Annotated in this window: 37 protein-coding genes (2 of these 37 cut by a window edge); 9 read left to right on the top strand and 28 right to left on the bottom strand. The window is 57.1% G+C overall.

The window, feature by feature from the left end; all coding sequences use genetic code 11:
- The 12 genes from EDB95_RS26065 to EDB95_RS26010 all read right to left on the bottom strand — a co-directional run.
- A protein-coding gene (locus EDB95_RS26065; RefSeq protein WP_246073789.1) for an alpha-N-acetylglucosaminidase crosses the window boundary here: on the bottom strand, positions 1-465 show its 5' end (the start). Its footprint begins 1,878 nt before the window's first position; the window shows 465 of its 2,343 coding nt (coding positions 1-465); the start codon lies at positions 463-465; the stop codon falls past the left edge of the window.
- 33 nt (positions 466-498) lie between these two features.
- Positions 499-2,079 (bottom strand): RagB/SusD family nutrient uptake outer membrane protein, encoded by a 1,581-nt coding sequence (locus EDB95_RS26060; RefSeq protein ID WP_133999636.1) that lies wholly within the window; start codon positions 2,077-2,079, stop codon positions 499-501.
- A 1-nt stretch (position 2,080) separates the two neighbouring features.
- On the bottom strand, positions 2,081-5,470 hold the full coding sequence (locus tag EDB95_RS26055; protein WP_133999633.1) for a SusC/RagA family TonB-linked outer membrane protein: 3,390 nt from the start codon (positions 5,468-5,470) through the stop codon (positions 2,081-2,083).
- On the bottom strand, positions 5,458-6,504 hold the full coding sequence (locus EDB95_RS26050; protein WP_133999630.1) for a FecR family protein: 1,047 nt from the start codon (positions 6,502-6,504) through the stop codon (positions 5,458-5,460). Before EDB95_RS26050 ends, EDB95_RS26055 begins: the two co-directional genes overlap by 13 nt.
- Before the next feature lie 41 nt (positions 6,505-6,545).
- A complete protein-coding gene (locus EDB95_RS26045; protein WP_162852800.1) occupies positions 6,546-7,082 on the bottom strand; it encodes an RNA polymerase sigma-70 factor in 537 nt (178 codons plus the stop codon).
- Positions 7,083-7,120: 38 nt separating this feature from the next.
- Positions 7,121-10,444, bottom strand: a complete 3,324-nt coding sequence (locus EDB95_RS26040) for a VCBS repeat-containing protein (RefSeq protein WP_133999624.1) — start codon at positions 10,442-10,444, stop codon at positions 7,121-7,123.
- 19 nt (positions 10,445-10,463) lie between these two features.
- Complete coding sequence (locus tag EDB95_RS26035) at positions 10,464-11,075, bottom strand: hypothetical protein (RefSeq protein ID WP_133999621.1); 612 nt, start codon at positions 11,073-11,075, stop codon at positions 10,464-10,466.
- Between the two features lie 49 nt (positions 11,076-11,124).
- The gene (locus EDB95_RS26030) at positions 11,125-12,180 is read right to left on the bottom strand and encodes a hypothetical protein (RefSeq protein WP_133999618.1); all 1,056 of its coding nucleotides are present in this window, start codon (positions 12,178-12,180) and stop codon (positions 11,125-11,127) included.
- 54 nt (positions 12,181-12,234) lie between these two features.
- Positions 12,235-13,995, bottom strand: a complete 1,761-nt coding sequence (locus EDB95_RS26025; RefSeq protein WP_133999615.1) for a hypothetical protein — start codon at positions 13,993-13,995, stop codon at positions 12,235-12,237.
- Entirely contained in the window at positions 13,959-14,954 is a 996-nt protein-coding gene (locus tag EDB95_RS26020; protein ID WP_133999612.1) for a FecR domain-containing protein, read from the bottom strand. The genes EDB95_RS26025 and EDB95_RS26020 overlap by 37 nt, the downstream gene beginning before the upstream one ends.
- The gene (locus EDB95_RS26015) at positions 14,932-15,540 is read right to left on the bottom strand and encodes an RNA polymerase sigma-70 factor (RefSeq protein ID WP_211352223.1); all 609 of its coding nucleotides are present in this window, start codon (positions 15,538-15,540) and stop codon (positions 14,932-14,934) included. The genes EDB95_RS26020 and EDB95_RS26015 overlap by 23 nt, the downstream gene beginning before the upstream one ends.
- A 63-nt stretch (positions 15,541-15,603) precedes the next feature.
- Entirely contained in the window at positions 15,604-16,113 is a 510-nt protein-coding gene (locus tag EDB95_RS26010) for a hypothetical protein (RefSeq protein WP_133999609.1), read from the bottom strand.
- Between the two features lie 77 nt (positions 16,114-16,190).
- On the opposite strand from EDB95_RS26010, the gene EDB95_RS26005 reads away from it, so the two are divergent.
- On the top strand, positions 16,191-17,255 hold the full coding sequence (locus EDB95_RS26005; RefSeq protein WP_133999606.1) for a terpene synthase family protein: 1,065 nt from the start codon (positions 16,191-16,193) through the stop codon (positions 17,253-17,255).
- Here EDB95_RS26005 and EDB95_RS26000 read toward each other — a convergent pair.
- The 9 genes from EDB95_RS26000 to EDB95_RS25960 are packed head-to-tail and all read right to left on the bottom strand — an operon-like array spanning position 17,245 to position 33,860.
- The gene (locus EDB95_RS26000) at positions 17,245-18,705 is read right to left on the bottom strand and encodes a TolC family protein (RefSeq protein ID WP_162852799.1); all 1,461 of its coding nucleotides are present in this window, start codon (positions 18,703-18,705) and stop codon (positions 17,245-17,247) included. The genes EDB95_RS26005 and EDB95_RS26000 overlap by 11 nt on opposite strands.
- Before the next feature lie 9 nt (positions 18,706-18,714).
- On the bottom strand, positions 18,715-21,141 hold the full coding sequence (locus EDB95_RS25995) for an ABC transporter permease (protein ID WP_133999600.1): 2,427 nt from the start codon (positions 21,139-21,141) through the stop codon (positions 18,715-18,717).
- A gap of 1 nt (position 21,142) precedes the next feature.
- A complete protein-coding gene (locus EDB95_RS25990; protein WP_133999597.1) occupies positions 21,143-23,527 on the bottom strand; it encodes an ABC transporter permease in 2,385 nt (794 codons plus the stop codon).
- A 1-nt stretch (position 23,528) separates the two neighbouring features.
- Positions 23,529-25,967: an ABC transporter permease gene (locus EDB95_RS25985; RefSeq protein ID WP_133999594.1), complete on the bottom strand. Its 2,439-nt coding sequence runs from the start codon at positions 25,965-25,967 to the stop codon at positions 23,529-23,531.
- A gap of 1 nt (position 25,968) precedes the next feature.
- Positions 25,969-28,353 carry an ABC transporter permease gene (locus EDB95_RS25980; RefSeq protein ID WP_133999591.1) on the bottom strand — a complete coding sequence of 795 codons (2,385 nt, stop codon included), beginning with the start codon at positions 28,351-28,353 and terminating at the stop codon, positions 25,969-25,971.
- Positions 28,354-28,362: 9 nt separating this feature from the next.
- Positions 28,363-30,819: an ABC transporter permease gene (locus tag EDB95_RS25975; RefSeq protein ID WP_211352221.1), complete on the bottom strand. Its 2,457-nt coding sequence runs from the start codon at positions 30,817-30,819 to the stop codon at positions 28,363-28,365.
- Between the two features lie 47 nt (positions 30,820-30,866).
- Positions 30,867-31,892 (bottom strand): DUF4097 family beta strand repeat-containing protein, encoded by a 1,026-nt coding sequence (locus EDB95_RS25970; protein ID WP_133999588.1) that lies wholly within the window; start codon positions 31,890-31,892, stop codon positions 30,867-30,869.
- Positions 31,893-31,914: 22 nt separating this feature from the next.
- A complete protein-coding gene (locus EDB95_RS25965) occupies positions 31,915-32,592 on the bottom strand; it encodes an ABC transporter ATP-binding protein (protein ID WP_133999585.1) in 678 nt (225 codons plus the stop codon).
- 11 nt (positions 32,593-32,603) lie between these two features.
- Positions 32,604-33,860, bottom strand: coding sequence for an efflux RND transporter periplasmic adaptor subunit (locus EDB95_RS25960; protein WP_133999582.1), 1,257 nt, complete (start codon positions 33,858-33,860; stop codon positions 32,604-32,606).
- Positions 33,861-34,061: 201 nt separating this feature from the next.
- Here EDB95_RS25960 and EDB95_RS25955 point away from each other — a divergent pair, with 201 nt between their 5' ends.
- Together EDB95_RS25955 and EDB95_RS25950 are read left to right on the top strand one after the other, a co-directional pair.
- Complete coding sequence (locus EDB95_RS25955; RefSeq protein ID WP_133999579.1) at positions 34,062-35,420, top strand: sigma-54-dependent transcriptional regulator; 1,359 nt, start codon at positions 34,062-34,064, stop codon at positions 35,418-35,420.
- On the top strand, positions 35,410-36,750 hold the full coding sequence (locus EDB95_RS25950) for a sensor histidine kinase (protein ID WP_133999577.1): 1,341 nt from the start codon (positions 35,410-35,412) through the stop codon (positions 36,748-36,750). The genes EDB95_RS25955 and EDB95_RS25950 overlap by 11 nt, the downstream gene beginning before the upstream one ends.
- Before the next feature lie 289 nt (positions 36,751-37,039).
- Here EDB95_RS25950 and EDB95_RS27595 read toward each other — a convergent pair whose 3' ends face one another.
- The 5 genes from EDB95_RS27595 to EDB95_RS25930 all read right to left on the bottom strand — a co-directional run bounded on the left by EDB95_RS27595 (position 37,040) and on the right by EDB95_RS25930 (position 49,368).
- Complete coding sequence (locus EDB95_RS27595; RefSeq protein ID WP_211352220.1) at positions 37,040-37,501, bottom strand: PDDEXK nuclease domain-containing protein; 462 nt, start codon at positions 37,499-37,501, stop codon at positions 37,040-37,042.
- A gap of 23 nt (positions 37,502-37,524) precedes the next feature.
- A complete protein-coding gene (locus tag EDB95_RS27590) occupies positions 37,525-37,959 on the bottom strand; it encodes a DUF1016 N-terminal domain-containing protein (protein ID WP_211352218.1) in 435 nt (144 codons plus the stop codon).
- Positions 37,960-38,171: 212 nt separating this feature from the next.
- Entirely contained in the window at positions 38,172-38,927 is a 756-nt protein-coding gene (locus EDB95_RS25940) for a hypothetical protein (RefSeq protein WP_133999574.1), read from the bottom strand.
- Positions 38,928-39,151: 224 nt separating this feature from the next.
- Positions 39,152-48,733 (bottom strand): putative Ig domain-containing protein, encoded by a 9,582-nt coding sequence (locus tag EDB95_RS25935; protein WP_133999571.1) that lies wholly within the window; start codon positions 48,731-48,733, stop codon positions 39,152-39,154.
- 248 nt (positions 48,734-48,981) lie between these two features.
- On the bottom strand, positions 48,982-49,368 hold the full coding sequence (locus EDB95_RS25930; protein WP_133999568.1) for a hypothetical protein: 387 nt from the start codon (positions 49,366-49,368) through the stop codon (positions 48,982-48,984).
- Between the two features lie 129 nt (positions 49,369-49,497).
- On the opposite strand from EDB95_RS25930, the gene EDB95_RS25925 reads away from it, so the two are divergent.
- The 4 genes from EDB95_RS25925 (at position 49,498) to araA (ending at position 54,190) form a co-directional block, all read left to right on the top strand.
- Positions 49,498-50,202 carry an NUDIX hydrolase gene (locus EDB95_RS25925; RefSeq protein ID WP_133999565.1) on the top strand — a complete coding sequence of 235 codons (705 nt, stop codon included), beginning with the start codon at positions 49,498-49,500 and terminating at the stop codon, positions 50,200-50,202.
- A gap of 98 nt (positions 50,203-50,300) precedes the next feature.
- A complete protein-coding gene (locus tag EDB95_RS25920) occupies positions 50,301-51,962 on the top strand; it encodes a ribulokinase (RefSeq protein ID WP_133999562.1) in 1,662 nt (553 codons plus the stop codon).
- 23 nt (positions 51,963-51,985) lie between these two features.
- Entirely contained in the window at positions 51,986-52,681 is a 696-nt protein-coding gene (locus tag EDB95_RS25915; protein ID WP_133999559.1) for an L-ribulose-5-phosphate 4-epimerase, read from the top strand.
- 6 nt (positions 52,682-52,687) lie between these two features.
- Positions 52,688-54,190, top strand: a complete 1,503-nt coding sequence (gene araA, locus EDB95_RS25910; RefSeq protein WP_133999556.1) for an L-arabinose isomerase — start codon at positions 52,688-52,690, stop codon at positions 54,188-54,190.
- Between the two features lie 13 nt (positions 54,191-54,203).
- On the opposite strand, the gene EDB95_RS25905 is transcribed toward araA, so the two are convergent.
- A complete protein-coding gene (locus EDB95_RS25905) occupies positions 54,204-54,869 on the bottom strand; it encodes an HAD family hydrolase (RefSeq protein ID WP_134000373.1) in 666 nt (221 codons plus the stop codon).
- 46 nt (positions 54,870-54,915) lie between these two features.
- On the opposite strand from EDB95_RS25905, the gene EDB95_RS25900 reads away from it, so the two are divergent.
- Both EDB95_RS25900 and EDB95_RS25895 read left to right on the top strand, forming a co-directional pair.
- Positions 54,916-55,746, top strand: coding sequence for a helix-turn-helix domain-containing protein (locus EDB95_RS25900; RefSeq protein ID WP_133999553.1), 831 nt, complete (start codon positions 54,916-54,918; stop codon positions 55,744-55,746).
- A 54-nt stretch (positions 55,747-55,800) separates the two neighbouring features.
- Positions 55,801-56,250 carry an SRPBCC family protein gene (locus tag EDB95_RS25895; RefSeq protein ID WP_133999550.1) on the top strand — a complete coding sequence of 150 codons (450 nt, stop codon included), beginning with the start codon at positions 55,801-55,803 and terminating at the stop codon, positions 56,248-56,250.
- Between the two features lie 5 nt (positions 56,251-56,255).
- Here EDB95_RS25895 and EDB95_RS25890 read toward each other — a convergent pair whose 3' ends face one another.
- Positions 56,256-57,671 carry the 3' portion of a hypothetical protein gene (locus tag EDB95_RS25890; RefSeq protein WP_133999547.1) on the bottom strand. Its footprint extends 1,125 nt past the window's final position, so 1,416 of the gene's 2,541 nt are visible here — the last part of the coding sequence; the start codon falls outside the window, past its right edge — the gene reads right to left on this strand; its stop codon occupies positions 56,256-56,258.

Genomic DNA, 57,671 nt, shown 5'->3' with positions numbered 1-57,671 from the left:
AACAGGCGGCAATACCGAAGGCAGCGCCGGATGCTCCCCCCAGGTGATCAGGCAGTGGCAATAGTTCCTCAGGTAGTACTGAAGGGCCGACGCCACGCTGAGGCCATTGTTGCCCTTCAAGATGATTTTACTACGCCGTTGCTCCAACTCGAAGACGTCCTTGCCGTGCTCAGGGGGGATCCAGGCGACCTCGAAGGAGGAGGCCTTGTCGCCGGCGATGCGCTGCAAGAAAGCGCGAAGCTCGGACAGATCGAGGGAGGAGGCCGGGCGAAGCAGCGGCGCGGCGGAGGCACCGGGCAACAGCGATGCGGCGGAGGCACCGGGCAACGGCGATGCGGCGGAGGCACCGGGCAACGGCGATGCGGCGGAGGCACCGGGCAACGGCGATGCGGCGGAGGCACCGGGCAACGGCGATGCGGCGGCCCGGGCCATGGGCCCGGCCGCCGCCGCACTACTCAGAGCCAAAACCGCTCCAACAATACACCTTCGTACGTTCATCTAATAATTCGAGTTCTGCAATATAACACCTTTACTCTCATCGATGATTTCCTGCGGGAGCGGCATGTAATAATCCTTGGGCCGGACAAACGTCCGGGCGGGGATGATGACCGTTCCGTTGTACGGGGGCAGGAGCGACGCGGCCTTTGGTTTGCTGACGATGGTGTCGAGGTTGATGATCTGGTCTTTGTCCCAGCGCAGGAGGTCTTGCCAGCGGATGTTTTCACCGGCGAGCTCTACGCGGCGTTCGTGGATCAGTTGGGGCATACCGGCACCGGCCACAGGGGCCAGGCCTGCACGCGTCCGGACGGCGTTGAGCTCGGCATCCCCGCTTCCCGCGCCGTGGAGACGGATCTTGGCTTCTGCGACGAGCAGGTAGACGTCGGCGGAACGCAGCAACGGTTGTTTGAGGTCGTAATCTACGCCGCCGTCCCCGCTGGGCATAAAGGCAGTGTACTTGCGGATGCAATAACCGGTCGTGGACATGCTGGGGAGCATTCGGCCCGTGGACAGGCCGGTATCGCCCGTAAACATCTGGTAGGCATCGGAGGTACCGATGGTGGTCATATTGGTTTGGTTCGGGATGGAATCGCCGACCTGAATGAGCGTGGCCTTTTTACGGATTGTATCGGCGGCCTCGAACTCATCCGCGAAGTTTTGCGTCGGATGGTGGAAACCCCAGCCCTGCCAGGCACGAGGCGTGAAATAAGTGCTGATGGCAGAGGCGGGCACGTTCGCGATTTCCTGGTTTTTGTTCCAGACGGCAAACAGGATCTCGGTATTGCTCTCCTGCTGACCGAGGGTAAAGTTAAAGGCATAGTTGGCGGCCAGGGCGTAGTTGGCGTCGCTGACTACCTGGGAGCCGTAATTGATAGCCTGTTGGAACTTGTCCTCGAACATATACAATTTGCAGAGCATCCCCCAGGCGGCGCCTTTGGGGACGCGGCCTTTGTCGGCGTCGTCATACGTCTCCGGCAGGAGGTTGGCGGCCTGGAGGAAGTCCGACTCCGCCTGGGCGCGAACGGAGTCTACGGAAGATTTTGCCACGTTGTAGTCGGCGGAGGAGAGGTTTTTTTCCGTGATAATGGGCACCTCCCCATAGATCTGGCTAAGGATAAAGTATGCGTACCCGCGAAGGAAGTAGGCTTCACCCATGGAACGGGCGCGGATAGAACTGTCCATGACGGGGACCTTCGGGATGTACAGGATGGCGTTGTTGGCGCGCCCGATCTGTTCGTACGCAAAGGGCCAGGTGATGTAGATCAACTGGAGCGTTGGATCGGCGTTAAAGCGCTCGATGGCTTTGAAGTCCGGGTGGTCGCCGTCGACGCAGATGTCGTCCGACTGGTCGTCGTACGCGTAGAGGTCGTGGCCGATCCAGTCTTCCGTGAACAGGATGTTGTAGATCCCCAGCACGCCGGCAATAACGTCGTCCTGGTTGCGCCAGTAGTTGGCGGTGGTGTATTCCCCGCTGGGATTTTGGTCGAGGGGTTTTTTGAGACACCCCTGGACCAGGCACATACCGGTGGGTCCCAGTACGAAGAACAGCAAAAACGTCTTATAGTCGAATCGTCTCTTCATATTATTGCAGATTTACGGTGGCCCCTACCATGTAGGTCCTGGTGGCTGGATATTGGGCTACGTCTACGCCCCTTTGCAGGTTCCCATCGGTATAACCGAGCTCTGGTGTATAGCCGGGATATTTAGTTATGGTGAACAGGTTGTAGGCGCTGACATAGAAGCGGACTTCGGGCAGCTTCCAGGTGCTGAGCGTGACCTTGGGGATGGTGTACCCAAGCGCCAGGCTCCGGAGCGTGATGTAATTGCCTTTGTACACCCAGAGGTCCGAGGAACGGTAGTTGTTGTTGAGGTTGTCGATGCTCAGACGGGGCACGCTGTTGCTCGTGCCTTCTCCGTGCCAGCGGTTTTGCTGATCGGCGTACCAGTTGTAGACCTGCGTCGCGTCCAGGCCGGAGAGGCGGTCGGCGTCGTAGAGCTTGAAACCGGTAGCCCCGGTGAAATTAAAGGCAATGTCGAAGTGCATATAGCTGCCCGATCCGTGAAAGCCGAAAACGAAGCGGGGGTTGGGGTCGCCTAGACGCACCCGGTCGTTGTCGTCCACCACGCCGTCCCCGTTGACATCCACGAAGCGGACGTCCCCGGGTTTGATGTTGGGTTTGTTGGGATCGTTGGCGATATAGGGATCGCTGTTGATCTGCGCCTGGGTCTGGTACAAACCGGCGGTTTTGAATCCATAGAATGAAGCGATCGGCTGTCCTTCATAAGTCCGGGAAATATCGGTATTCTCGCGGCCATAAGGCGTGGAGGCGAGGTAGGTGTCGCTCCCGTATAGCTTGGTGATTTTATTCTTGATAAAGGTCGCGTTGCCGCCTACCGAATAGGTAAAGTCGCCGACCCGGTCCTGGTAGTTCAACTCGATTTCCACGCCCCGGTTGTTGAGCGTACCGATATTATAATCCGGCAGGGTGATGTTCCCCGGGTCGTCGGGAAGATTGTTCTGGGCCCCGAAGGTCTCGACGATCTGGTAGGGGATCAGCATGTCCGAGGTATTCTTGTTGAACCAGGTGACGGTACCCGTGAGGTGGTTTTTCAGCGTGGCGAACTCGACGGCCACGTCGGTGGTCACGGCCCGTTCCCAGGTGATGTTGGGGTTGGCCAGGCTGGTGATATAGGCGCCGTTGTAGTTGGTGGTGGTGGTCCCCAGGTTGTAGCCGTAACCGCCGCCCCCGGTACCGCCGCCGCTACCGGTGCCGATGATGCTCAGGTATTGAAAGTCTCCCACGTTCTGGTTCCCCAACTGTCCCCAACCGCCGGTGATCTTGAACATGCTGACGGTGCGTTTCAACCGCTCCCAAAAGTGTTCGTCGCTCAACCGCCAGCCCGCGGAAAAGGCGGGGAAATAGCCCCACTGCTTCCCGGGTGCAAACTTGCTGGAACCGTCCGCGCGGAAGGTGGCGGTCAGCAGGTATTTGTTCATAAAGGCATAGTTGCCGCGGACGAAATAGGATTGCAAACCCCAGGGATTGTAGTTATACCCGCCGTTCGATGCCGAGGAACTGTTCCCTAAGTTGAGGACGCGCTGGTCGGTACTTGTGTCGCTAAAGCCCGTGCGGGAGGCGTTAAAAGTGTTCCCGCTGTAAACCTGGGCGGAGTACCCCGCCAGCAGGGTCAGCGAATGGACTTCGCCAAAGACATGGTTGTAAGTAAGGTAGTATTCTTCGAGCAGGGTTTTCTCCTTGGCGAACGACTGGCGCAGCGAGGCGATCGAAGGACCCCGCGTCTGGTCAGGCATGGCATTGTCGAACTCGTAGTATTCGTTTGTATTATGGTCATACCCATAGTTCGCGCGGAGCTTCAGCCCGTTGATGATTTCCAGTTCCGCATAAGCATTGGCCAGGACGCGGTCTATCAGGTTGTATTTGGAGATCTCATGGGCGGTGGCAACCGGGTTGTTGATGTCCCCCAGTTGGTTGTCCGCCTGCGAAGTGCCCCAGCTCCCGTCCGGGTTCACCACGGGGATGGCCGGGTTGAAGCGGATGGCGCTCCACACCAGCCCGGTCTGGGTAGACTGGGTATTGGGAGCGGCGCCGTTCGTGCTGGAGTAAACGATGTTTTCCCCCAGCTTCAGGCGCGACCCGATCTTGTGTTCTGAATTGATCCGGAAGCTGTAGCGCTTGAAAAAGGAATTCACGATCATCCCGTTCTCGTTGAAATAGTTCCCGGAAAAACTATAGTTGGAATGGGCGTTCCCGCCGCGGACGGCCACGTCCGCGTTTTGGACGTTGCCCGTGCCCATCAGCGCTTTTTGCCAGTTGGTGCGGTTGACGGCATAGTAAGGGTTGCTCCACACGGTCGGCACGGAAAGACCGTCGTTCGTATACGCCTCTGTCTTGAGCTGGACGAGCTGGGGCGCGCTGAGCATCGGAAGGAATTTGGCAGGGGTCTTTGTACCCGCATACAGGTTAACCGTGGTCCGGAGGCCTTGGTCATAGTTCCCCTTGCGCGTCGTGATCAGTACCACCCCATTGGCCGCCCTGCTTCCGTAGATCGCGGAGGCGGAGGCGTCTTTGAGGACTTCTATGGAGGCAATGTCATTGGGGTTGACGTCGTTGAGACCACCGGAGGGTACCCCGTCGATGACGACAAGCGGGTCCGCGTTGTTGATGGTCCCCGTCCCCAACACACGGATCGAGGGAACGGACCCCGGGGAGCCGTCCGTCTGGACGATGTCTACCCCGGCCGCACGGCCCGTGATAGCGTCCGCGGCGTTGCTCACCGGGAGGTTGGCAATGTCGCCCCCCTTGACGCTGGAGATGCTGCCGGTGACGTCGCTTTTCTTTTGCGTACCATACCCCACGACCAGGACATCCGCAAGACCCGTTGCATTGGGCTGCATTTTGATGACCATGTTCCTGGATGCCGTCACGGTTTGTTCTTTATACCCAACGGAGGAGATCACCAGTTGCACACCGGCGGTCACCCGGATGGTAAAGTTCCCGTTGTCGTCCGTCACGACGCCTTTTTCCGAGCCCCTGACCTTGACCGTTACACCCCCCAATGGTTTCCCGGCATCATCGGTCACCCGGCCCTTGACGACCTCTTCCGAGGTATCTATGGCGATGGGGTCCCCCACGGGTGAAATGATCACCTTGTGCTGGTCGGTGATGGCATACGTGAACTTGTTCCCCAAAAGGGTGTTCAGGATGCTGTTGAGCGGCGTATTCGTCACGTCCAGGTTGACACGGCCCAGCATCTTCAGGTAGTCATCGTTATAGTAGAACAAATAATTGCTCTCCTTCTGGATGACGTTAAAAATTTCGTGCACCTCCGCGTGGCGGAAATGCAGGCTGAACGTCTCCTGGGAATAGCCCTTGGCCGACACCTGGAAACAGACAGCGAGCGCAATCAATAAACATACTTTCATAAGCAGGAAACGTTTCAGTTTTTCCATATAACAATTTTTTGGCCCTCTACCCGGTAATCGAAACGCGTCGTCGCGCGGAGAATGTCCAGTACCTGCTGGAGCGTCTCTTTATCGAACACACCACTCACGTGTTCGTCTTTTAGTCCTTCATCCGCTATGTTCACCTGCACATTGTATTTCCGTTCCAGTTGCCTGGCCACTTCTTCAAAAGTGTCGTCGTTAAAGACGAGCTTGTTGTTGATCCAGGCGGTTTCCGCGATGTTGTTTTTCACGCCCGTCATCACGGATCGTACCTGGTACCGCACCTGTGGCTGGTCGCTTTTCAAGGCGGTGTCGACTTTGGCCACCACCAGCTTTTCCCGGGGCTCCAGGATGACGTCGCGTTCGGGGTTGTTGTCCATCATCACCTCGACCTTTCCGCTGATGAGGGTGGTCGTGATGTCCGCGTCCTCCTTATAGTCCTTTACGTCGAAACTGGTGCCCAAAACCTTTATCGTGAGCTTGCCTGCGTGTACAAGAAAGGGCATGGAGGCCTGGGGAGCCACGTCAAAAAAGGCCTCCCCTTCCACGGTCACCTCCCGCTTCGACCCGGTAAACCGTTCCGGGTAGATCAAACGGCTGCCGGCGTTTAGCCAGATCCGTGTGCCGTCTGAAAGGGTGAGCATCCGACGGGCTCCATAACCGACGTTGACGGATTTGCTGGCCTGGACCGGGCTTTTCCTCACCTGGAAGAGCCACGCCGCGCCTGCCATTAAAAGCACCATGGCCGCGGCCACCCAGCGGGGCCACAGTCTTCGCACCTTGGGCTCATTCAACCGTCCAGCCAGGTGTTTCCAACCCATATCCGTCACTTCCTGAGCCGGGAGGTGGAGTTCCACGTGTTCCCTGCTGCCCTTCAATGACTGCACCACTTCCTCCAAATAACTATACTCAGGGTGTTCGCCCAGCAAACGCCCAAGCTCTTGCAATTCATCAGGGGTAGCCGACTTGCCCAGCTTTTTGGCCAATAATTCTATGATCCGGGAGTTTTCCATTACATGATCCTCTATAGCAGAGGACACACGATGGAGGAGATATTCTTAAAAGGGATGGAAAAATATTTTCACGCCTTAATCCGGCGTTCCCCCAGCGACGGCTGAAGGTGCTCGCTCAATTTTTTGAGGGCAATGGTGAGCTGGGTGGTGACGGTCTTATAAGATATGTCAAGGATGGAGGCGACTTCGGCACAACTCAAACCATCCTCCTTCACCAGTTTGAATATCAGCTTACAACGAGGGGGAAGGCGGTCGATGGAGTATTGGATCGTCCGGCGGAGCTCTTCGGTGACGAGCAACTGTTCCGGATCGGGGCTAAGGTAAAAGTGATGGGCCGTGAGCTCGGGTTCATCAAGACCTTTCCTGCGTAGGTAATTGGCCGCTGTGTTCTTTACGGCCACGTATAGGTACACGGAGATGTTGTCGATCTGGTCGATCCGGGAACGGTGTTGCCAAAATTTGAGGAAAACGTCATTGACGATCTCTTCGGAAAGCTCCTTGTTCCGTACGAATGCAAAGGCAAACTGGAACAAACGGAATACGTGTTCCCGGTAGAACTCTTCAAAAGCAGTTTCGTCGTTCTCGTACTGTATTCTATGCAGCAAGCCTGGCATACACTGGTGGCGGCGGCACCTACGGCGCCTTAGGGCTGGATCACCTGAACGGGACCGTTATTCCTGGCTGCGACCACCAGGAACCGTTTTCCCTGTTTAAGTCCAATGATATTCCGAATATCCCCCGGCATGTACAACCGGGTGTCCGCATAGGGAACGGGATCAAAATGACCTTTGCCATCACCCCTCAGGAAAAGACCGATGCTTGCATCCAGCGGGCCTTGTTGCACCCGCATCGGGAAAAAATTTCCGGCAAGCAAAATGTCTTCTTTTCCATCACCATCCAGGTCTTTGATGAGGATGCCGTTGGCCGCACTCATCTGCGCATACATGGGTAAAGGTAATACAGTAAAGTGTTTATTTCCATCATTGCGCAGGACAATAGAGGATAACATGGTTAACGAAACCGATTTCGCTCCCGCCAGTTGTGCACTGGAAAACATATCCACAAGCTGTGCGTCCGCATAGTCCTTGTACCGGCCGAATTTTTTCTGGAGGGAGGGCATCTGGTCAAAAAGTTCGTCCCGTGTCACCGCGGGATAGCTCACGCCTCCATTGTAAAAACAAATGATCGGGTCAAGGACGCCGTCCTGGTCGAAGTCGGCGTAGGTGATCGTGAGGGGCTCGCTTTTTGAGGCTTTATACTGCGTGTTCAACCCCAGATTCCCGACCACCAGGTCCGTATCCCCGTCATGGTCCAGGTCCGCCGCTGCCAGACGGCACCACCAGCCGCGGGTAGTGTCCAGGCCATACCCTTTTGTTTCATCCTCCAGCTTTCCGTTGTGGTTTTCCAAAACCGTGATGGGCATAAAAGGTCCAACCACGACCAGGTCTTCCCACCCGTCCTTGTTCAGATCGATCCAACACGCGTCCGCCACCATACCCGGGGTAAGCGTTTGTATTTTTTCAAATTTGATGTTCCCCTTTTGGCTAACGTTTTTTAATACAAAGCTCTCCGGTGCCTCAGGGAAAAGCCCCGGTTGGACGGCGCCGCCCACAAAAAGATCGGGTTTCCCGTCATGGTCCACATCCGCCGCACGCACACAGGCGCCGCTCACCGTCTCCGGGGGCAAGGCCCCCACGACTTCTTTGAAATGGCCATGGCCGTCGTTTTCAAAAAACCGGTCCTGGTAGTGTTTGTCCCCCAGCGGATAGTCCGCCCCCCCGCTCACCAGGTACAGGTCCGGCGCACCATCGCCGTCGGCATCGAAGAAAAGCGCGTCGGTGGTCGTATAGCTCTTGTCTGCATTCCACGGTTGGTCCGGGGCTTCCACAAACCTGCCGTCTTTGGTTTGGAGGTACAGTTTGCAGTCATATCCCGCCGAGCCCCCGATAAAGACGTCTTCAAGACCATCGCCGTTGACATCGCCTTTGGCCAGGCAGGGGCCAACCTTTGAGAGTTGGTAGGGCAGCAGCGGGGCGATTTTGAAGTCAACGGTGTTGGATTGCTGGTGGACGTATTTTATACCGGTGGCGGCGGTGACGTCGCGAAAATGGGTCGCGGCTGCGTTGGGCTGATTCGCCGCGGGTGTCGTGGCGCCCTGTTCATCGATCACCAACAGCGTATCTCCTTTGACATGGCTCAGGGCCGATTGTTTGCCACCCGGCCAGGTCACGACAACCGCCTCCGCGAGGCTATCGTCGCCCAACCCGACGTGCATGACCGGATCGACCGAAGACTGAAACCCGCGACACGTATACTCTTCATAGAATTGCGTCCCGTGTGCGGTGGTTACTTTCACCTTGGCACCGATGCCGTACGTATTTCGCCCCTCCCCCTTTAACCGTATCCGCAAATAGTGCCGGTGCAACAATTCCGAGGCATTATTCCGATAGATGCTCACCCCCCCGTTGAGGTTATTGATGACCAGGTCCAGGTCCCCATCCCCATCCAGGTCCACATAAGCGGCCCCGTTATGGATGCCGGGCTGGGTAATGCCCCAGTCCTTGGTGACGTCGGTAAAACAAAGGTTGTGATCGTTATGGAAAAGATAATTCTGCAGCGGTGTGGACGGCATGTTCTGAACCAACTGCCACATCGCGGTCTTATCATTCGCCTCCTTTGCATTGTATCCCGAAGAATACCCGGAGGTATACTTTACAAAGTCCATGTTGGTCATGTCGCGGAGAATCCCGTTGGAGACAAAAAGATCCTTCCAGCCGTCGTTGTCAAAATCCGCAAACAGGGGCGCCCAGCTCCAGTCCGTCGAGGATATCCCCGCCATCTGGCCTATCTCGCTAAAGATCGGCATCCCCGTGCTGTCCACCCCATTGTTCAGTTGGAGCGTGTTGCGCATCTGCTGGTGGTGCAGCCCGTGGTCCACCCGCATCGTATACTTGTCATAGCCGTCGGGTCCTCTGAGCATCTTTTGCCGGTGGTTATCCTCCGGAAGCATATCCAGGACCGCAATGTCCGGCCATCCATCGTTGTTGTAGTCCGCCATATCGGAGCCCATCGAAAACTCCGAGATATGCCCCGCCGCCTTGTCCAGGACTTCCCGGAAAGTCCCATCGTGGTTGTTCAAATAGAGGAAGTCCCGCTCGTCATAGTCGTTCGTCGTATAGATGTCCGGCCACCCGTCCCCATTTACGTCCCCGATCGATGCGCTCAAACCAAAGTTCAACCCGCTCCCATAGATCCCCGCCTGATCGCTGATGTCCGTAAAATGCCCGTTGTCGTTCCGGTACAACCGGTTGCCAAAACGCGCATTCCGCGTCGAACGCAGCTTGTCTGTATTGAAAAAAGGGTTGAAAAACATGTCGGCGTGGTTGACCATGAACATATCCAGGTCCCCGTCGTTGTCCATGTCAAAAAAAGCCACCGTCGTCGTAAAGGTGCCCGGCGCATCCAGGCCATAAGCTTCGGCAGATTCGGTAAAAGTAGGCACGCCGTTATGCACCCCGTTGTTGATGAACAGTTCGTTCCTTCGCATCGAGTCCGGTCCTGGTCCCGAGTGGCAAAGATAAATGTCCAAAAGGCCATCCCCATTCACGTCCGCCATCACCGCACCCGTTTTCCAACCGTTTCGCCCACCGACCCCGGCCTTATCCGTTACGTCCTCAAATTGAAAGTGGCCTTTGTTGAGATACAGCTTACAGCTTCCCATATTCGACACCAGGAAAATATCCGGTAACCCGTCCCCGTTCACATCCCCCACGGCAACGCCGGCCCCGTTATACAGGTACTCATACGTAAGGATGTTATAATCCTCGTCTTCCTTGATGTCGTTACGGAAATCAACGTGCGTATAATCGGCGGGCATATCCGTGAAAAGGGTCTGTGGCTTTGTGTTACAAGCCCCCACCATGCCCGTCAGAAGGAGAAGCGTCCAGTGCCTTACCGATGATGTCATAAGGCACAATATAGTTAAATTAATATAGCAACTTCAGATTCTTAAAGTCACCGCCGGAACCGTTCCCTACCCAAAACCCCACCTTCGTGCCCCGCATTTCCGCCAGCGAGGTCACGACCAGCGCGGCCTTTGTTGCCCCGTTGACAAAGGCTTCTATCCGCTTTCCCTTTACTATTATTTTTAGGTGAACCCAATCGTTCGGGTCCGGCGCCGGTGTGACCGGTTGCTCGAATTTCCCAGGGAATGTCCGGCGGAGTGTATCCCAATCAAAACGCGGCAACGCTATATACTGGATCGCGTGCTTTTTGCGCAGCGTATCCGCCGACCTGAAATTGAACGGCCGCAGGTACACCACTTCGAAGGTGCTGTCGTTGGCCCCATGAAAGGCGATCCCGACAAAACTTTGCTGGAAGGCGTCCTTGCCGCGGATGTCGCACTCCAGGGTGCCGCCGGTCCAGGTCTTGCCGTTGATCCAGGCGACGCCGTCACCCGGGAGCTCGTTCATGTGGACAAAGCCGGTGACTGCGCTCAGCGTTCGGTTGACCCGGGTATAACCTTGGGGCTGCTGCTGGGCCGCGGCAGACATCGTGACGCTTGTGAGAAAGATGAACGCCCAGTGCTTTGGTGTCATTATACAATATAATTAAAAAGCTTGTTCATCATTTGAAGAGCGCAGGAATTTACCAAAAATTCAGGCCAACAGCAGCGCCAACCCATACCACGGTTTGCTTACCCCAGGTCCGGGACGGCCAGCCGCCACCGGGGATGTCCGACACATGCGCACCGGCGGGCAGGTTCGACGAGGCGGTATACAAATTGACCGTCGGCCCCGCCGAAAGGCTCGCGTGGGGCGTGAGCCGGAAAGCCAGCGAGGGTTTGCCGCGGACAACCTCGCCCAGGTATTTCCAACTGTCGCTGAATACCTGCTGCTGGATGAGTTCACCGGAAAAAATCCACTGACGGCCCAGGGGCCACCGGGTACCGATACCGGCTCCTGCAGCATACGTTTTTGTCGTGGACCAGTCGTCAAAACCGGCCAGGAGGATTCCGTATAAGCGGGACGTACCGCTTTTAAAACCGACGGAGATGCCGGTAACGTCTTCCTCCCAAACAGATATTTGCCGGAAGCCATTCTTATGCACGATATTGACAAGACCGACGCTGTAGCCGGAGGAGGTGTCGGCCACGTTGACAATGCCGATCTGGACGCCCTTCAGGTGACGCGCCTGGTTGTAGAAGCCGGCGACCTGGGCACCGTGTACGGTGCCGCGGGTGAGGTTGGCGAGACCGGCGACTTGTGTGCCGCGCACAGAGTCACCGTCGGCGTTCGCGAGACCCGCGGCCTGGAGGCCCTTCAACGGTCGCCGCGCCAGGTTGAGCAACCCGGCGGCTTGCAGACCGCGCACCGGCCCACCGGCAATGTTGGCCAGCCCCGCCGCCTGGACCCCGCGCACCGAGTCTCCGACGTAATTGAAAACCCCCGCGGCCTGCACATAGCGAATACTGCGAAGGTCGATGTTGAATACGCCGCCCAGCTCCACGCCGTCGAGCCCACGCTCGACACCCCCGGCGAGGTTAAGGGAAATATGGTTGACGGTCTGGCGGTCGGCCCTGCCGTGGGTGCTGATACCGGGAAAGACGGAAACCTGCCACGGAAGGGGTTTGAAGGCGACGGAATCCTGGGCATGAACGGAGAGGGCGCACAGAAAAAAGAAGAAAATGGAAATGATACGCATGATCGTTGTATTGTTCTTATACGACAACCATGCGGCGTGTTACCCCTATTCCGCTTAAAAGAATAAAAGCCCCGCCGCCGCGCCGAAGGGGGGCACGTCCCTGGAATGCCGGCCGGACGGCACATAGAGCGATCCATAGGGTCCGGCAAATACGCTAACGGTATGGGACAACCGAAATGTGAGCGAAGGGCTCAGCCGGTAGACGGTGCCTTCTTCGTTCCAGTGCCGGTCATAGACTTGCCGGACGGCCACCTCGGTGGTGATCCCCCAGCGCCCGGCCAGGGGAAAGGCCCGGCCCGCACCGTACCCGATGGTGGGGCCGTCGGGGTTGTACCCGGCCAGTAAAATGCTGTAGAGCTTTGGGTTCCCGCTTCTGTAGGCGAGCGTCCATCCATCGTCATACGACACGGACACCTGGTGAAGACCGTGGCGGACAAAGCTGACCAGGCCGATGCTGTAACCGGAGGAAGTGTCGGCGATATTGATCAGGCCGATCTGGACGCCCTTCAGGTGGACGGCGTGGTTGTACAGTGCACTGGCCTGGAGACCGTAGACCGTTCCACGGCAGTCGTTGAAGGCCCCGGCGATCTGCGCGCCAAATACCTGGCCATGCACGACGTTGGCGCCCGCGGCGGCGAGGACCCCGCTGACGGAGCCATGTACGATGTTGGCGCCGCCGGCGAGAACAGCTCCCTGGACGGTGCCATGCACCAGGTTGGCGCCGCCGGCGATCAAGGCCCCGCTCGCGGAGCCGTACACCACATTGGCGCCCCCGGCGAGGATCGCTCCGCGGGCGGAATCCATATCGACATTGGCGCAGCCGGCGGCCTGGAGGCCCACCACCGTCCCACCGGCGATATTGAACGCGCCGGCGGCCTGGACATGCCGGACGCTCTTCCTGTCGAGGTTGAAAACGCCGGCGATTTCCACGCCATGGGTGCCGGCGCTGTAGCCGCCGATGAGGTTAAGGGACACGGTATTCGTGACCTGGGAGCCCATCCTGCCCTGGGTGCCGATGCTGGGCACGAGCGATACCTGGTAAGGTTTATCGGTAAAGAAGTGGACGAGGTTAAGGCTTTGGACGCGTTGGCGCGATGTTAGAAACAAACGGCCCCACCAACTGCGTTCGATGGACGACGTGATCACGACCGGGGTGATTTCGGTGACGGGGACGGGGCGGAGGAGCACCCGGCAATCGTGGCCGGACTCCGGTGTAAAGATCGTGTCCTCGTACCACTCTTTGCTAACGGCAAGAAACGGACCGTGTTCCCGGAGGCGGAGCCGGAAAAAACCATGTTCATCGGTGAGCGTGGACTGGAGCTTTTCCGGTTCATAGACGCTGGCGTTGGCCACGGGCATGCCGGTGGCCTGGTCGATAACGGTGCCGGTTACCGTGTACACGGCGGGTGGCGCGGGCGCGCGGACGATAATCACGTATCCGTCGCGCGGGACATATTGATAACGGGCACCCAGCAGCGCGTCCAATACCTGCCGGACGGAGCCGGAGCCCGAAAAGGAAACAAGGCTGTCACCAGGGAGGATGGTACTGTTGTAGGAAAAGGCAAAACTGCCGCGGGCGGCGATGGTGTCGAGCGCGGCGGCCAGCGGCAAGCGGTGCACGCGCAGGCTGATCCGCCGGTCCAGGACGCCCTGGGGACGCGCCTCCAAGACGCCCTGAGGACGCGCCCTCAAGACGCCCTGGGCACGGGCCTCCGGGACGCCTTGGGCGTGCACCCCGGATACGCAAGCGAGCAGCAAGGCGTGTAGAAAAAGCCCCCTCATCGGATGACGACCTCCTTTCCATTTCTTGTCCACGTCAGCCCCAGTGTCTGGGTGACGACGTTCAGGAGACTGTCCAGGGAACCAAACCGGTAGGTCCCGGTAAGGGGTTTGGTGTCGGTGTCCGGCGGGACCAAAAGGATGGGTACGTTGTACGCCTCGCTGACGGTGCGCAGGAGTTCGCCCAAGGGCGTCGCCCGGCAGACGAACAAGCGGGTGCGGTAATACTGATAGAGCTCGTCGCTGCTGGCCCACTTCAAAAGTCCTTTTTCATCTGCCTGCACCCTTTCCCCGGCGCTGATCACCTGGCGGTCCGCGCCAAGGCTGACCGCTACCCTACCCGTCTCGACCACGACCGCGACCGCGGAATCACGGGTCCGCACATTGAACGACGTACCCAGGACCTGTATGGTGGCATTGCCCGCGTGGACCACGAAAGGTTTGTACGCGTCGGGCGCGATGGTGAAAAAGCCTTCCCCTTCGAGAGTAACGGCGCGGTCCTTATATCGTAAGGTCGAGTGGGCGTTCAGGGTGACGGAGGAGCCGTCGGGCAGGGTTGCCGTCAGTGCGGCCGTCGGGGCATCCAGCACAAGGGGTCGGGACAGCCACCACCAGGTGGCCGCCCCGCCGAGGAGGAGCACCATGGCGGCGGCCACCATCCAGCGCAGGAGAACACGCCGGGCCGGCAGCGCGTCGCCCGGCTGCGACGCGCTCTGGCGCGGCCCGGATGCGCGCCGCCCGGCGCCCGGCGCCGTCCTCCGCTCCACAAACCGCTCCCAGGCGGCCTCCGGGTCCGCGCGGAGCTCCGGGGCGAGGGCCCGCCCGGTATCCCAGAGCAAGCGGAAGTCGTCGAAGTACTTGCGGTTGGCGGCGTCGAGGGCGCACCACCGGGTCACGGTTTCCCGCTCTTCCGCGGATGCCTCGCCCAGCAGGTATTTCACCAGGAGGCCGTCCATTATGGGATCGCGGGGATCACGATGCTGTGCTGACGACATGAACTATGGTGTTATAAAGAATGAATAAAAGTGCGGGCAAAAAATCGGCGAGCCGTTCCCGAAGGATGCGGAGGGCCTTGCCCATTTGATTTTCCACTGTTTTTACGGAGATATCGAGCACGCCGGCGATCTCGCGGTATTTGAGGGATTCGAAACGGCTGAGCTGGAAGATGGTGCGGCATTGCTCAGGGAGGTCGTTCATGGCTTTGCGGAGGCGGGCTTCCAGCTCGCGGGTACCGGAAGCGCCGGCAAAGGGCACGCCGGTAACGGGCTCGCCTTGCCGCGCGGCGTGGGCCTGGTAGACGCGGCGGACCTTGAGGTGTTTCCGGTGGTTGAGGCATTCGTAGTATACCGAACGATAAAGATAGGCTTCCACCGAAGTGTCGATGCGGATCCCGTCGCCTTTTTCGTAAAGCTTGACAAAGACGTTCTGCACCATTTCCTCGGCCTGGTGGCTTTCCCTGAGGAGGGTACACGCGTACGCGTGCAGCCGCGAGAAGTGGCTTTTGAACAGGCGTTCGAACGCGTCCTCCGTCAGGGTGGGTCCCGGGGGCAGTTCCTCCATGTAGTGGGTTTGTGCGGGCAAGTCCTTGGTTTTGATAAAAGACAACCCAGCGGATAAATACCCCTACAAGGTGGCGATTTTTTTTTAATTGATGGCGGTGACGTAGTAACGTCCCCTGATCTCCTGAAACCAAACCTCCCCCCTGCCGATCATGGCGCCCTGGCCATTCCGGAAAACCCGGTCGAGGCGCTGGCGGAAGATGGCGGTCTTCAAGGCGGGGGTAAACAGGTGGGTGTAGCGTTCTTTGAACCAGGCGGGGGACCCTGCGGCGCGGAGGGGGAAACGGACGTGGTCGGTGATGCTGTCGACCTGGTCCTTTTTCACCCAGTCTTTAAAAAGCATCAGAAAGCGCTTGAACCGTTCGGGGTTGTTGAACCCGGCGGCGGCCCAGGAGGTGGGCCTGCTGCCATCCTCAAAAACGGTATCGGGGGCATGGATCTGGGCTTCCAGGGAGTCGACGTCCTGGGGCGCCCCATTGCTGAGAGAGTCCTTTCCGCCAGGGGTCATCGTCGTGCTGTCGTACCGCTTCTGGGTGGAGGGACCTGAGTGACAAGCCCATCCGGCCAGGAGTAAACAAAGGATGAGAGGCCGCATGGCACAAAGGTAGGGCCGCACGGGAAAAATTCCCGAATTAAAAGCCCGTCCCGGGGGATTTACCCTAGTTTGTCCGTATGGAAATACCGGTTTTGCGCAACCCTTTTCGCTCGGCCATTAACCCTTTTGTACGGGAGGCAGACACGCAGGTGATCCAGTGGGTCCAGCACCATGGCCTGGCGACGGACGCGCAGTGGGCGGAAGGTTACCGGGCCAGCCGGTTTACGTGGTTTGCGGCCCGTTGTTTCCCGGACGCCGACCTGCCCCAGTTGTCGCTGGCGGCGGCTTTCAATGTCTGGCTGTTCCTGTTGGACGATAGTTGCGACGAAGTTCCCACGGGTCAGAAATACGAATACGTTCGCAGCCTTGCGACCGACCTGTCCCTGGTGCTGGCGGGCTATCCCGTCCCGGCGGCGGCCACAACCGCGGCCATGGCCGGGCCCACAGTTGCGGCCGCCGCCGGGCCCATAGCTGCCCCCATGGGTTCAACACTAGCCACCGCCCTGGAGGACCTGTGGGCGAGACTTCGGCAGATCTCGACCCCCGACTGGCAGGAGCACTTCGTCCGCGGTATGTACCGGTACCTGGATGCCTGTAAGCTGGAAGCCCAATGGCTGGATATGGAGGCCTGGCCCAGCCTTGCGGCGTATACACGCTACCGGCCCTACCTGGGGGCGGTTCACCTCGAACCGGCGCTGGCGGAAGTGTTGTGCGGTCACCACCTGAACCCGGTCCAGCGGAAGGATCCCCGGATCGAGATCCTCACGCTTTTGTGCTGTAATGTCGTCTGCTGGTCTAACGACCTTTTTTCCCTGGATAAAGAGTGGGCCAACGGGGACCGGTGTAACCTGGCCCTCGTCCTGGCGCACGAGCGGGAATACGACCTGGAGGATGCCATCCGGGAAGCGGCGGCGCTGCATGACCATGACGTCGCACGCTTCGCAGCGCTGGCGGAGGAGGTCCTCGCCGGGGCGGCGGCTGGGGCGGCGGCCGGGCTGAACACCGGGCCCCTGGCGACGACACCCGCCCTCGTACACTACGTGCACGCGCTTCAGCACATCGTAGCGGCGAACATGGACTGGAGCATCCACGATACGCGCCGCTACCGTTTCACGTTCGGTGAAGCCCGGTCTACAGCGTAAGCCTCCCCATATAGTAGTCCAGGATCTTCGACTGCAGGATGTAATTGTACTTGGCGCCGATCAGGTTGAGCGTCGCGCCGTCCAGGCTGTTTTTGGCACCCACGAATTCATAGCTGGTGATGACCCCGGCGTCGAGCCGCGCCAGCGCCGCGCTGTAGGCGGCCCCATAGTCGGACACTGCCTGCTGGAGCGCCATATAGCTTTTGTACGCGGACGTCATGTTGATATAGTCCGTAGCAATCGCCTGGCGCAGTTGGAGACGCGCGGTGGATTGATTAAACCGTGTTGATTCTTCGGTGATTCTGGCGTTCCGGACACGGGTCCTTGCACTAAACCCATTGAGGATGGGGACGCTGAGCTGGAGGCCCAGACTGTAGTTGATGTTGTTGGACAACTGGTATCCGTAGCGGAGGGTATTGGGTTGGTAATTTTTCTGGGAAACATATACGTCATAAGTACTGCCGCCAACCGTGACATATTGCTGCGTATTCTCCTGGGTCGTATTGACATAAGTCTCTCCCTGGGCAAGGTTGGAATAGTTGGTATTCATACCCCCGGTGAGGTATAGGACAGGCAGGAGCGTGCCTTTGGCGCCCTTCAAACCGTTCCGTGCGCTTTGTTCCTTCAGATCGACGGACTCGATCAACGGCAGGTGGACGATGGAATACGCATACATATCCTCTATGCTGGCCCCATAGGGGGAAGACGCGGCGGTATCGCCCACGGGCACGAGGCTGATGGACGAGGAATACTGGACGTTCATGTCTTTGGACAAGGCCACTTTTGCCGTTTCCAGGGTGTTGACGGCGGTGGCAACGGTTACGTCGTTCTGGCTGAGCTGCCCCTTCAGGGTGAAGTAGTCGCCGGGGTTGATCGATCCCTGTTGGTTTCTGGCGGCGTAGACCCGGACCTGTTCGCGCGTGGCCGAGTCCTGGACCATGGCCGCCTTTAATTGCTCCTGGGCGCTCAACACGCTGAGGTAGTCAAGGATGATCGTGATGGTCAGGTTGTCCTTGGCCTGTTGTACGTCAAACCCGCCCGCCTGGTAGGCTTCCCGGTTCTGTTTGAGGAAGTGCTGGAGGCTGGAGCCCGCCCAAAGCGTGACATACGCGGACAGGGAATAGCTGGCCGTCAGCTGGCTTTGGGAAACGTAGGAATAAGTATACGGGTTGATGCTCTTACCGGTGTATTCCTGGTGGTTGACCGTGAGCCCGACGTTGGGCAGCATGTTGCCTATGGCCTGCTGGTAAAGGGCCCGGTCGGTTTCCAGCGTCAACTGGCTGGTTCGAAGCGTGAGGTTGTTCTTTATCGCGATGTCCACACACTGGCGCAGGTTAAGCTGCTCATCCGGCACCCTCATCGTCGTATCCTGAGCATGTCCCGTGGCAATGATTCCACAGACGGCCATTGCCGCAAGCGCTCCTTTTACAAAATTCATGGATTGATGCATAGTATTCATTTATTCCGAACGTAGATTTTTGACAGGGTTGGCGGCCGCGGCCTTAATGGTCTGGATGCTGATGGTCACAAAAGCGATCAACAGGGCGGATACGCCGGCGGCCAGGAAGATCCACCAATGCACCGGTATCCGGTAGGCAAATCCTTCCAGCCAGCGGTGCATGGCGTACCAGGCCACGGGAAAGGCGATCAGGGCGGCGACCAGGACGAGTTTCAGGAAGTCCACCGATATGAGCCGCACGATCCCCGCGGTACCGGCGCCCAGCACTTTGCGGATGCCGATCTCCTTTACCCTTTGGGAAATGGTAAAGGCCGACAGCCCCAAAAGCCCCAGGCAAGCGATAAAGATAGCGATCCCGGCGAACAAGGTAAAGATGGATCCTTGACGGATCTCCGCCTTATAGATGACGTCGAAGCGCTGGTCCAGGAAAATGTGGTCGAAGGCCTTTTCGGGTATAAAGCGCTTATAGGTCTCTTCGATATGGTTCAGCGCGCCGGGGATATCGGCGCCGCTGATCTTGACGCTTACCTGACCGTAGAAGTTCGTCCTGGTTCCCCGGTAGATAAAGATGAGCGGGCTGATCTGCTGGTGCAGGGACTCGAAATAGATGTCGTTCATTACGCCGATGATCTTGCCGTCCTGGCCCCCGTACCGGATCTGGCGCCCCAGGGCGTCTTCGGGCGACTTCCACCCGAGTTCGGGCACGGCGGCCTCGTTGATGACAAAGGCGGCGGAGTCGGTCGCGTAAGCCCTGGAAAAGTTCCTACCCGCCTTCATCTCCATCCCGTAGGTGGGGATGAAGTCCTGGTCCACGGCGACGTATTTGAGGCTAAGGTTGGTGGGCTCCATCTTCCCGTTTTCGCTGATGTAGGTCCCCATCTCGTCCAGCAGGCGGCCGGTGGGGATGCGGGAGGAACGGGTTACGTTTTTGATGCGGCTGTCCTCCAAAAGCTGGTTGCGGAAGGCGTCGTAGGTGTTGTCCAGTTCATTTTGATATTGGAAAACGACGGTATAGTCCTTGTCATACCCCAGGGGTTTGTGGAGCATATACCGGATCTGCTGGAAGACGACCGACGTGCAGATGATCAGGACGATGGAAATGGCAAACTGGAGCACGACCAGGGCCTTGCGCAGGGAAAGGTCGCCGGTGCCCGCCTTGAAAAAACCCTTGAGGACCTTGACGGGTTTAAAACCCGAAAGGACCAGGGCCGGGTAAAGACCGGAAAGCACGCCCACCAGGAAGGGCAGCACCAGCAAGGGAACCGTCACCCCGCCCCATAACACACGCATGTCCAGGGTCCGGCCCGACAGGTCACCCATGTAGGGCAAGGCCGTATAGGCCAGGACGAGTGCCAGGACCATGGCCACCCAGGCGATCAGCACGGATTCGGCCAGGAACTGGAGGATAAGCTCTCCCCTCCCCGCCCCCACGGTCTTGCGGATGCCGATTTCCCGGGCCCTAAGTGCAGACCGGGCCGTGGCAAGGTTCATATAGTTGATACACGCGATGAGCAGGATAAAAAGCGCAATGGCGCCAAAGATGTACACCTTGACGATGTCGCCGTTCTCCTCGGCCTCGAAGTCGAGGTGGGAACGGAGGTGGATATCGGTCAGCTTTTGCAGCGTGAGCTCGGTGCCGGTGGACGCCTTGGTGCCGTCATTGTTGGGCTTCATGTGCCGGTCGATGAAAGCGGGGAACTGCGCCACCAGCGAGGCAACGGGATACCCCTTTGGCAACAGGACGTACGTCAGCACGGAATTGTTCCCGAAGTTGGTCCGGAGCTGTTCCTCTCCGTACAGGACCGTATCGCGGAGCGAGCTCCAGGACAGGAGCATCGACGGATGGATGTGTGCATTGCTGGGAAAATCCCTGTACACACCCGCAACCTTGAAGTCGACCTGGTCGTTGTAGCGGATGACCTTGTTCAGCGGATTATCCGATCCGAAATATTTGCGCGCCTCGGTTTCGCTCAGCAGGACGGTATACGGTTCTTTCAACGCGGCGGCGGGGTCACCCCCCGACACGGAGGTAACATCGAACACCTTGGGCATATTTTCGTCGGCAAAAACGGCGGCCTGTTCATTGAATTTCTTTTCCCCAAACCGCATCGGCAATACCCCGAACGGGAACACCTGTGTTTCCGCCTGTATGTCGGGAAAATCATTTTGCAGCAACGGTCCGAAAGGCGGGGCCACCGTCCCGAGGTGCAGGGACTCGCTGTGGTGGGCGCCGTAGAAGATACGCGTCACCCTGTAAATGCGGTCGGCGTTCCGGTTATAGCGATCGTAGCTCAGCTCGTGGAGGATATACACCAGGATCAGCAGGCAGCAGGTCAACCCGATGGTCAACCCTGACAGGTTGATAAAGGACGTCAGGGAATGTCTCCTGAGGTTCCTGATGGCCATTTTCAGATAGTTCTTGATCATATCATTCAGTTCTTAAGCTTTTAATTGGACTGGCCTTGGCGGTCCGTATCGCCTGGTAACAGACGGTGGCCAGGGCAATGGCAAAGGCGATGGCCCCCGAGGCGGCAAAGATCCACCAACTGACGGGCGTGCGATAGGCGAAATGCCGGAGCCATTCGTTCATGGCCCACCAGGCCAGCGGGCCCGCGATGGCAAAGGCGATCCCCACCAGGACAAGGAATTCGCGGGACAGGAGGTTGAACAGGTTGAGCATGCCCGCGCCCAGGACTTTGCGGATGCCGATCTCCTTGGTGCGTTGCACCGCGGTGAAAATGGACAGACCGAGAAGGCCCAGACAGGAAATCACGATCGCCAGGGCTGCAAAAATGACGGACAGCCGGCCGACGAGTTCCTCGCTCTTATAGAGTTTGGTGTATTCCTCGCTGGAGAACTGGTACGTGAAGGGGAATTTTGGGTTGAGCGTTTTACACAATTGTTCCAGGCCGGACAGCGCCTGCCGGGTCTTGCCGGCCTGGGTCCGGACGAGAAAAACGCCCTCGTTGTCTTTTTCCTCCAGGTGGATGACCATGGGGTTGACCACGTCGCGTAAGGAATGGAAATGGACGTCCTCCATAATCCCTACGATCCTTCCGGGATGGCCCCAAAAGGTTAAGGGTTGACCGATGGGATCTTTATACCCGATCTTGGCTACGGCCGCCTTGTTCAGGATATAGCCCACGGAGTCGCTGGGAAAGTCCCTGGAATAATCCCGGCCCTGGGCCATCTGCATCCCCATCGTCTTTGTAAAATCATAGCCTACGCCCAGCACGTTAAAGGCGGGCTTGGCTTTAGGGTCTTTGCCCGGCCATTGCACCCCAATCGTCCAATTGTCGACCTGGGTGGGCGGCTCGCCGGAAACGCTGACCATCGACACCCCGGGTAAACGGGTGGCCTCGGTGCGGAAAAGGTCTATTTTGCCCAGCAGGTCTCCTTCAATGGGGATGTACACCAGGTTTTCCCGGTCATACCCCAGGTTGGCCTCTTCCACGTAGCGGATCTGGCGGGATATGAGGATGGTGGAAATAATGAGCACGATCGACAGCACGAACTGGAACACGACCAGTCCTTTGCGGAACCAAAGCGCGCCGGGTCCTGCCCGGAGGGTCCCGCCCTTGAGCACCCGGACGGGGTTAAAGGCGCTTAGGACGAGGGCGGGATAACTGCCCGACAATATCCCCGATACCATCACTAAGCCCAACAGGAGCACCCAAGTCGTCCATAGTCCTAACGGAAGTGCGATCTGTTTGCCGGTCAACTGGTTAAAGGCGGGCAGAATCAGCTCCACCAGGATCATGGCGACCAGGGCGGATATAAAGGCCAGGACGATCGCCTCACCCATAAACTGACGGATCAGCAATCCGCGCGCGGCCCCCAGGACTTTGCGGACGCCGATCTCCTTCGCCCTTTTGATCGAGCGGGCGGTGGTCAGGTTCATGAAGTTGATACACGCGATCAGGAGGATGAACAGGGCCACCAGGCTAAACAGGTGCACGTATTCGATCCGGCCGCCGTCCGGGTGCCCGTCGGAGCCGAAATGGTTGTACAGGTAGACTTCCTTGTAGGGTTGGAGGTTCAATTCCACCTTCCAGCCGGGATTCGGTCCGTCCGCCGCCTGGATGAACTTGTCCAGGAAGTGCAGGATTTTTGGTGACACCGCTTCGGGCCGGGCGTGGGGATAAAGAAGCACATTGACCTCCGGGTTGAAGTTGTCCCAGGGTTTGAGAAAGGGATATTCATTGAGCAAAAAGTCCCAGTTCAGCACGAAATCGAACTTCTCGGAGACATTGGCAGGAAGGTCGTCGAAAACGGCCGTTACCTTGAAGTCGTGCTTGTTGTCGTAACGGATGGTCTGGCCAAGCGCGGACGCGGGATTGCCAAAGAAATTCACCGCCATTTGCCGGGAGATCGCGATGCTCAGGGGACCGCTCAGGGCGTCTTCAGCGCGGCCTGCCAACAGCGGGTAGCTGAACATGCGGAAATAGTCGCTATCGGCACTCGCGCCTTTTTCCTTGATCAACTTATCCCCCACCATGAATGTATGCACGTCCATGTCCAAGTACGTGGTGGCCATCTGGACCTCCGGGATGTCCCGCTTCAGTTGCCGGGCCAGTAACCCGGGCATGCCATATTGCCCGCCGGTCTTCCCGTCGAAATAGGTCCGGCCGGTGATCCGGTACAAACGATCCCCTTGAGCGTGGAAGGCATCCACGCTCTTTTCATCCTTTACCCAAAGCACGATGAGCAGACTGCAGGCCATGCCCAGCGCAAGCCCGGCGATGTTGATCGCAGAAAAACCCTTATTCTTCCAAAGACTGCGAAGTGCGACGATGATATAATTCCTGAGCATATTATTCGGTTCTTAGGCTTTTGACGGGATTGGCGAGCGCAGCCTTGATGGCCTGGAAACTCACCGTCCCCAACGCGATCAGGAGGGCCATCGCGCCGGAAGCGGCAAAGACCCACCAGCCGATGGAGACGTGGTAGGCAAAGTCCTCCAGCCAGTGGTGCATGGCCCACCAGGCCAGGGGGAAGGCGATCAACAGGGACACGACAACCAGCCCCAGGAAATCCCTGGAGAGCAGGGTGACGATATTGGCCACGGAGGCGCCCAATACCTTGCGGATGCCCACCTCTTTGGTGCGCTGTTCCGCTGCGTAGGTAACGAGCCCGAAAAGGCCAAGGCAGGCGACGAAAATGGCCAGGGACGCAAAGAAAAGCGCGATCCCGCCCATCCGTTGCTCCGAGGCGTAGATCCGGTTGAAGTCGTCGTCCATAAACGAGTAGCTGAAGGGCTGGGACGGCGCCATCGACGTCCATAGGTTCCGGACCCTATCCAGCAGACCGGGCAGGTCGTTGGTGTGCATGCGGATGGCTACCCCGCCAGGGGCGCTCCCTACATACAAGGCCAGGGGGGTCACCACTTCCCTCAGGGAATTGAAGTTGAAATCCTTCACAACGCCGATGATGTGCAGGGTTTGTACATTCCCGGGCGCATTGCCGCCCCGGAAATCCCGGAGGGCGTACAGGTTTTTGTCAAGGGGCCTGGTCGTCCCCAATAGTCTTACAGCGGCTTCATTGACGATGATGCCGATGGAGTCGGTCGGGAATTGGCTGGAAAAATTCCGTCCTTCCGACATCCGCATCCCCAATGTGGGGATATAGTGTTCATCCACCCCCCATATCTGGAGGGAGATCGCTTTTTTGGGATCGAGCGTGGCATCCTGGAACAAAGGATTGTCGTCCCGGTTACTGCTCGTGGGCAAATACCCGGTGACCGTCACGTCCTCGACACCGCCCAGGCGCAGCAGTTCATTCCTGAAGACGGTGGCCTGCTTTCCAAGGACCTGTGTATTGGAAACGATCAACACCTGCTCGCGGTTAAACCCGACGTCTTTGTGCCGGATAAACTGGAGTTGGTTGTAGATCACCACGGTACCCACGATCAGAAAAATAGAGATCGAGAACTGGAAGACCACCAGCGTGCTCCGGAGCCAGCCGGTTCTAAACCCGGTGGACAAGACACCCTTGAGGACCTTGATCGGCCGGAAGCTGGACAGGTAGAAGGCCGGATAGGCGCCCGCCAGCAAACCCACCACCAGGGCAATCCCCAGGAGCACCCCGATCAAACCGGGCCGGTCCAGCAGGTGAAGCTGCATGTCTTTACCCGCAAGATGATTGAAGGACCCCAACGCCAGTTCCACCAACAACATGGCCAGAACGAGGGACATCAGGCTGACCAGGATGGATTCGGTGAGGAACTGGCCGATCAGGTTTTGCCTCAGCGAGCCCAGCGTTTTACGCACGCCCACTTCCTTGGCGCGGCCGGCGGACCGGGCCGTGGACAGGTTCATAAAATTGACACAGGCGATGAGCAGGATGAACAAGGCCGCCGCGGAAAAAATATAGATATACTGTATGTCGCCATTGGCCCCCAGCTCCGCCGTTTTGTTGGAATGGAGGTGGATGGACGTCAGGGGCGTCAGCATGTAGTGCGCAAAGTTGCCCTGTTTGCGGAAGGCATCCGCGCTGATGTTTAGGATTTGCGCCGCCTGGGGCATCAGATACCGGTCGACCAGGCCGTCGAATTGTGCATCGAGCCGCTTGGGGTCGGCCCCCTTCCTCAGGACGATATAGGTGTTGTAATTGTTGGATACCCAGATGTTCTGGCGGCTGTCTGGGTTAGACGCCATGGAGATGAAGATGTCGAAATGGAAGTGGGACTGGGTGGGCATGTCCCGGATCACCCCGGTCACTTTGTACGGAACGGAGTCGTTCACCGTCAGGACGCGACCTACGGCCTGATCCGTATTGAAATACCTCCGCGCCACCGATTCGGTGATGACCACGCTGGAAGGCGCTACCAGGGCCGTTTTGGGATCACCCTGGATCATGGGCAGTGTAAAAACGTCAAAGAGCGTTGAGTCCGCATAGATGACATTGTTCTCCTGGATATTCTGATTGTCTTTCCGTACCAGGAAGCTGTTCCAGTATCCGCGGAAACGGACGTACTGCTCTACTTCGGGATAGTCTTTTTTAAGCGTGGGTCCCATGGGATCCGGGTCCACCGCCAGGACGAAGTGGTTCCCGCCAAAACGGAGGTCGGCGTCGACGCGATAGATGCGGTCGGCTTTTTCGTTATACCGGTCATACCCCAGCTCATCGAGCACGAAGAACAGGATCAGCAGACAGGTGGCCAGGCCAACGGCCAGACCGGCTATATTGATCGCGGAAAAACCTTTGTTTTTCCAAAGGTTCCGGAAAGCGACAATAAGGTAGTTCTTAAGCATATCATTCAGTTCTTAAGCTTTGAACAGGATTGGCCAGCGCCGCCCTTATCGCCTGGAAGCTGACCGTCAGCAAGGCGATCACCAGTGCGGTTAGGCCCGCCGCGGCAAAGACCCACCAGGCGATGCTGACCTTATAGGCAAAATCCTGGAGCCAGCGGTTCATGAGATACCAGGCGACGGGCGTGGCTACCACGAAGGCAACCCCTACCAACAACACGAATTCCTTCGACAGAAGCCCTACGATACCCCTGACCGAGGCGCCCAACACCTTGCGGATGCCGATCTCCTTGGTCCGTTGCAAGGTGCTGTAGCTCGCCAGGCCGAGCAGCCCCAGACAGGAGATGAAGATGGCCAGGATCGCAAAGTCCAGGAACAGTTTCCCAAACCGGTCCTCGGCCCGGTACTGGCGGTCGAAATATTCATCCAGAAAATAGTAGCTGAACGGGCGGTGCGGCATGTCTTTTTTCCACTCTTTTTCGATCGCGGCGATTGTCTCCGGGAGCTGAGGTCCCGAAGGCACTTCCGCGGTCACCAGGTAACACCCGTCGGGCTCGATCCGGATGCTCAGGGGTTTGATGACTTCCTGGAGGGAATGGAAGTGAAAGTCCTTGACGACCCCGATGATCATCCCGCTTCTCCCCCACTGGTCGAACTTGCGGCCGATGATGTCTTTCGGCGAACGGTACCCAAAATCCTTTACAGCCGCTTCGTTGACGATCATGGCCTGGGTGGTGTCCGACCCGAAATCCCTTGAAAAGGCCCGGCCGGCGATGATCTTCATCTGGTATTGAGGGATATAGTCAAAGTCGACGAAATAAAGGTCCAGGTTGGCGATTTGCATTTCTCCTTTTACGTTCTGGATTTGCGAATACGCCCCCGGGTTATCACCCCCCGGGACACTCCCCGCCATAGAGACCGAGCGCACATTCGGCAGGGTGGTCAGGGCATTGCGAAACGCCATCCGCGCGGGGTCTCCCTCGGTGTCGATGACGAGCTTCTGGGTTTTGTTAAAACCCAGGTCCGCGTTCCGCATATACATCATCTGCGAGTAAACGATGATCGTCCCGATGATCAGCCCGATGGAAATGGTAAATTGCACCACGACCAGTCCCCGTCTCAGAAAAACGCCGTGGGTCCCCGTAGAAAACCGGCCCTTTAGTGTTTCCACCGGTTTAAAGGAAGACAACACGAGTGCGGGATAGATCCCCGCCAGGATGCCGACGCCCAGGGCGACTGCCAGGAGGACAAGGATGTATTGCGGATGGGTAAAAATAGTATGACTGATGACCTTCCCGCTGAGGTTATTGAACGAAGGGAGCAACGCGGACGTCAACGCTAAAGCAAGAATAAAGGCGATCAGGCAAAGCACGACGCTTTCACCGATAAACTGCCGGGACAATTGGGTCTTTACCGCACCGACCACCTTCCGGATGCCCACCTCCCGCGCCCGCTCGGCCGCCCGGGCAGTCGTCAGGTTGACGAAATTGAAACAAGCGATGAGCAGGATAAACAACGCAACGATGGTAAAGGTGTAGACATTGGTGATGTGCCCCGTCTTGCTGTCGTCCCGGGTGGAATAGAGATAGACCCAGCGGAGCGGTTCCAGGAAAAGCGTGGGGAACATTTGGGACGACTTCATCTCCCCGCCGTCGTATTTGTCCAGGAAGGCGGGGAGCCGGTTTTGAAAGGACTTATAATTGATGCCCGGTTTGAGCAGAATAAAGGTCCTGTTCCCATAATTGCCCCAGGCCGAATCGAGTCTACGGGCCCGTGAGGTCCGTGTCGTCATGGATACGATCACATCCGCTTTGATCTGCGAGTTCTCCGGCATATCCTTCATCACCCCCGTGACCTGTGTGTTGAAATTGTCAGAGGTCATGATCAGGGTTTTCCCCATCGGGTTCTCCGAGCCAAAATATTTTTTGGCCGCGGACTCCGTCAACACCACGCTCATCGGCTCCCTCAGACAAGTGGCCGGGTCGCCATGGATCAGCTTAAAGTCGAACACCTTGAAGAAATCGGAGTCTGCCAAAAGAGAATGTTCTTCCTGGTATTTGACGTCCCCGCGCCGGAACAGGAAACTATTTTCATCCGTCCGGACGGCGGCTTCCACCTCATCCGGGAATTCTTTTTTGATAAAGGCCCCTACGGCCCAGGCGGGTCCGCCCGAATTGAGGGTTTCCGTAGGTGTCTTGATGTCCGCCACCACCCGGTAAATCCGGTCGGCCTTGGTATTGAAGCTGTCATAGCTCAGTTCGAACCGGACGTACAGAAAGATGAGGAAAAAGGCGGTCAACCCTACAGTAAGGCCGAGGATGTTGATCAGCGAGAAGGCCCTGTGACGCCACAGGTTCCGGAATGCTACGAGGAGATAGTTTTTGATCATGGGCGTATACTATTCTGATCTTAGACTTTTTACGGGACTGGTGGTGGCCGCCCGGACGGCCTGGGTACTGATGGTCACGAGCGCGATGACGATGGCCGCCAGCGCCGTCAGCGCAAAAACCGTCCAGTCGATCGTCGTTTTGTAGGCGAAGTCCTGAAGCCAGCGCCGCATGGCCAGCCAGGCGAGCGGTGACGCCACCGCGATAGACAGGATCACCAGCTTCATGAAGTCGCCCGACAACATCACCACAATCCCCGCCGGGCTTGCCCCCAGGACTTTCCGGATGCCGATTTCCTTCGTCCTTTGCTCGGCGCTGAAGGCGGCCAGGCCCAGCAGGCCCAAACAGGAAATGCCGATGGCAATAGCGGTAAAGTAGGCCACGATGTCAGCCAGCCGCGTATCGGCGTCATAGTTCTTTTGAAATTGCTGGTCCAGGAAAGTATATTCGAAGGGTTCCCCCGGGTTGAGCCGCTTCCATGTCTGTTGTATGGAAGCGATCACCGGCGCCGGGTCACCGGGGGACATATGCACGATCAGGTAATTGAAGTTGTTGAACACGCTGTTCACCATCACACCATACGCGTCTATGAGGACGTGCAGGTCCGCAAAATGGAAGTCCTTTACCACGCCTACGATTCTGTAGGCTTGTGTATGGCCCTGGAAAGAACTGTATACCTTATGTCCCACCGCATTCGCTAGCGTATAGCCCATCTCCTTCACTGCCCGCTGGTTGATCACGATCCCGTCCACGCTGTCCGTAGGGAATCGGTTGGAAAAAAGCCGCCCGGCGACTGGCTGCACACCGAGCGTTTGCAGGAAATCGAAGTCGGTATAGTTCAGTTTCACGTCGTAGGCGTCGTTGACCGTTTTGCCCTCGGCGTACAGGACCTGGTCATTCGGGTTGTCGATCCCGGGATAGGCGGAACTCCCGGACGTAGAGAGGATACGCGGGTCGGCGGCCAGCATCGTCTTGAACGTCGTAAACAATTTTTGGGCGTCGGTACTCCGCAAGGGAACCACTAATTGCCGGTCCTTGGCAAACCCCAGGTCGGCCTCCCGTACAAAGCGCATTTGGCGGTTGATCACCACGGAGGCCACGATGAGCATGACCGAGATGATAAACTGGAAAACCACCAGCCCTTTTCGCAGCGAGGCGGCGGCCAGCGTGCCCGATGACCGCCCTTTCATGATCCGCACCGGCTGGAAGGAAGACAGGTAGAAAGCGGGATAGCTGCCGGAGATCAGCCCCGTGATCAGCGCCAGGATGAAAAATGCCCCGCCCAGGGCCCAAAGCCGGGGGGCGTCGATATGGATGTCCTTCCCCGCCAGGTACCCGAACCCGGGGAAGGCTGCATACGTCAGGAGCAGGGCGAACCCAAAGGCAATAAGTGCCATCAACAACGCCTCCCCTAAGAACTGGTACACCAGGGCGCTGCGGTGCGCGCCCAGTGCCTTGCGTACCCCCACCTCCGAGGACCGCTTCGCGGACCGGGCTGTGGCCAGGTTCATAAAGTTGACACAGGCGATCAGGAGGGTGAATACGGCAATGCACCCTAAAATATACAGGGACGGGGCGCTGCCCCCCTGCGTAATGTCATATCCGTCTTCGGTGTGCGCATACAGGTGGATATCCCGTACGGGCAACAGGAATTGCTTTTTGGTAAATCCGGCTTCCTTCAGGTCCTTCCCCTCATACGTATCCACAAAGGCCGGGAACTGCCGTTCGATGGCGCCTGCGTCGGCCCCGGGTTTTAACAATATGTAGGTATAGAACTGGTTGTTGTTCGCGAGGTTCGTGGTCCTTTTGAGAAAAGCCCCGTAATAGCCCCCATACATGGACAGGAAAAAACGCATATCGATGTGCGACGGCTGGCCGGCCGGGCGGAAGACGCCCGTTACGGCATAGTCGTGGTCCCCGTTGGTATTGCTGCTGATGTGGATGGTTTTCCCAAGGGCGGGGGCGCTCCCGAACATTTTCTGCGCGATCTCTTCCGAAATGACCATCCCGTAAGGGTCATCCATCGCGGTATTCGGGTTCCCCTCTATAAAGTTGTAGGTGAATAACTGGAAGAAATTGGAATCGGCCAGCCCACCCTTCTCTTCAAACAGGGATTGAAGATCGCCGCTCGCGGTGCGGTACTGTAACAACGTCTTGTCTTCGAACAAGGGCTTCAGCCGGGCAGTGGCCTCCACCTGGGAGAACACGGTCTTCATCAGCGGTGCCAGCGGCGAGGGTGAAGAACCCTGCCGGTGCTCGACGCCTTCCGTGATAAAGGTAGTCCCTACCTGGTAGAGGCGGTCAATATTTTTATGATAACGGTCGTAGCCGGTCTCGTGTAAGATGTACAGCGTGATCAGCATGCAGCAGGCGAGGCCCACCGACAACCCAAAGACGTTGATGAAGGAAAACGCCTTGCTCTTCATGAGGTTGCGCCAGGCAACCTTCAGGTAGTTTACTACAAGCATACCAAATAGTATTACTGAGGTAGCGCTCCCTCAAAATGTGATGACTGTTATTTTGCGGTCAGCAACACGTGGCCGCTGTTCGCATCCAGGTGGACGGGTATCCCACCGCCGTTTACTGTGCCGCTGATATGATCTTTCGATATCGATCCGTTGATGCCGCCGAGTCCTTCAGCCTCTACCCGGTTGCCGTCCAGGTCCAGGTTCAGGCCCTTGCCGGAGGGGATGCTCAGGGAAATGCTACCCGCCGAGGTGCTCAGCTTGACGTATTTCCCGAGGCCCGTCATGGTGACGTGTACCCCACCCCCGCTCGTGGAACCGTCCAGCGTGCAGGCGAGGTTGTCCAGGTCGATCGAACCGCCGGAGGTACTGGTCTTCAGGTCGCCGGTGATATTGTGTCCATGGACGCCGCCGCCGCTGGTACCGGCTTCGATGGTACCGGACAGGTTTGTGAGCTCCAGGCCGCCACCGGAGGTTTCCAGGTAGATGCTTCCGTCCAGGTGGTCGGCGTGGATACCGCCTCCGCTGGTGGTCAGGCGTATACTATTCGAACAATGGTCGACATGGATGCCGCCCCCGGAGGTAGATCCGTCGATCTTGCCGGTGATATCACTGACTTCCAGGCCGCCCCCCGAAGTGTTGAACATCTGCGCCCCTCCCTTCAGGTGGCTGATCTTGATCCCGCCCCCGCTGGTGTTGAGGTGGGTGGACGCACTGGTGGGTGCGTAGACATGGAAGCCGATGTTCAGGTGGTCGCTGTTCCAGCGATCATGTTCTTTTTGCTTGCAGGTAGCCGTCAGCTTGCCGTTCTCCAGCGTGATCTTGACGATATAATATTTGTCCAGTCTTTCGGCTATTGCTGCATTGGACAATTCCCGGCCGTTGTTGCCACGGATATACACCTCCACCCTGGACTGGGAGGGGTCCGTGCCCACCATCTGGATACCGCCGCCGGAGGTTTCCACCTCCACCTCCGAAATCGCCGAGCCCGCAAAGGACTTGGTCAGATAAGGTTTGTCTTGGGCGCTGAGGGTGGCGCTGACCAGTAGGCCGAGGGCCAGGATGATTGTCTTCATGGCTATACTTTTTGTCCTTTTATTATACAAGAATGTTTTCCGTCACCGTCTGGCCGTCCAGCATCCGGATGATCCGGTGGCTGTACCGGGCATCATGTTCGCTGTGCGTCACCATCACGATGGTCGTGCCTTGTTCGTTGAGCTCTGTGAGGAGCTGCATGACCTCGTTCCCGTTGGAAGAGTCCAGGTTACCCGTCGGTTCGTCCGCCAGGATCAGCTTGGGGTGGTTGACCACCGCGCGGGCCACGGCCACGCGCTGTTGCTGACCACCGGAGAGCTGCTGGGGGAAGTGGTTCCGCCGGTGCATGATCTGCACCTTGGTCAGCACTTCTTCGACCCTTTTTTTCCGTTCGGCGGCCTTGACACCGGTATAGATCAACGGCAGCTCTACGTTTTCAAAAACCGTCAGCTCGTCGATCAGGTTAAAGCTCTGGAACACGAAGCCGATGTTGTGCTTGCGGAGGTCGGCGCGTCTGCGTTCGTTATAGTGCGCGACTTCGATCCCGTTGAACACGAAGCTCCCGCCATCGGGGTCGTCGAGCATACCCAGGATATTGAGTAAAGTGGATTTACCGCAGCCCGAAGGCCCCATCACCGCCACAAACTCCCCTTCCTTTACTTCCATTGTCAGTTTGTTGAGCGCTACCGTTTCCACTTCTTCGGTGCGGTACATCTTCTCAAGCCCTGTGATTTTGATCATAGTTGTTTTATTTACCGGTTAATAACGAGTTCTTGTATGTGTTCGTAATTGTCATAGCTGCTGGTGACCACCTTGTCGCCGGGTTTGACACCGGAGACCACCTCATAGTAGTCGGGGCTTTGGCGGTTCAGCTGGATGTCCTGGCGGTAAGCGGTTTTGCCGTCGGAGCTTAGCTTGAAGATCCAGTTTCCTCCCGTCTGCTGGTAAAACCCGCCTTTGGGGATCAGGATGGCCTGGCTCGTATCGCTCAGGTTCAGGTGGATCTGGAGCGTTTGCCCCCTGCGGATCCCCTTGGGGATATGGCCCAGGAAATACATATCCACCTGGAACGTCCCCCCGGTTTTGACCGCGGTAAACACCTTGCGGATTTCCAGGTTATACGTAGAATCGGCGAATTCGAAAAAGCCCCTCAGCCCGTTAAACACCTGCGATATATAGTGCTCGTCTACGTCCACCCGTACCTTATAGCTTGTCAGGACGTCGATTTGCCCGAGCTGGTCGCCCTTATTTTTGTTCATGCCGAGGTCCGCATCCAGGGAAGTCAGCTGTCCGTCGACCGGGGCGCGGACCACCAGGTCGGCGACCTTTTGCCGCATCATCTGCAGGGTGCCCTGCATCTTCTGATAGTATTGTTCTGCCTGCAGGAACTGTTCTTTATTCGAAATGGAGTCCTGAATCAGGATTTGTTCCGCCAGCTCTTTTTTCTTCAAATTATAGTGATAGGTATTCTCTGCCGTTGTCATTTCCTGGGACCCGATGGCGTGCTGGGCAAACAGCTTTTTGTCCACCGTGTACGCGCGCAGGGCCTCGTTATAGGCGTTAGTGACGTCCGCCAGCTCGTTCTTTTTGGCCACCGTATTGACGTCCGCCTGGGTCTTTTGGATGTTCATCTGGGTAAGGGTGTTGAACACCTGGGTTTCCTGGTTGGCCAGGTTCAACTCCACGTCCGGGTTGCTCAACCGGAGGATGGGATCGCCCTTTTTCATCATGGATCCGTCATCCACATACCGTTCTTCTACCTTGCCCCCATCCTCGGCAGGGATATAGATGGTTTCGATCGGCATCACCACGCCGTTGACGGGGATAAACATCTGGAACGGTCCCTTGGTCACTTCGCTGATCGTAATCCGCTCCGCGTCCACGTTCAATTTGGTTTTACCGCTCGCCATAAGGAAGCTGCCCACGATCAATGCGACGAGGGCCGTTATCCCCAGGATGGTGAGGATGCGCTTCGAATTCCATTTCTTTTTTTTGATGACTCTGTCCATGCCGTGAAGGTATAACAAACGGGTGCCAGAATCTTAAAACACTACAAATCAATACGTTGCGGTTTATCCCCCCAAAGGGGTGTACGGAAACGATACACTTTTCGTACGCTCCCGATACAGCCCCCCTATATCGGTAGGGCATTATTATTCATTCCCAATGCTTTAGCTTTATGGTATGCTTGTAGAAGCTGCGCAAATACTATGAAGTTAAAAAAGGCAAACATCCTGGCGATCGACGACGACCAAGACGTACTCACCGCGGTACGCCTCCTGCTCAAACCCGAAGTGAAGGAAATGGTGACGGAGAAAAATCCGGAAAATATTCCTTCGATCCTGTCCAAGTTTTCCCCCGACCTCATCTTGCTGGACATGAACTTCAACGCGTCCATCAACACGGGCAACGAGGGCATTTTCTGGCTGAAGCGCATCAAGGAGATCAAACCGGAGGTCGCCGTCATTATGATCACTGCTTATGGTGACATAGACCTCGCCGTCCGGTCCCTGAAAGAAGGCGCCTCCGACTTCGTCGTTAAACCCTGGCACAACGAAAAACTGGTTGATACCATAGAAGACGCCCTGGGAGGGACCTCCAAGGATAAAACCGCCTCCGGCCGTTCGGAGAGCATGATCATCGGAACCGAGCTCCTCGGCGTGTCCGATGCCATGCAGGATATTTTCTTTAAGATCGAAAAGATCGCCCCCACCGATGCCAACATCCTCATCCTCGGTGAAAACGGAACCGGCAAGGACCTCGTGGCCAGGGCCATCCACGAACGTTCCCTCCGCGCCGCCAAACCCTTTGTAAAGGTCGACGTGGGCGCGCTCACCGAAACCCTTTTCGAAAGCGAACTGTTTGGTCACAAAAAGGGCGCCTATACCGACGCCAAGGAAGACCGGGTGGGCCGCTTCGAGTCCGCCGACGGCGGGACCCTTTTCCTTGATGAAATCGGCAACATCAGCCTTTCCCAGCAGGCCAAGCTCCTCACCGTCCTTCAAAACCGCATGGTGACCCGGCTCGGTTCCAATACCCCCGTGCCCATCAACATCCGGTTGTTGTGCGCTACCAACCTTCCTTTTGCGGAGCTCGCCAACGAGCACCGTTTCCGGAAGGACCTCATCTACCGGATCAATACCGTCGAAATCACCATTCCTCCCCTGCGCAAACGGGCGCCCGACATCCTCATGCTCGCCCGGCACTTTGCAAAGGTGTATGCCGAAAAATATTTGAAGCCCGCCATCGAATTCGACGAAGAAGCGCTGTTGAAACTCCAGCGGTACCACTTCCCCGGCAATGTCCGCGAACTCCAATACACCATCGAGCGCGCGATCATCATGAGCGACCGGACCGTCTTGAATGCCCGGGACCTTATTTTTTCCCCCATCGAATCCGTGCCCATCGAAGAAGCCGAGGAAAAGACGGTATTGAACCTGAGCTCCATCGAAAAGACCACCATCCTGCAGGTCATTGAAAAACACAACGGCAACATCACCAAGGCGGCCAAAGAACTGGGCCTGACCCGCACCGCCTTATATAGGAGACTGAGTAAATATGATATTTAGAAGATATGAATGGAGCATCCTGCTCCGCGTGGGTTTCCTTTTCGGCACCCTCATCCTGCTCTCGTTTGTCATCCTCAAAGGCCAGTCCGTCTACGAGGTCATCCTCTCCATCGCCGTCCTTTGGCAACTCGGCGGTTTTTACCGCTTCAACAAAAAGATACAAACCGAGGTCGAGCAATTCGTCGAGGCCGTCCAATACCGCGACTTTTCCCGCCACTTCGACGTCCGTCACGCCCCCGCCGAGCTCCAGCCCCTCCGCAAAGGCTTTAACGAGCTCAACCACGCCTTCAAGGTCATCAGCAACGAAAAAGAAACCCAATACCAATACCTGCAAAAGATCCTGGAGCTCGTCAACACCGGTATCCTTTCCTACGAGATCTCTTCGGGTGAGGTCGTCTGGATGAACGAGGCCCTCCGCAATTTGTTGCAGGTCCCTTATTTAAAGACGATCCACGCGTTGTCCAAACGCGACTGGAGCCTCTACCACGAGATCATGTCCCTCCCCCTCGGCGAAAACGTCATTGCGACCGCCCACACCGGTCTCCAAACCTATAAGTTACTGCTCAGCGCCACCGCCTTCCAGACCGAAGGCCGCAAATACAAACTCATCGCCTTCCAAAACGTCAACGAAGCCCTCGACGAAACCGAGTCCAAGGCCTGGCAAAAGCTCCTCAGCGTCATGACCCACGAGATCATGAACTCCGTGGCGCCCATCTCTTCCCTCGCCGACACCCTCGGTACGCGTCTTCAGCGCATTGTCCCCTCGCTACCCAAAGACACCCCCATGGAAGACCTCGCCGTCGGCATCGAAACCATCAAAAAACGCAGCGAAGGGTTGTTGAAGTTTGCCGAGACCTACCGGAATTTAAACAAGATCACCACCCTCAACATCAAAAAGGTCTACGTCCGCGACGTCTTTGAAAACCTCCACCACCTCATGGCGCCCAACCTCGACCAAAAACAAATCGAGCTCGACGTCATCCTCAAAGACCCCAGCCTCATCCTCGAAGCCGACACCAGCCTCGTCGAACAGGTCCTCATCAACCTCATCGTCAACGCCGTCGAGGCGGTCCGCGACCAGGAACAACCCAAGATTACCCTCAGCGGGTTGCAAAATGTTTCCAAGAAAACGTTGCTAAAGGTCACCGATAACGGGGCCGGGATGCCGGAGGAGGTGATGGATAAGATCTTTATTCCCTTCTTTTCTACCAAGCGGAATGGGTCGGGGATCGGGCTCTCCCTGGCGAAGCAGATTATGATGTTGCATAAGGGGAATATACAGGTGCAATCTATTGTTGGGGAGGGGACGACGTTTACGTTGCAGTTTTAAGCTTTTTCGCCTGCGTGCTTATTTGACCACATTAGTCCCACAAGTTGTGGGACAATTAGTGCAACGAGTCTTCGCACAATTGGCGGCCACTGGCCATAGACGATATTCAATTCATTATCAATTGGTTAAAAAAGTCTCACAACTTGTGAGACAAATTGTGCCACAGGTTGTGGCACAATCGTGGTCGTAAATAGCATTCCATTCATTATCAATTATTTGAGAAATTCCGCCCCGGGTCATAATTAGTGCAACGAGCCGTTGCACAATTGTGGCTATAAATAGCCTCGATTTATGTCAATTGTTCTTCTAAGTCTTCCTTTGACGGGAGGGAATATTTTATGGAGTCCGGCAAGGAAGCCATGATTTGATATTCTGTTACGCCCATAGGCCCTGTGATATTTTGCAAGGCATATTCCACTGTTACCTTATTGGGTGTTTTGCACAAAAGGATTCCAATGCTCGGCTGATCCCCATCCTGCCTCAATTGGGCGTTTACCACATTTAGATAGAAATTAAGTTTACCGACATACTCTGGTTTAAAAGGAGTGGTCTTGATCTCAAGTACACAATAACAACGCAAGCGGGTGTGGTAAAAAAGCATGTCCATGTAAAAGTCTTCATCGTCCACTTCAAGATGATACTGACTTCCCATAAACGCAAAACCTTGACCAAGTTCGAGCATGAATTTCTGAAGATGGGCCAAAAGCCCCTTTTCCACATCCCGTTCCGAGGGATCGCTGCCCAAAGACAAAAAGTCAAAATTGTAAGAACTCTTCAATGTGTCCCTCGCCAGATCGGCCTGTGGCAACGTGTACCGCGAACGTAAAATGTTGCTTCCTCAATACTGGAAGTCTTTGTCAGGATATCGATGTTGTGGCCCCAGGGAATTTGTGCAACAAGCTGCTGCACTATTGGGTCAGCCTCCTTATATAATGAATACCAACGCTTTATATAAAATAGATTCCTTTTGGAAAAGCCCTTATTCCCAGGAAAGGCAGAGGACAGGTCTTTTGATAATTGGTCGATCAGCCCATCACCCCATTTTGCCAAGGCTTTTTTTCCCAAAATATCTTTTCCTAACTCCCAATACAAATTGAGCAACTCCTTGCTCACACTGATGACCGCCCTTATCTGCGCCCCCCGGATCCTGTCCTTCATTTCGACGAGCCACTTCTTGTACTGCTTGTCCCCGGCAATTTCTGAGTTCATGGCATGGTGATTTGACAACTAAGGTAAGAGCGCCTTACTGTCCTTTTATTCCAGGCTGTGAACAAAAACTTATTATTAGCAATACTTACAATATTAGTGCAATAAAGATCCCCGGTAAAACAGGAGCCTTCCCGTATTTACAGGGATAAAAAAAGGCCCCGGGTTGGCCCGGAGCGCATTCCTTACTTTTTCTTATCCTTTTGTTACTATAGCTAATTGTTTGCTGGAGCGTCCATCCGGTGACCGCCGTCGAAACGGCCGTGGCCGGCGCCAAAAGTCTTGAGCTTCGCCTGTTGATCGGGCGTCAGGATGGCCGCCATGGCATCTTTTTGCTTGGAAAATAATTCCTGCATCTGCTCCCTCTTTTGCTCCGGCAACAGGTCGTCGTTCTCACGGATGCCGCGAATCTGGGTGCGGAAAGCCTCATCCTGGGTCTTGATCTTTGCTTCCTGGTCGTCGGTGAGCTGGAGACGGATCTTCATACGCTCCAGGCGGGCGGCGGCCATGACCTGGGCGTTTTCGGAGGCCCGGCTTTTCCAGCGGTCGATTTGTTGCTGTTGCTCGGGGGTGATCAGTGCTTTGAGTTTGGCTTTTTTCTCCTTTTGGAGGGCAACGAGCTGGCTCTTGTAGGCGCCGAGGGTCAGGTTGTCCTGTTTGTAGAGGTCGTCCTGTTTGCGGCGGTATTCGGTGTTGATGGCCATGACCTGTTTGCGTTGTTCGGGGGTATAATGCACGGGGGGCATGCCCATGTGGGCGAATCCTTCACCGCCGGGGTGCATTCCGCGATGGGCGAACCCTTCGCCTCCCCAGCGCTGGCCGGGTCCCTGAGCGCCATTCGGGCCCTGACTCCAGGCCCGGTGCATATTATGAGGATGCGTGGTATCAGAAGTTTGTACCCCGGTGTCTTGGGCCTTGGCGAGCAGGCCGCCGGCAATAAATAAGAGAGAGAATATTCCTGTCTTTATCATGACTGAACAATTTTGGAATATAGATGCCCTTTTTGCGGCTTTTGTTTAAACAGTGCGGCTGGTTTTCACCTGTTAAAACGGGCGATTGGCCGAAAAGCTGCGCTTTGGGGGCTGCGGGCGCCGCCGCTGGCCACCGCCTGCCCGCGGCGCCCGTTTTTGGCGCCCCCAAAAGGGAGGGGCCCCCTCCCGGGAGCCCCTCATATTACACACACGATGAAGACGTTTTAGAACACCAGGATCTTGAATACCGGGTACACCAGCTCGTTGTTGCGGATACACACCACCCGCACCAGGTAGTATCCCGGGCTGAGGTTGGAGATATCAACCGGGATATCGTTGCTGTTGTTGGTCACATCGGTTTCCCCACGCACGACCGCACCATTGATCGAGAACATGATGTATTTCGTGATGAGGTAGTCGGAGCTGAAGCGGATGTGCAGCGTTCCGTGTGCCGGATTGGGGAATATCCCGATGTGCGACTGGAACCCGGCCCCGCTGTATATGGTAATCGTATAGCTGACGGGTGTAGCCGCGTTGTAGTCGTTGTCCCCGTCCTGTGTGGCGGTGACGGTGACCGTACCCGAACCGGTAAATTCCAGTTTGTTCCCTATAATGGTCGCCAGCGTGGGATCCGAGATCGTATAGGTCACGGGTAATCCGGAGCTGGCCGTGGCCGCCAGCGTAACGGACGTACCGGTTGTTGCCGTGGCAGACAGGACCGGGAAAGTGATGGTCTGGTCGGCCTTGTTGATCTGCAGGCTTTGATCCACTTCAGGTGCCGGTGCATACTGACCGTCCCCGGCCTGGGTGGCCGCAATCGTCACCTGGCCTGCCGCTACGATATGGACGACCCAATTGCCGGTAGCATCCTGGGTAACCGTGGCGATCGAATTGTCCCTGGAGACAAACGTCACCGGCAGCCCGGAGTTGGCCGTGGCCGAAATCGTAAAGTCGGGATCACCGTACGTCTTCACGGGAAGTGTATTAAAGGTGATCAGGTTTGACAGTGACTGGAGCACCGTCAACACGGCGTCCTGATATGTGAGGGTATAGTTGTGCGCTACGCCACCGCTCAGGGTGATCGGGTACTGACCCGGAGGCGAGGTCTGAACCGCCGTTGTGCTGATCGTCGGTACAGAGGTCAGGACGGAGGCATTATCCCCGTTTACAAACCCGCTGTACGTATACGTCAGGGTGGGATTCGGCGTATTGTAATACCGGGTCTCGGGCGCGGCCGTTACCAACAACGTGGCCGGGTTGACCGTCATCGTACCGTTGACATAAGTGATGCTATAGTTGGGATCCACAGCCCCGCTTACGGTGATCGGGTATTGGCCTACCCCGGTGGCTGGCGTAACCGCGGTGGAGGCGGTCGGCTGGATGGTAAGGCTGCTGCTGTTGTCCCCGTTGATAAAGCCGCTATAGGTGACCGTGAGGGCGGGTACCGTTCCGCCGTACGTCATGCTTTGATCGTTGGCGGTGATGGTCAGAAGGGCTTTGCCTACCGTTATGGAGTAGGTATTGGAACCCTTGTAAGGTCCTGCACCCGTGGAAGCGTCGGTGGCCGTAACCGTGAAGGAATAACTCCCGACAGCCGTAGGTGTGCCGGACAAGACCCCGTCAGTGCCGAGGCTGATGCCGGGCGGCAGGCTACCGCTGGTGACTGCATACGTATAGGAAGACGTGCCACCGGTGGCCGTGATGGTAGCGCCTGCATAAGCTTGTCCATAAGCGCCGGCCGGCAAGGTGCTCGGGCTTAGAACGATCGCCGCGGGGGCGTTTACGATCAACGTGTACGTGGTAGACCCTTTATAGGGGCCCGCACCCGTGGAGGCGTCCGTAGCCGTTACTGTAAAGGTGAAGCTGCCGCCCGCCGTGGGGGTACCGGACAGCGCGCCGTCGGTGGCCAGGCTTAGGCCCGCCGGGAGGCTGCCGCCGGTTACCGCATACGTGTAGGGGCTGGTACCGCCGGTCGCACTTAGCGTCTGGCTGTAGTTGACAGCGATCGTCGCTGCAGGCAGTGTAGCCGGGGCTATCGTGATCGCCGATGCATTGATCGTCAAGGTGTAGGACTGAGATCCGTGATAGGGGCCGCTGCCCGTGGAGGCGTCGGTGGCGACAATCGTGACGTTGAATGTGCCACCCGCTGTTGGCGTGCCGGACAGCGTGCCGTCTGATGCCAAGGTGAGCCCCGCGGGCAGACCACTTGCTGTATACGTATAGGGCGCCGTACCGCCGCTTGCGGTGAGGGTTTGGCTATACGCGATGCCGACAGCACCGGCAGGCAGGGTGGACGGGCTGATCGCGATCGTCGCGGCGTTTACCGTCAGGGTGTACGTCTGCGTTCCTTTGTAGGGGCCACTACCCGTGGAGGCGTCGGTGGCCGTGATCGTAATGTTGAAGCTGCCGCCCTCTGTAGGCGTGCCGGACAGCGTGCCGCCTGATGTTAATGACAGGCCGGCGGGCAGACCGGTTGCGGCATAGGTATAGGGCGACGTACCGCCGGTCGCGCTGATCGTCTGACTATAGGAGGCTCCTACGGTGGCCGCCGGCAGTGTTGCCGGTGCTACCGCGATCGTCGCAGCGTTCACCGTCAGCGTATACGTCTGCGTTCCTTGATAAGGACCGCTGCCAGTAGAAGCGTCTGTAGCGGTGATAGTGACTGTGAAGCTGCCGCCGGCTGTCGGGGTGCCGGTCAGCACTCCACCGGATGTCAATGTTAGACCCGCGGGAAGACCGCTTGCGACATAAGTATAGGCGCTTGTGCCACCGGTTGCGGTGATCGTTTGATTATAAGACACACCGACGGTAGCTGCTGGCAAGGTTACCGGGGCGACGGATATGGTCGCTGCGTTCACCGTCAGCGCGTACGTCTGTGTTCCCTGATAAGGACCGCTGCCCGTGGAGGCGTCTGTAGCGGTGATAGTGACTGTGAAGCTGCCGCCGGCTGTCGGGGTGCCCGACAGTACGCCGCCGGATGTCAGTGTCAGACCCGCGGGAAGACCGCTTGCGACATAAGTATAGGTGCTCGTACCACCGGTTGCGGTGATCGTTTGATTATAAGAAACACCGACGGTAGCTGCGGGCAAGGTTGCCGGGGCGACGATTATGGTCGCTGCGTTGACCGTTAGCGTGTAGGTCTGCGTTCCCTGATAAGGACCGCTGCCCGTGGAAGCATCCGTAGCGGTGATAGTGACTGTGAAGCTGCCGCCCGCTGTTGGCGTGCCGGACAGTACCCCGCCGGATGTCAATGTCAGACCCGCGGGAAGACCGCTTGCGACATAAGTATAGGTGCTCGTACCACCGGTTGCGGTGATCGTTTGATTATAAGAAACACCGACGGTAGCTGCGGGCAAGGTTGCCGGGGCGACGGTTATGGTCGCTGCGTTGACCGTCAGCGTGTAGGTCTGTGTTCCTTGATAGGGACCGCTGCCCGTGGAAGCGTCAGTAGCGGTGATAGTGACTGTGAAGCTGCCGCCCGCTGTTGGCGTGCCGGACAGTACGCCGCCGGACGTCAATGTCAGACCAGTTGGGAGACCGCTTGCGACATAAGTATAGGTGCTCGTACCACCGGTTGCGGTGATCGTTTGATTATAAGAAACACCGACGGTAGCTGCGGGCAAGGTTGCCGGGGCGACGATTATGGTCGCTGCGTTGACCGTTAGCGTGTAGGTCTGTGTTCCTTGATAGGGACCGCTGCCTGTAGAAGCGTCCGTAGCGGTGATAGTGACTGTGAAGCTGCCGCCCGCTGTTGGCGTGCCGGACAGTACGCCGCCGGACGTCAGTGTCAGACCCGCAGGCAAGCCACTTGCGACATACGTGTAGGGCGAGGTGCCGCCAGTGGCGCTGATTACTTGATTATAAGATACACCGACGGTAGCTGCTGGCAAGGTTGCCGGGGCGACGATTATGGTCGCTGCGTTGACCGTTAGCGTGTAGGTCTGCGTTCCCTGATAAGGACCGCTGCCCGTGGAAGCGTCCGTAGCGGTGATAGTGACTGTGAAGCTGCCGCCCGCGGTCGGTGTGCCAGACAGCACGCCGCCGGACGTCAGTGTCAGACCCGCAGGCAAGCCACTGGCTACATACGTGTAGGGCGAGGTGCCGCCAGTGGCGCTGATTACTTGATTATAAGATACACCGACGGTAGCTGCTGGCAAGGTTGCCGGGGCAACGGTTATGGTCGCTGCGTTGACCGTCAGCGTGTAGGTCTGTGTTCCCTGATAAGGACCACTGCCCGTGGAAGCGTCCGTAGCGGTGATAGTGACAGTGAAGCTGCCGCCCGTTGTTGGCGTGCCGGACAGCACGCCACCGGACGTCAGTGTCAGACCCGCAGGCAAGCCACTTGCTACATACGTGTAGGGCGAGGTGCCGCCAGTGGCGCTGATTACTTGATTATAAGATACACCGACCGTCGCCGCAGGGAGGGTTGCTGGTGCAACCACAACGCTTGCCGCGTTCACAGTGAGCGTGTACGTCTGAGTGCCCTGATAAGGCCCGCTGCCTGTAGAGGCATCTGTAGCCGTGATAGTGACTGTGAAGCTGCCGCCAGTTGTTGGTGTACCGGACAGCACGCCGCCGGACGTCAATGTCAGACCAGCAGGAAGGCCACTTGCCACATAAGTATAGGACGATGTACCACCAGAAGCAGTGATGGTTTGATTATAAGATACACCTACAGTCGCCGCGGGCAAAGTTGCCGGGGCAATCACGATCGTCGCCGGGTTCACCGTCAGCGTGTACGTCTGAGTGCCCTGATAGGGCCCGCTGCCTGTAGAGGCATCTGTAGCCGTGACGGTGACCGTAAAGCTGCCACCGGCTGTCGGCGTGCCGGACAGCGTCCCGTCAGATGCCAATGTCAGACCCGCGGGCAAACCAGTTGCTACATAAGTATAGGGGGATATACCGCCGGTTGCGCTGATCGATTGATTATAAGATACGCCTACGGTAGCAGCAGGGAGTGTGGCAGGAGCAACCACAACGCTTGCCGCGTTTACAGTGAGCGTGTATGTCTGTGTTCCCTGATAAGGACCACTGCCTGTGGAGGCATCCGTGGCCGTGACGGTGACCGTAAAGCTGCCACCGGCTGTTGGCGTGCCGGACAGTACGCCGCCGGACGTCAGTGTCAGACCCGCAGGCAAGCCACTTGCTACATACGTGTAGGGCGAGGTGCCGCCGGTTGCGCTGATCGATTGACTGTAAGATACGCCTACGGTAGCAGCAGGGAGTGTGGCAGGAGCAACCACAACGCTTGCCGCGTTCACAGTGAGCGTGTACGTCTGCGTTCCCTGATAAGGACCACTGCCCGTGGAGGCATCCGTGGCCGTGACGGTGACTGTGAAGCTACCACCCGCCGTCGGCGTACCCGACAGCGTGCCGTCGGACGCCAGCGTCAGACCCGCAGGAAGACCAGTTGCCACATAAGTATAGGGCGATGTGCCACCGGTGGCACTGATGGACTGGCTGTAAGCCACCCCTACAGTTGCCGCAGGCAGGGAAGAAGGCGAAACAACAACCGTCGCCGCGTTCACCGTCAGCGTGTACGTCTGAGAACCCTGATAAGGCCCACTGCCCGTAGAGGCATCCGTAGCCGTGACGGTGACCGTGAAGCTGCCGCCCGCTGTCGGTGTGCCGGACAACGTCCCGTCGGATGCCAATGTCAGGCCCGCAGGAAGACCAGTTGCCACATAAGTATAGGGCGACGTCCCACCGGTGGCGGAAATAGATTGACTGTAAGAAACACCAACGGTCGCCGCAGGCAGGGTTGCCGGAGCCACCACAACACTTGCCGCGTTCACCGTCAGCGTATACGTCTGAGTGCCCTGATAAGGACCGCTGCCCGTGGAAGCATCCGTCGCCGTAACGGTAACCGTAAAGCTGCCGCCGGCAGTCGGCGTACCGGACAGCGTGCCGTCTGATGCCAACGTCAGACCCGCAGGAAGACCAGTAGCCACATAAGTATAGGGCGAGGTGCCGCCGGTAGCACTAATGGACTGGCTATAAGACACTCCAACAGTTGCCGCAGGCAAAGAAGAAGGCGAAACAACGATCGTCGCGGCGTTCACCGTCAGCGTGTACGCCTGGGATCCCGTAAACGAACCCGCGTCGGTAGCGGTAATGGTAAAGTTGAAGGTGCCGCCGGCAGTGGGCGTACCCGACAGGGTACCACCGGAGAGGCTCAGCCCCGCAGGCAAAGCCCCGCTGGTAACGGCGTAGGTATAGGTGCCACTTCCACCGGTAGCCGAAACAGCTTGATTGTAGGAAGCCCCGACGGTAGCCGCCGGAAGCGTCGCCGGCGCCACCGTAATGGTGGGCGCGCTCACCGCAATCGCCAGGGTGGATGCGGCGCTGACCACACCGCAATTGCTGGTAGCGGTCACGCTAAGGGTGCCGCTGGTGGCGGTGGCGCTAAAGTCGAGGGTGACGGCGTTGCCCGTGCCGTTGATCGTAACACCGGTGCCGCTGTAGCTCCAGGTGTAGGTGACACCGGTCACACTGGACACGGAATAGGCGACGCCGGTTTGTTCGTTATTGACGGCGGAAGCACCGGTGATGGCCGAGGGCGCAGCCGGTGTGGGATTGACGGTCACCGCCTCGGAAGCACTGTCGACGCAGCCGTACCCATTGGTCACCGTATACAGGATGTTGGTGGTGCCTGCTGCTTGCCCGGTTACGATACCGGTGACGGGGTCAACGGTGGCGATGCCGGTATTGTCCGAACTCCACGTACCACCTGTGGGGCCGCTGCTGAGCGCAGTGGTCGCAGAAGCGCATATCGTAGAGGGACCGCTGACAGCCGTTACGGCCGGCTGCGGGTTTACGACGACGTTGATGGTCGTCTGCGCCGTGAGGGAACCGTTGGACACTTGTATCGTAAAGGCGTCCGTACCGGAGAAACCGGAGGTCGGCGTGTATGTAAATCCAGAGGGTGTAACATTGCCACCGTTTGAAGAAACAGTGCCGGGAAAGCCGCCAAGGGTGCCATTGGCAGGGCCGCTGATAACGGTGTAGGTCAGGGTTTGACCGTTCGCCAGGTCGGTGGTCGCCAGTAAAGCGTTGATGGTATTGGCCGTGGTATTCTCGCAGAAAGAAGCGTTCTGGCTGGTGCCGGAAGCAAAAACAAGACCCTGGGCCACCGTCACAGTCTTGGTGGCGGCACTGCTGTTCAGCGTCCCGTCGTTAACGACAAAGGAGATGACCCGGTTTCCGATGACAGGCGTCGAAGAAGTGTTGGCAAAAGTAATGGCTTCTAACGCAGCCGTCCATTGCGCAATCGTCGCGCTTGCGGAGGTGGAGGTCAGGGTGAGCGTTCCCGTGGTGTTGTCCCAGGTCGACGTGATGTTGCCAAACGAGCCCGTGTTGTTGAAGCTAAGCTGATCCCCTGCGCTGAAACTACCGATGGTCACTGTAGCCGATGCCAGCGTGGTATGGTCGGAGCTGCTTGCGCTCACCGCATTGTCTACGACGACCGGTGTTGAACCGGAACCAACAGCATAGAAGGTCGTGGCGCCGCCGGAAGTCGTTACGACCGGGGCAACGTCTGCCGCCGTCGTAAAGTTGAGGATCAAACCCGTAGCAAAACCCTGGCTGTTCTGGCCGATCGCCTGGTAATAATATTTGGTGCTGGGAAGAAGCCCTGTCAGGACCGCTGAGTCCGTGGTATTCCCCGAACCGGCGGCGATGGAATTGAGTACCCCGTTCACGGTGGTCGCGCCGACAAGACCCGGGTCGGTCGAGTACCGGAAGGTCACCGCGGTCGTGGCGCCGCTGTCGTCGACAGCACCATAGATCGTCGCTCCGGTTGGGGTAATCTGGTCGGCCGAACCTGTCGTAACAATGGGGGGCTCCGGGGCACTGACATTGATCCCCGTCATGACCGGTGGCGTTATGGGTGCGTTACTGAGGGAAAGACCCACGGGGTCCCCGAACTGATCGACGATAGTGCCGCCGTTCAGGATAATGTTGGGGCCGAGGCTCATCCCGCCGGAAGTGAAATCGCCGGGCTGTACGGTATAGAAGAAATAGGCGATGGCGTCGGTCGGATTCACGTGATCAAAGACCGCCTTTTCCGTCTTGTTGCCCAGGATCACATTGAAATAGGGCACCCCGCCGCTGGTATTGGCTACCAGGGGGGCTTGGGTGATATAGGTCCAATGGAGCGAAAAGATCAACACCTGGCCAACCGTATATGTCTGGCTTGGCGGCACGTCGATGCTATAAATGACCGGCGCGGTCGTAAAGCTGTTGATGGTCCCGTTGGTCGTCCCCGCCGCGTTCGTGGCAGACAACTGATAGTAATACTGCGTGCTGTAGGAGAGGCCGCTGAGGCTTGCGCTGACGGGGGTATTGCCCGTTCCGGCCGCTATGCTGGACGGGGTGACCGTTACCGTGCTGGCACCGGTCAGGGTGGCGCTGGTGCCGTAGAGCATGGTCACCGTCGTAGCGGCGCCGCTGTCGTCGACCGCACCGGAAAGGTTCGCGCTGGAAGTCGTCACGCCGGTCGCCGCGTTCGTGGTGACGTTGGGCGCGCCGGGTGCATTGACAATGACGCCGCTCATGGAAGGAACGGCGATGAGGGACCCGCTGATGGAAAGACCTGCCGGGTTACCGAACCCGTCCAGAACAGACGCCCCGTTTTTAACAATGGAGGGCCCAAGAGTGATTCCGGCAGGGGCAAGGTCACCCGCCTGAACCGTGTACGTGAAATACAAGGTCGGATTGGCTGGGTCTGCGTGATCGAAAACCGCCTTTCTCGTTTTATTGCCGATCTGGAGGGTAATATACGGTGTGCCCCCGGTAACGGTCAGGGGTAACTGGGAAACACCTGAGATATAGGTATATCCTATGGAAAAAACAAATATGGAACCAACCCCATACGTACCATTGGCGGGAACGGACACATTATATACGACCGGCGCCGTGATAAAGTTCTGCGTCGTACCGTACGACGTACCCATTACATTGGAGGCGACCGTACGATAGTAATATTGCGTACTATAGGTAAGGCCCGTCTCCGTCGCCGAAACGCTGGCACTACCGGACGTGGTCGACGGACTGGCCGTGGTGGTCGTGAAAAACGGGCTGTTGAAAGTGGACGTCTTGTCAAACTGAAACGAAATGGTGGTGCTCTCCCCATTGGCCGTAACGGTACCGTTCAGGGTCCCCTTGGCGGTATCGACTGCGGTAGCACTGGTCGTCGTAGCGGTTGGCGGCTGGACAAACGCACCGGATGTGGTAAAACCGGTGCTGGTCAGCGTCATGGTATAGGGCCCCGGCAACGTCGTCGTTGTCGGCGTCGGCGGGTTCAAAACGAGTTCGTAGCTATTTGATTCATCAAAAAACTGATCTGTAGGAGGGGCGGAGATAAGCGCCATGTCGTACCCATAACTGCCGCCCGTCTGAATGGACATCACGGAACCTTCGACCCAGTTGATCGATCCTCCCGTCGTATTGTCGTTCAAGGCTCCACCCGAATAGACATCGATGCTTACCCGGTTCTGCCAGGAGAACACACCCGTTCCCGGGGGATCGCTGGGATCGTTGAGCAGGGTCAGCGTGCCATATACATAGATATAGCTGGGGTTATTGAAATAATCGACATTCTGTGTGGAATTGTACGTCCCGGTAAGGCTCACCGAAATCCCGGCCGGAATGATGACCGTGTCACTGGAAGTAGGCACCGCATTCTGCACCCACGTGCTGGCAGAAGACCAGCTCCCGCTGGCCTTGGCGGTGTAGGTACCGGCTTTTAGGGTAAAAGAACACAGACACAGGATCAACCCGGTGAGATAGGGTAAAAATCGTTTCATGCAGACATTTTGTAGTTCAGATGTAAGCGTGCTTTCAACTGGTAAAAATAAATGCAATGATTGATCGTCAGGGGTATAAACTAGTCAACAACTGGTTAAAGGATGTCAACGTCGCATTTTGGGTGGTGAACGCGGGGTAGGTTGGGCAAAAAACAGGCTGCCCACCCCAGGACGTCATTCTTTGGAGGAATGTCCGTCCGGGATGGGCAGCCGTTATCTAAGAAGGGTTAAAGGGAAAACAACGTTTGTTAGCGGTTCCCGCCTCCGCCACCCTGCTGGCGTTGACGCATCCGGCCCATCATTCTTTGTTGCATCGCGTCCAGTTTGGCGATCTGGTCAGCGGTCAAAAACTTCGCGTAGCGTGCATCGGCCTGTTGGTTCAGCGCCTTCATTTTGGCCATTTTGTCGTCCTGACTCAGGCTTTGGTCCTGGAAGATGTCCCGCATCTGGGGGCGCATTTCCTGGCGGATCGCCATCACGGAATCGATCTGGGTGTCGCTCAGCTGAACGGAGTCCTTCAGCATTTGACGATACTGCGCCATGCGGTCCCCGCCGCCGCCGCCGTTTTGGGCGCTAGCGGTTAAAGCACAGACAGATAGTATAAGAACGGATAGTGCTGCAATTATTTTTTTCATAACTTCCTTTTTTAGAACCGGTAACCAAAAATATTCCATTAAACGTCGCCTGAACCCCTGTACAGGCCGTATTCGGTAAACCTTTGGATATTATCGGTAAATGAGGATGGGAAAAACTATTTTTACGCTATGACCAGATATACCAAACAAGCGAGATTGTTATTGGCAGTGGATTGTATCATATTTGGCTTTGACGGCAAAGAACTGAAATTATTGCTCATCAAGCGGGGAATGGAGCCTGAAAAAGGAAAATGGAGCTTGATGGGCGGTTTCGTACAGCACGAAGAAGACTCCGAATCCGCGGCAGCGCGCATTTTGAAGCAACTAACCGGTTTGGAAGGGGTGTACCTGGAACAGCTCCATTTATTCAGCGACCCCGACCGGGACCCCGCGGAGCGGACGGTATCCGCGGCCTATTTCGCCCTGATCAACATTCATGATTATGAGAACCAACTGAACGAGGACTACCGGGCGGAATGGTTCCCCATCCATGAAATACCCCGTCTTATTTTCGACCACTCCGAAATGGTCCAGATGGCCAAGGCAAAACTCCAATACAAGGCTGCCTTCCACCCTATCCTCTTCGAGCTCCTGCCCGGTAAATTTACCATCCCCGAGCTACAGACCTTGTACGAGGCCATTTACGACACCACCCTGGACAAGCGCAATTTCAGCCGGAAAGTTCTCTCTACAGGATTGTTAATCAAGCAGAAAGACAAGGACAAGGAGAATTCGAAAAAGGGCGCCTTTTATTTCAAGCTGGATAAAAAGAGGTACACGGCGAAGTTCCACGCGTTTCTGAATTTTATTCCGAACCCGGATAACCTGAAGTAGCCGGCGGTGGCGAGCGGGCCGCACCGGAGCCGGCGGCCGCCTGTAAAAAAAACTTGCGCAGTTGGAATAATACGTGTTATTTTGACAATTATTGCCCCATGGGAAAGGAAAACTACGTCATTGGAATGGATTTCGGCACGGATTCGGTCCGGTCCATCATCGTCAACGCCGCCAACGGTAAAGAGCTCGCCGCTTCTGTCTTTTACTACCCTCGCTGGAAGGCGGGGCGTTTTTGCGACCCCTCCGAAAGCCGTTACCGGCAGCATCCGCTGGATTATATCGAAGGCATCGAGTATACGGTCAAGGATTGTCTGAACCTGGCCGGCCCCGAGGTAGCCGCCGCCGTCAGGTCCATTTCGGTGGATACCACCGGATCGACGCCCATCGCGGTGGACAAGACCGGTACCCCGCTCGGGTTGCTGCCTGGTTTTGAAGAAAATCCGAACGCGTTGTTTGTGCTTTGGAAGGACCATACCTCCACGCGGGAAGCGGCGGAAATCAACGCCCATGCCACCCGCTACCCGGTCAACTACCTGCAATACGTGGGCGGTATTTATTCCTCCGAATGGTTTTGGGCAAAGCTCCTCCACATCCTTCGGGTGGACGAATCCATCCGTACGGCCTGTTACTCCTGGGTGGAGCACTGCGACTGGGTGCCCTTTTTGCTGACCGGTGGCACCGACGTCCACCGGATGAAGCGGGGCGTTTGCTCGGCGGGGCACAAGGCGCTTTGGGCCGCGGAATTCGGTGGTTTGCCGCCCGACAGCTTCTTTACGGAACTCGATCCTTTGCTGGGCGGTTATACGACCCGGTTGTTCAAAGATACGTATACGGCAGACCAGGCGGCCGGAACCATTAGTGCTGCCTGGGCTAAGCGCCTGGGGCTGCCCGCAGATGTCCTGGTGGGGGTCGGTGCATTCGACGCCCACATGGGCGCGGTGGGTGGCCAGATCGAACCTTATTACCTGAGCAAGGTGATGGGGACCTCTACCTGCGACATGCTCGTCGCCCCCAAGGCCGACCTGGAAGGGACGCTGGTCAAAGGAATCTGCGGACAGGTCGACGGGTCGGTCATCCCCGGGATGATCGGGCTCGAAGCCGGGCAGTCCGCTTTCGGGGACGTCTACGCCTGGTGGAGGGACGTCCTTATGTGGCCGCTCCGCTACGTGTTGCCCAAAACCAACCTGATCGCCGGTGGAGAGATCAATGCCCTTCAGGAGGAAGTCAGCGCCCGGCTTATTGCCGCCCTGACCGATGCCGCCGCCGCGCTGCCCTTGTCCGAAAACGATCCCCTGGCCCTCGATTGGCTCAACGGCAGAAGGACACCGGACGCCAACCAGGAAGTCAAGGCCGCCCTGGTTGGGCTCGACCTGTCCAGCGACGCTCCCCGGTTGTTCAAGGCCTGGGTGGAAGCCACCTGTTTCGGCGCCAAAGCGATCGTAGACCGTTTCCGGGAAGAAGGCGTACCCGTCAGGGGCCTGATCGGCCTTGGCGGGGTCGCACGGAAGTCCCCCTATATCATGCAGGTCATGGCGGACGTGATGGATATGCCTATCCGTATCCATCGCTCGGAACAAACCTGTGCCCTTGGTGCCGCCATGTTCGCCGCCACGGTCGCGGGTATTTATCCAAAGGTGGAAGACGCCATGGCGGCCATGGGCCCCGGATTCGATAAAGAATTTAAGCCGGATGCCCGGCGCGTGCCCGTGTATGCAAAACGCTACCGGCGCTACCAGTCGCTGGGCGCGACCACACTTTAAAAGGAGCCCGACAAACGACGACTATGTCCTATCAAACGATACGAGAAGCGGCCTACGAGGCCAATATGCAACTGCCTCGCCTGGGGTTGGTGCTCTTCACTTTCGGCAACGTCAGCGCGGCCGACCGGGACGCCGGCGTTTTTGCCATCAAACCCAGCGGGGTTCCTTACGAGCTGCTGTCCCCCTCCAAAATGGTGATCGTCGACTTCGACGGGCATACCGTCGAGGGAGACCTGCGGCCCTCCTCCGATACGCTGACCCACGCCGTGTTGTATAAACACTGGCCGAAGATCGGGGCCATCGTTCATACCCACTCCACTTACGCGACCGCGTGGGCGCAGTCTCAGCGGGACATTCCCATTTATGGGACCACCCACGCCGATCACAACACCGTCAATATCCCTTGCGCGCCGCCCATGGACGACCGCATGATCCAGGGGGATTACGAATACCAGACCGGGTTCCAGATCATGCAATGCCTGGAGCAAAAAGGGCTCAGCTACGAGGAAGTGGAAATGATCCTCGTCGGTAACCACGCCCCTTTTACCTGGGGCAAAAACGCCGACAAGGCCGTCTACAACAGCGCCGTGCTTGAAAGCATCGCCCAGATGGCTTACCTCACCGAACAGATCCGTAAGGACGTCCCCGTTCTGAAGGACTCGCTCATCAAAAAACATTTTGAAAGAAAGCACGGCCCGGGCTCATACTACGGGCAATGATAAACCATGAAAGATCTAAAAACGCTTGAAGCCTGGTTCGTCACCGGTAGCCAGCACCTTTACGGAGAAGAAACCCTGCGCCAGGTGGCGGAACACAGCCGCATCATTGCCGGCGCGCTGAACGATGCCCCCCAGATCCCTGTAAGGATCGTGTTCAAACCCGTCGTCAAGACACCCGAAGAAATCTACCACCTCCTCCAGGAAGCCAATACCCAGGCAAACTGCGTAGGCATCATCGCCTGGATGCATACTTTCTCCCCGGCCAAAATGTGGATCGGCGGCCTGAAGGTCCTCCAAAAGCCCCTGCTCCACCTCCATACCCAGTTTAACCGGGACATCCCCTGGGGCGAGATCGACATGGACTTTATGAACCTCAACCAAAGCGCCCACGGCGACCGCGAATTCGGGTTCATCATGAGCCGGATGCGCCTCAACCGCAAGGTGGTGACCGGCCACTGGCAGGATCCCCAGGTCCACGAAAGGCTCGACGCCTGGCTCCGCGCCGCCTGCGGCTGGCACGACTGGCAGGGCGCGCGTTTCGTCCGTTTTGGCGACAACATGCGCCAGGTAGCCGTCACCGAAGGCGACAAGGTGGAAGCCGAATTGAAGTTTGGATATTCCGTCAATACCCACGGCGTCGGCGACCTCGTAGCAGAGGTCAACGCCGTCAAGGAATCCCTGGTGGACGACCTTTGCGCCGAATACGACAAGGTCTATACCCTCGCCCCCGCGCTGAAAAAGGGCGGCGCCCAGCACGCCTCGCTGCGGGATGCGGCACGTATTGAAGCCGGTCTGAGGGCTTTCCTTGAAAAAGGGAAGTTCAAGGGTTTTACCGATACCTTTGAAGACCTCCACGGTCTCGTACAACTGCCTGGTATCGCCAGCCAGCGCCTGATGGCCGAAGGATATGGTTTCGGGGGCGAAGGCGACTGGAAAACGGCCGCCCTTGTCCGGGCGATGAAGGTCATGGCCAGCGGTCTGAAAGGGGGCAACTCCTTTATGGAGGACTATACCTATCATTTCGACCCCAACAACGCCATGGTCCTGGGGTCACATATGCTGGAGATCTGTCCTTCGATCGCGGACAACAAGCCCTCCTGTGAGATCCACCCCCTCGGCATCGGCGGCAAGGCCGATCCCGTTCGCCTGGTGTTTAATTCCGCCGCGGGTCCTGCCCTGAATGCCTCGATCATCGACATGGGCAACCGCTTCCGCCTCCTGGTCAATGAAGTGGTGGCCGTCAACCCCATTCATAGCCTGCCCAAACTGCCCGTGGCACGCGTGCTTTGGAAGCCCTACCCCGACATGGCCACGGCCTGCTCTGCCTGGATCCTGGCCGGTGGCGCGCACCATACCTGTTACAGCCAAAACCTCACGGCCGAGCACCTCGAAGACTTCTCCGAAATGGCGGGGATCGAGCTGGTGCTGATTGGAAAAGACACGAAGCTACACTCGTTCAAGAACGAGCTTCGCTGGAGCGAAGTATATTATAAAGTGGGCCAGCTATAAGCTGGCCCTTTTTTTATAAAAGACAGGTCAGGTTTTCGGGACTGATTTCCGTATAATCATGGATCATACGGACGACATTCGGATACCCGACGAACTCGGATTCACCGTGTAGGGAGGATAGGATCACCACCGCTTTCATCCCCGCATTCAAAGCCGCTTCCACGCCCTTGGGTGCGTCCTCGAAAACAAGACAGCGTTCCGGCGGAACTTGTAGGGCCCGGGCGCAAGCCAGGTAGACCTCCGGGTCCGGCTTGCTGACCGCCACGTCGTTGGCGGTAACGAGGGCGCCGAAATAGGAACGGATCGCCAAATTATCCAGTACAAAATCCAGGTTGAAGGGAATGGCCGCGGTGCCGATCCCCAGGGCGATCCCCAGTTGCTTCGCTTCGTCCAGAAAGTGTTGCAAGCCCGCGATCAGGCGAAGATGGGGGCGGAAGGCCTGCTGGTATCTTTTTTCCTTTTCCATAGACCAGTGTTCGATCTCCTCCGCCGTAAAGCGGTCGGGGCCGAATACCCGGTGGAAAAGTTCTTCATTTTTGCCATACATCTGGCCGCGGATGTAGGCGTCTTCCAGGCCCGCGTGGAGATCTTCGTTCAGGATACCGGTCCAGGCCTTTACGTGGTACTCCATGTCATCGATCATGGTACCGTTCAAGTCGAAAAGAAATGCGGTAGTCATCATTTGCCGTGCAAATATCGCCAAATTTCCATTACATTAGAAAGACATGACGGCGTTCCGATTCATACCGGTCACACCCCATCCGCTTTTAAGCCCCTACATTGCGAAAATGTATGTGTTTGAAAGCAGCGGCCGTCTTCCTGCCCTGGATAAAAAACTGATCGTTCCAAACGCCAACTTCAAATTAACGCTCACCTACCGCAACGGGATCGTGGCCAATATAGAGGGAAAGCCCTTTATCCAGGGTGAACATGAACTAAGTCTGACCGGCCTGATCGATACACCCGTGATGCTTGACCCGCAAGAGGATAAACAGACGGGCACGATCATCATCGAATTCAACCCGCTCGGTGCCTATCGTTTATTCCATCTGTCGTACATCGAGGTCAAAAATCAAATTGTTTCGATGGGCGACCTGATCAGCAACAGCGCAAAAGAACTGCAGTCAAAACTTGCAGACGCAAGCGTGTTGAACCTGAAATTGGCCGTTCTTCAGGATTTTTTGATCAAGCGGTTGGAAAAAGCCGCCCCGGACTCCATCTACGATTATTGTATCCAACGCATTTCCGATTCCAAAGGGCTGATGACCGTGGCAGCGCTTGAAAAAGATACCGGCTATAGCGCACGATGGCTCAATAAAAAATTTTCGGAGCATTTGGGAACAGGGCCCAAAAACCTGTCCGAAATCGTCCGGTTCAAACAGTTTTACGAGGCGTATGCCGCCGGTCTCCCATGGCAACGCTTAAAAGACCATATCTACCAATACTACTACGACCAATCCCATTTCCTCCGCGCCTTTAAAAGGTTTACAGGCTTCACCCCCACCGACCTTCAATACGGCCTGAACGAACTGGCCACCAAACATTACAGGAGCTGAGTTCCGATTCGTACAATACACAAGGCAATCAGCGCTCTATTTTTGTTTAAAAAAATGAGCAACAACAATTTCAAAAGCAGTATCTCGGCAGAAGTCACTGCTGTAGAGGCGATCGGGAAGATCAGCAACATCCCGGAATGGTGGGGCGTCACCGTTACCGGGCACACCGAAAAACAAAACGATACGTTTGTCGTCAAGATGACCGCGGACTCCTTTTTCAACTTTACCGTAGCCGAATTAATCCCCGGCTCAAGACTGGTTTGGCTGGTCACCGATTGCTATATGCCCTGGTATTCGGACAAAACCGAATGGACAAACACCCGGCTGATTTTTGACCTCCATGAACAAAACGGCGTAACCGCACTGACCTTCACCCACGAGGGCCTTACGCCCGACGTGGAATGCTACAAGGACTGTGAACCGGGCTGGACACACTGGATCCAAACCAGCCTATTTTCCTACCTGACGAACGGGAAAGGCGTTTTCAGGGAGCCCACCAAGTGAGCGGCTCAAAATATTCTATGCGCCCATACGATGGTATTGGCCCCGTTATTCGATAACATGGCATTGACCTCATACACCGCGTGGGTCGATGGATTCATGACGTTGAGCTTCCACTGCTCGTTGCTTTGGTTATACACCGAGGCATCAATGATGCTCAGGCTGGTACTGAGGGTATACGCGTCACCCGTGGCGCTCGCGGAACCGGAGGCGCCGTACAGTACCGACCGGGTCCAATTGACGGTGGCGCTACCCGATATGGCGGATAGGGCTGCGGTTTCCGCAGTCGACGTACCGTAGGAAAAGGTTACATTGACATTGGCTGCGGGCAGACTCAGCATGACCGAGGTCCCCGATGTGCTGACATTCCCCCATACGGTGTCCGGGCTGGTGGCAGCCACCTTCCGGATACTGCTGTCCGACCGGTGCCACACAAGGATGGAGTCGGTTGTAGTGCCCGGCAGGTAAGGTCCCGTCTTGAGGATGGTCGCGTATGTCGATTTATTGGTGGTGTTGATGATCAGCTGGCTGCTGCTGTCGTGTGCCAGGAAGGTATAGTTGCCCCCGTGCGTCTGATCGAAAACCGTGGCCGAATCCACGCCAAACGTGGAAAAGTTCCACTGCCCCGTCGTATCCACCCAATTTCTCACCCCAAACGCATGCGCCCGAGGCTGAAGGGATATACTATCGACGTTTGTAAACGCCATGAACCCCGCTTCTCTTTGGGTCGTCGCATTGGAAGGTTTTGCGTAGGAAATGACGGATGATCCGACATCGGAAAGCCCCTGAAAGGTTTGCCCGCCCAGGAAAACACCCGCATGGCCATAAATATTGCCGTTTTCGCCTATAGACAAGTCATAGGGATAGTTGTGGAGGTTGGGCGAAGTAATGACAACGCTGTGGCCGCCGGATGACCCTTCTGATGTAATGTAGGGCGAGTTCAGGTTCTGACAGTTCCATACAATACCCTGGCCCCAGGGGCCGGTCGTACCCAGGGAAAAGTTGCCGCCAAAACCCAGGAACCCCCCAAGGGATATTCCCGTATTGACCATCATAGGAATGTTCGTCATGGGCCCTCCCACTGTGCTGATGTCAATCGCTTCCGGTTGCGGCGTGTTGTTTTCGATGGAATAATACGTCATGTGACCCGGGAGGTAACTTTGATAGGCAAAGGTCGTATCCAGGTTGTACAGGGGATTCGAGCCCGTATAATTTGTCGCACATCCGATAAGGCCGTAGCTGGCATGCCTGCTCCCCCAATCGATCGACCACCCATTCCCCACCCCTGTTCCGGCAATAACGAACTTTCCGCCAAAGTACGCGCCGGCATCAAAGACCCCGTATACGCCATTCAACATGACGGTATCCCCATACCCTTCCTCTACATAAGGATTCAGGTAGACATTCGACGACCCCTCGTCGTC

Origin of the sequence: Dinghuibacter silviterrae, assembly GCF_004366355.1 — a bacterium.
GTDB classification, from domain to species: Bacteria; Bacteroidota; Bacteroidia; order Chitinophagales; family Chitinophagaceae; genus Dinghuibacter; species Dinghuibacter silviterrae.
This window is presented reverse-complemented; position numbering and strand designations above follow the sequence as displayed.

What these genes read in the sequence shown, in the direction of transcription:
- EDB95_RS25970 (WP_133999588.1), bottom strand. Translation starts at nt 31,892, where the DNA reads ATGAAGACAATCATCCTGGCCCTCGGCCTACTGGTCAGCGCCACCCTC.
- EDB95_RS25915 (WP_133999559.1), top strand. Translation starts at nt 51,986, where the DNA reads ATGTCCTATCAAACGATACGAGAAGCGGCCTACGAGGCCAATATGCAA.
- EDB95_RS26055 (WP_133999633.1), bottom strand. Translation starts at nt 5,470, where the DNA reads ATGGAAAAACTGAAACGTTTCCTGCTTATGAAAGTATGTTTATTGATT.
- EDB95_RS26005 (WP_133999606.1), top strand. Translation starts at nt 16,191, where the DNA reads ATGGAAATACCGGTTTTGCGCAACCCTTTTCGCTCGGCCATTAACCCT.
- EDB95_RS25935 (WP_133999571.1), bottom strand. Translation starts at nt 48,733, where the DNA reads ATGAAACGATTTTTACCCTATCTCACCGGGTTGATCCTGTGTCTGTGT.
- EDB95_RS26035 (WP_133999621.1), bottom strand. Translation starts at nt 11,075, where the DNA reads ATGACACCAAAGCACTGGGCGTTCATCTTTCTCACAAGCGTCACGATG.
- EDB95_RS25940 (WP_133999574.1), bottom strand. Translation starts at nt 38,927, where the DNA reads ATGATAAAGACAGGAATATTCTCTCTCTTATTTATTGCCGGCGGCCTG.
- EDB95_RS25895 (WP_133999550.1), top strand. Translation starts at nt 55,801, where the DNA reads ATGAGCAACAACAATTTCAAAAGCAGTATCTCGGCAGAAGTCACTGCT.
- EDB95_RS26020 (WP_133999612.1), bottom strand. Translation starts at nt 14,954, where the DNA reads ATGTCGTCAGCACAGCATCGTGATCCCCGCGATCCCATAATGGACGGC.
- EDB95_RS25990 (WP_133999597.1), bottom strand. Translation starts at nt 23,527, where the DNA reads ATGCTCAGGAATTATATCATCGTCGCACTTCGCAGTCTTTGGAAGAAT.
- EDB95_RS26010 (WP_133999609.1), bottom strand. Translation starts at nt 16,113, where the DNA reads ATGCGGCCTCTCATCCTTTGTTTACTCCTGGCCGGATGGGCTTGTCAC.
- EDB95_RS25985 (WP_133999594.1), bottom strand. Translation starts at nt 25,967, where the DNA reads ATGCTTAAGAACTACCTTATTGTCGCTTTCCGGAACCTTTGGAAAAAC.
- EDB95_RS26040 (WP_133999624.1), bottom strand. Translation starts at nt 10,444, where the DNA reads ATGACATCATCGGTAAGGCACTGGACGCTTCTCCTTCTGACGGGCATG.
- EDB95_RS26030 (WP_133999618.1), bottom strand. Translation starts at nt 12,180, where the DNA reads ATGCGTATCATTTCCATTTTCTTCTTTTTTCTGTGCGCCCTCTCCGTT.
- EDB95_RS25905 (WP_134000373.1), bottom strand. Translation starts at nt 54,869, where the DNA reads ATGACTACCGCATTTCTTTTCGACTTGAACGGTACCATGATCGATGAC.
- EDB95_RS25965 (WP_133999585.1), bottom strand. Translation starts at nt 32,592, where the DNA reads ATGATCAAAATCACAGGGCTTGAGAAGATGTACCGCACCGAAGAAGTG.
- EDB95_RS25980 (WP_133999591.1), bottom strand. Translation starts at nt 28,353, where the DNA reads ATGATCAAAAACTATCTCCTCGTAGCATTCCGGAACCTGTGGCGTCAC.
- EDB95_RS26060 (WP_133999636.1), bottom strand. Translation starts at nt 2,079, where the DNA reads ATGAAGAGACGATTCGACTATAAGACGTTTTTGCTGTTCTTCGTACTG.
- EDB95_RS25975 (WP_211352221.1), bottom strand. Translation starts at nt 30,819, where the DNA reads ATGCTTGTAGTAAACTACCTGAAGGTTGCCTGGCGCAACCTCATGAAG.
- EDB95_RS25950 (WP_133999577.1), top strand. Translation starts at nt 35,410, where the DNA reads ATGATATTTAGAAGATATGAATGGAGCATCCTGCTCCGCGTGGGTTTC.
- EDB95_RS25900 (WP_133999553.1), top strand. Translation starts at nt 54,916, where the DNA reads ATGACGGCGTTCCGATTCATACCGGTCACACCCCATCCGCTTTTAAGC.
- EDB95_RS25925 (WP_133999565.1), top strand. Translation starts at nt 49,498, where the DNA reads ATGACCAGATATACCAAACAAGCGAGATTGTTATTGGCAGTGGATTGT.
- EDB95_RS25955 (WP_133999579.1), top strand. Translation starts at nt 34,062, where the DNA reads ATGAAGTTAAAAAAGGCAAACATCCTGGCGATCGACGACGACCAAGAC.
- EDB95_RS26000 (WP_162852799.1), bottom strand. Translation starts at nt 18,705, where the DNA reads ATGCATCAATCCATGAATTTTGTAAAAGGAGCGCTTGCGGCAATGGCC.
- araA (WP_133999556.1), top strand. Translation starts at nt 52,688, where the DNA reads ATGAAAGATCTAAAAACGCTTGAAGCCTGGTTCGTCACCGGTAGCCAG.
- EDB95_RS27590 (WP_211352218.1), bottom strand. Translation starts at nt 37,959, where the DNA reads ATGAACTCAGAAATTGCCGGGGACAAGCAGTACAAGAAGTGGCTCGTC.
- EDB95_RS25960 (WP_133999582.1), bottom strand. Translation starts at nt 33,860, where the DNA reads ATGGACAGAGTCATCAAAAAAAAGAAATGGAATTCGAAGCGCATCCTC.
- EDB95_RS25995 (WP_133999600.1), bottom strand. Translation starts at nt 21,141, where the DNA reads ATGATCAAGAACTATCTGAAAATGGCCATCAGGAACCTCAGGAGACAT.
- EDB95_RS25920 (WP_133999562.1), top strand. Translation starts at nt 50,301, where the DNA reads ATGGGAAAGGAAAACTACGTCATTGGAATGGATTTCGGCACGGATTCG.
- EDB95_RS25930 (WP_133999568.1), bottom strand. Translation starts at nt 49,368, where the DNA reads ATGAAAAAAATAATTGCAGCACTATCCGTTCTTATACTATCTGTCTGT.